Annotated in this window: 57 protein-coding genes, 1 rRNA gene and 1 riboswitch (1 of these 59 running past the window's edge); of the genes, 23 read left to right on the forward strand and 35 right to left on the reverse strand. The window is 41.9% G+C overall.

Annotation, left to right across the window (positions count from 1 at the left end; all coding sequences use genetic code 11):
• A 16S ribosomal RNA gene (locus tag AC1DVB_RS08170) occupies positions 1 to 126 on the reverse strand; the annotation flags it as partial.
• Positions 127 to 394: 268 nt separating this feature from the next.
• Positions 395 to 1,270: a nucleotidyltransferase-like protein gene (locus tag AC1DVB_RS08175; RefSeq protein ID WP_034305324.1), complete on the reverse strand. Its 876-nt coding sequence runs from the start codon at positions 1,268 to 1,270 to the stop codon at positions 395 to 397.
• Positions 1,271 to 1,444: 174 nt separating this feature from the next.
• Here AC1DVB_RS08175 and AC1DVB_RS08180 point away from each other — a divergent pair, with 174 nt between their 5' ends.
• Positions 1,445 to 1,798, forward strand: a complete 354-nt coding sequence (locus tag AC1DVB_RS08180) for a YgzB family protein (protein WP_034305326.1) — start codon at positions 1,445 to 1,447, stop codon at positions 1,796 to 1,798.
• A 96-nt stretch (positions 1,799 to 1,894) separates the two neighbouring features.
• On the opposite strand, the gene perR is transcribed toward AC1DVB_RS08180, so the two are convergent.
• From perR to AC1DVB_RS08205, 5 genes are all read right to left on the reverse strand, one after another.
• Positions 1,895 to 2,338, reverse strand: a complete 444-nt coding sequence (gene perR, locus AC1DVB_RS08185) for a peroxide-responsive transcriptional repressor PerR (protein WP_034305329.1) — start codon at positions 2,336 to 2,338, stop codon at positions 1,895 to 1,897.
• Positions 2,339 to 2,493: 155 nt separating this feature from the next.
• Positions 2,494 to 3,438: a D-2-hydroxyacid dehydrogenase gene (locus AC1DVB_RS08190; protein WP_095679861.1), complete on the reverse strand. Its 945-nt coding sequence runs from the start codon at positions 3,436 to 3,438 to the stop codon at positions 2,494 to 2,496.
• A gap of 147 nt (positions 3,439 to 3,585) precedes the next feature.
• Positions 3,586 to 4,695: an aminopeptidase gene (locus AC1DVB_RS08195; RefSeq protein ID WP_057278732.1), complete on the reverse strand. Its 1,110-nt coding sequence runs from the start codon at positions 4,693 to 4,695 to the stop codon at positions 3,586 to 3,588.
• Between the two features lie 11 nt (positions 4,696 to 4,706).
• A complete protein-coding gene (bcp, locus tag AC1DVB_RS08200; RefSeq protein WP_034306447.1) occupies positions 4,707 to 5,177 on the reverse strand; it encodes a thioredoxin-dependent thiol peroxidase in 471 nt (156 codons plus the stop codon).
• 62 nt (positions 5,178 to 5,239) lie between these two features.
• On the reverse strand, positions 5,240 to 5,659 hold the full coding sequence (locus tag AC1DVB_RS08205) for a potassium channel family protein (RefSeq protein ID WP_034305333.1): 420 nt from the start codon (positions 5,657 to 5,659) through the stop codon (positions 5,240 to 5,242).
• A gap of 236 nt (positions 5,660 to 5,895) precedes the next feature.
• A riboswitch (cobalamin riboswitch) is annotated at positions 5,896 to 6,087 on the forward strand.
• 146 nt (positions 6,088 to 6,233) lie between these two features.
• Between AC1DVB_RS08205 and metE the strand changes: the two genes are divergently transcribed.
• Together metE and AC1DVB_RS08215 are read left to right on the forward strand one after the other, a co-directional pair.
• A complete protein-coding gene (metE, locus tag AC1DVB_RS08210; protein WP_477588919.1) occupies positions 6,234 to 8,543 on the forward strand; it encodes a 5-methyltetrahydropteroyltriglutamate--homocysteine S-methyltransferase in 2,310 nt (769 codons plus the stop codon).
• Positions 8,536 to 9,012 carry an acyl-CoA thioesterase gene (locus AC1DVB_RS08215; protein ID WP_057278731.1) on the forward strand — a complete coding sequence of 159 codons (477 nt, stop codon included), beginning with the start codon at positions 8,536 to 8,538 and terminating at the stop codon, positions 9,010 to 9,012. The genes metE and AC1DVB_RS08215 overlap by 8 nt, the downstream gene beginning before the upstream one ends.
• Before the next feature lie 40 nt (positions 9,013 to 9,052).
• On the opposite strand, the gene AC1DVB_RS08220 is transcribed toward AC1DVB_RS08215, so the two are convergent.
• Genes AC1DVB_RS08220 through AC1DVB_RS08230 form a run of 3 tightly spaced genes read right to left on the reverse strand, consistent with a single transcriptional unit; the run spans position 9,053 to position 11,690 of the window.
• Positions 9,053 to 9,838: an ABC transporter permease gene (locus tag AC1DVB_RS08220; protein ID WP_057278730.1), complete on the reverse strand. Its 786-nt coding sequence runs from the start codon at positions 9,836 to 9,838 to the stop codon at positions 9,053 to 9,055.
• A 4-nt stretch (positions 9,839 to 9,842) separates the two neighbouring features.
• Positions 9,843 to 10,634: an ABC transporter permease gene (locus AC1DVB_RS08225; RefSeq protein ID WP_057278729.1), complete on the reverse strand. Its 792-nt coding sequence runs from the start codon at positions 10,632 to 10,634 to the stop codon at positions 9,843 to 9,845.
• A gap of 48 nt (positions 10,635 to 10,682) precedes the next feature.
• A complete protein-coding gene (locus AC1DVB_RS08230; RefSeq protein ID WP_057278728.1) occupies positions 10,683 to 11,690 on the reverse strand; it encodes an ABC transporter ATP-binding protein in 1,008 nt (335 codons plus the stop codon).
• 151 nt (positions 11,691 to 11,841) lie between these two features.
• On the opposite strand from AC1DVB_RS08230, the gene AC1DVB_RS08235 reads away from it, so the two are divergent.
• The 4 genes from AC1DVB_RS08235 (at position 11,842) to AC1DVB_RS08250 (ending at position 19,821) form a co-directional block, all read left to right on the forward strand.
• A complete protein-coding gene (locus AC1DVB_RS08235; RefSeq protein WP_057278727.1) occupies positions 11,842 to 12,168 on the forward strand; it encodes a hypothetical protein in 327 nt (108 codons plus the stop codon).
• 128 nt (positions 12,169 to 12,296) lie between these two features.
• On the forward strand, positions 12,297 to 13,586 hold the full coding sequence (locus AC1DVB_RS08240; protein WP_063592104.1) for a glutamate-1-semialdehyde 2,1-aminomutase: 1,290 nt from the start codon (positions 12,297 to 12,299) through the stop codon (positions 13,584 to 13,586).
• Between the two features lie 339 nt (positions 13,587 to 13,925).
• A complete protein-coding gene (locus tag AC1DVB_RS08245) occupies positions 13,926 to 18,398 on the forward strand; it encodes a glutamate synthase-related protein (protein ID WP_477588923.1) in 4,473 nt (1,490 codons plus the stop codon).
• 331 nt (positions 18,399 to 18,729) lie between these two features.
• The gene (locus tag AC1DVB_RS08250; protein ID WP_034305350.1) at positions 18,730 to 19,821 is read left to right on the forward strand and encodes an FUSC family protein; all 1,092 of its coding nucleotides are present in this window, start codon (positions 18,730 to 18,732) and stop codon (positions 19,819 to 19,821) included.
• Between the two features lie 58 nt (positions 19,822 to 19,879).
• Here AC1DVB_RS08250 and AC1DVB_RS08255 read toward each other — a convergent pair whose 3' ends face one another.
• Positions 19,880 to 20,338, reverse strand: a complete 459-nt coding sequence (locus AC1DVB_RS08255; RefSeq protein WP_239860265.1) for a MarR family winged helix-turn-helix transcriptional regulator — start codon at positions 20,336 to 20,338, stop codon at positions 19,880 to 19,882.
• Between the two features lie 326 nt (positions 20,339 to 20,664).
• On the opposite strand from AC1DVB_RS08255, the gene AC1DVB_RS08260 reads away from it, so the two are divergent.
• From AC1DVB_RS08260 to AC1DVB_RS08280, 5 genes are all read left to right on the forward strand, one after another.
• Positions 20,665 to 21,303 (forward strand): biotin/lipoyl-containing protein, encoded by a 639-nt coding sequence (locus AC1DVB_RS08260; RefSeq protein ID WP_057278723.1) that lies wholly within the window; start codon positions 20,665 to 20,667, stop codon positions 21,301 to 21,303.
• 55 nt (positions 21,304 to 21,358) lie between these two features.
• Positions 21,359 to 22,963 (forward strand): DHA2 family efflux MFS transporter permease subunit, encoded by a 1,605-nt coding sequence (locus AC1DVB_RS08265; protein ID WP_477588951.1) that lies wholly within the window; start codon positions 21,359 to 21,361, stop codon positions 22,961 to 22,963.
• Positions 22,964 to 22,981: 18 nt separating this feature from the next.
• Positions 22,982 to 23,512, forward strand: coding sequence for an NAD(P)H-dependent oxidoreductase (locus AC1DVB_RS08270; protein ID WP_057278721.1), 531 nt, complete (start codon positions 22,982 to 22,984; stop codon positions 23,510 to 23,512).
• A 13-nt stretch (positions 23,513 to 23,525) separates the two neighbouring features.
• Positions 23,526 to 23,873: a hypothetical protein gene (locus tag AC1DVB_RS08275; RefSeq protein ID WP_057278720.1), complete on the forward strand. Its 348-nt coding sequence runs from the start codon at positions 23,526 to 23,528 to the stop codon at positions 23,871 to 23,873.
• A 292-nt stretch (positions 23,874 to 24,165) separates the two neighbouring features.
• A complete protein-coding gene (locus tag AC1DVB_RS08280; RefSeq protein WP_048678324.1) occupies positions 24,166 to 25,083 on the forward strand; it encodes an EamA family transporter in 918 nt (305 codons plus the stop codon).
• Between the two features lie 81 nt (positions 25,084 to 25,164).
• Here the strand turns inward: AC1DVB_RS08280 and AC1DVB_RS08285 are convergent, their stop codons facing one another.
• The 5 genes from AC1DVB_RS08285 to fabL form a co-directional block, all read right to left on the reverse strand.
• The gene (locus AC1DVB_RS08285) at positions 25,165 to 26,913 is read right to left on the reverse strand and encodes an ABC transporter ATP-binding protein (RefSeq protein ID WP_134784203.1); all 1,749 of its coding nucleotides are present in this window, start codon (positions 26,911 to 26,913) and stop codon (positions 25,165 to 25,167) included.
• Between the two features lie 241 nt (positions 26,914 to 27,154).
• Positions 27,155 to 27,685 carry a nucleoside tri-diphosphate phosphatase gene (ntdP, locus tag AC1DVB_RS08290; protein WP_048685440.1) on the reverse strand — a complete coding sequence of 177 codons (531 nt, stop codon included), beginning with the start codon at positions 27,683 to 27,685 and terminating at the stop codon, positions 27,155 to 27,157.
• 233 nt (positions 27,686 to 27,918) lie between these two features.
• Positions 27,919 to 28,173: a YgaB family protein gene (locus tag AC1DVB_RS08295; RefSeq protein ID WP_034305366.1), complete on the reverse strand. Its 255-nt coding sequence runs from the start codon at positions 28,171 to 28,173 to the stop codon at positions 27,919 to 27,921.
• A 159-nt stretch (positions 28,174 to 28,332) separates the two neighbouring features.
• Positions 28,333 to 28,611: a gamma-type small acid-soluble spore protein gene (locus AC1DVB_RS08300; RefSeq protein WP_477588927.1), complete on the reverse strand. Its 279-nt coding sequence runs from the start codon at positions 28,609 to 28,611 to the stop codon at positions 28,333 to 28,335.
• Between the two features lie 82 nt (positions 28,612 to 28,693).
• Positions 28,694 to 29,443, reverse strand: coding sequence for an enoyl-[acyl-carrier-protein] reductase FabL (fabL, locus tag AC1DVB_RS08305; protein WP_034305373.1), 750 nt, complete (start codon positions 29,441 to 29,443; stop codon positions 28,694 to 28,696).
• 67 nt (positions 29,444 to 29,510) lie between these two features.
• Between fabL and AC1DVB_RS08310 the strand changes: the two genes are divergently transcribed.
• Positions 29,511 to 29,735 (forward strand): hypothetical protein, encoded by a 225-nt coding sequence (locus AC1DVB_RS08310; protein WP_034305377.1) that lies wholly within the window; start codon positions 29,511 to 29,513, stop codon positions 29,733 to 29,735.
• Positions 29,736 to 29,830: 95 nt separating this feature from the next.
• Here AC1DVB_RS08310 and mutY read toward each other — a convergent pair whose 3' ends face one another.
• A complete protein-coding gene (gene mutY, locus AC1DVB_RS08315) occupies positions 29,831 to 30,946 on the reverse strand; it encodes an A/G-specific adenine glycosylase (RefSeq protein WP_268564771.1) in 1,116 nt (371 codons plus the stop codon).
• Positions 30,947 to 31,154: 208 nt separating this feature from the next.
• On the opposite strand from mutY, the gene AC1DVB_RS08320 reads away from it, so the two are divergent.
• A complete protein-coding gene (locus AC1DVB_RS08320) occupies positions 31,155 to 32,132 on the forward strand; it encodes a metal-dependent hydrolase (protein WP_048685454.1) in 978 nt (325 codons plus the stop codon).
• 49 nt (positions 32,133 to 32,181) lie between these two features.
• Here AC1DVB_RS08320 and AC1DVB_RS08325 read toward each other — a convergent pair whose 3' ends face one another.
• Positions 32,182 to 32,448, reverse strand: coding sequence for a YfhJ family protein (locus tag AC1DVB_RS08325; protein ID WP_034305384.1), 267 nt, complete (start codon positions 32,446 to 32,448; stop codon positions 32,182 to 32,184).
• 113 nt (positions 32,449 to 32,561) lie between these two features.
• Here AC1DVB_RS08325 and AC1DVB_RS08330 point away from each other — a divergent pair, with 113 nt between their 5' ends.
• Entirely contained in the window at positions 32,562 to 32,717 is a 156-nt protein-coding gene (locus tag AC1DVB_RS08330; RefSeq protein WP_034305387.1) for a small, acid-soluble spore protein K, read from the forward strand.
• Positions 32,718 to 32,758: 41 nt separating this feature from the next.
• On the opposite strand, the gene AC1DVB_RS08335 is transcribed toward AC1DVB_RS08330, so the two are convergent.
• Together AC1DVB_RS08335 and recX are read right to left on the reverse strand one after the other, a co-directional pair.
• Positions 32,759 to 33,070, reverse strand: a complete 312-nt coding sequence (locus AC1DVB_RS08335) for a YfhH family protein (protein WP_034305394.1) — start codon at positions 33,068 to 33,070, stop codon at positions 32,759 to 32,761.
• A gap of 76 nt (positions 33,071 to 33,146) precedes the next feature.
• Entirely contained in the window at positions 33,147 to 33,944 is a 798-nt protein-coding gene (gene recX, locus AC1DVB_RS08340; protein WP_413001283.1) for a recombination regulator RecX, read from the reverse strand.
• 126 nt (positions 33,945 to 34,070) lie between these two features.
• Here recX and AC1DVB_RS08345 point away from each other — a divergent pair, with 126 nt between their 5' ends.
• The 3 genes from AC1DVB_RS08345 to AC1DVB_RS08355 all read left to right on the forward strand — a co-directional run bounded on the left by AC1DVB_RS08345 (position 34,071) and on the right by AC1DVB_RS08355 (position 35,457).
• Positions 34,071 to 34,991, forward strand: coding sequence for a TIGR01777 family oxidoreductase (locus AC1DVB_RS08345; RefSeq protein WP_057278744.1), 921 nt, complete (start codon positions 34,071 to 34,073; stop codon positions 34,989 to 34,991).
• A gap of 52 nt (positions 34,992 to 35,043) precedes the next feature.
• A complete protein-coding gene (locus tag AC1DVB_RS08350) occupies positions 35,044 to 35,166 on the forward strand; it encodes a YfhE family protein (protein ID WP_081088510.1) in 123 nt (40 codons plus the stop codon).
• Positions 35,167 to 35,274: 108 nt separating this feature from the next.
• Positions 35,275 to 35,457: a YfhD family protein gene (locus tag AC1DVB_RS08355; RefSeq protein ID WP_328144651.1), complete on the forward strand. Its 183-nt coding sequence runs from the start codon at positions 35,275 to 35,277 to the stop codon at positions 35,455 to 35,457.
• Positions 35,458 to 35,806: 349 nt separating this feature from the next.
• Here AC1DVB_RS08355 and AC1DVB_RS08360 read toward each other — a convergent pair whose 3' ends face one another.
• The 5 genes from AC1DVB_RS08360 to AC1DVB_RS08380 all read right to left on the reverse strand — a co-directional run bounded on the left by AC1DVB_RS08360 (position 35,807) and on the right by AC1DVB_RS08380 (position 41,148).
• Positions 35,807 to 37,387, reverse strand: coding sequence for a fatty acid--CoA ligase (locus AC1DVB_RS08360; protein ID WP_477588931.1), 1,581 nt, complete (start codon positions 37,385 to 37,387; stop codon positions 35,807 to 35,809).
• Positions 37,388 to 37,518: 131 nt separating this feature from the next.
• Positions 37,519 to 38,670, reverse strand: a complete 1,152-nt coding sequence (locus AC1DVB_RS08365; protein WP_057278712.1) for a thiolase family protein — start codon at positions 38,668 to 38,670, stop codon at positions 37,519 to 37,521.
• 25 nt (positions 38,671 to 38,695) lie between these two features.
• A complete protein-coding gene (locus AC1DVB_RS08370; RefSeq protein WP_057278711.1) occupies positions 38,696 to 39,841 on the reverse strand; it encodes an acyl-CoA dehydrogenase family protein in 1,146 nt (381 codons plus the stop codon).
• A gap of 70 nt (positions 39,842 to 39,911) precedes the next feature.
• The gene (locus AC1DVB_RS08375; protein WP_095679871.1) at positions 39,912 to 40,679 is read right to left on the reverse strand and encodes a 3-hydroxyacyl-CoA dehydrogenase; all 768 of its coding nucleotides are present in this window, start codon (positions 40,677 to 40,679) and stop codon (positions 39,912 to 39,914) included.
• A 73-nt stretch (positions 40,680 to 40,752) separates the two neighbouring features.
• Positions 40,753 to 41,148 carry a MerR family transcriptional regulator gene (locus AC1DVB_RS08380; RefSeq protein ID WP_057278709.1) on the reverse strand — a complete coding sequence of 132 codons (396 nt, stop codon included), beginning with the start codon at positions 41,146 to 41,148 and terminating at the stop codon, positions 40,753 to 40,755.
• A gap of 118 nt (positions 41,149 to 41,266) precedes the next feature.
• Here AC1DVB_RS08380 and AC1DVB_RS08385 point away from each other — a divergent pair, with 118 nt between their 5' ends.
• The 3 genes from AC1DVB_RS08385 (at position 41,267) to AC1DVB_RS08395 (ending at position 43,314) form a co-directional block, all read left to right on the forward strand.
• Positions 41,267 to 41,740 carry a universal stress protein gene (locus AC1DVB_RS08385; protein ID WP_377330912.1) on the forward strand — a complete coding sequence of 158 codons (474 nt, stop codon included), beginning with the start codon at positions 41,267 to 41,269 and terminating at the stop codon, positions 41,738 to 41,740.
• A gap of 158 nt (positions 41,741 to 41,898) precedes the next feature.
• On the forward strand, positions 41,899 to 42,780 hold the full coding sequence (cidR, locus tag AC1DVB_RS08390; protein WP_477588935.1) for a cidABC operon transcriptional activator CidR: 882 nt from the start codon (positions 41,899 to 41,901) through the stop codon (positions 42,778 to 42,780).
• A gap of 162 nt (positions 42,781 to 42,942) precedes the next feature.
• Entirely contained in the window at positions 42,943 to 43,314 is a 372-nt protein-coding gene (locus tag AC1DVB_RS08395; protein ID WP_034305408.1) for a hypothetical protein, read from the forward strand.
• 63 nt (positions 43,315 to 43,377) lie between these two features.
• On the opposite strand, the gene AC1DVB_RS08400 is transcribed toward AC1DVB_RS08395, so the two are convergent.
• From AC1DVB_RS08400 to AC1DVB_RS08420, 5 genes are all read right to left on the reverse strand, one after another.
• A complete protein-coding gene (locus tag AC1DVB_RS08400; protein WP_048685484.1) occupies positions 43,378 to 44,100 on the reverse strand; it encodes an amino acid ABC transporter ATP-binding protein in 723 nt (240 codons plus the stop codon).
• Positions 44,097 to 44,753: an amino acid ABC transporter permease gene (locus AC1DVB_RS08405; RefSeq protein WP_057278707.1), complete on the reverse strand. Its 657-nt coding sequence runs from the start codon at positions 44,751 to 44,753 to the stop codon at positions 44,097 to 44,099. The genes AC1DVB_RS08400 and AC1DVB_RS08405 overlap by 4 nt, the downstream gene beginning before the upstream one ends.
• A 78-nt stretch (positions 44,754 to 44,831) precedes the next feature.
• Positions 44,832 to 45,653, reverse strand: a complete 822-nt coding sequence (locus AC1DVB_RS08410; protein ID WP_057278706.1) for a basic amino acid ABC transporter substrate-binding protein — start codon at positions 45,651 to 45,653, stop codon at positions 44,832 to 44,834.
• 338 nt (positions 45,654 to 45,991) lie between these two features.
• Positions 45,992 to 47,011 carry an AI-2E family transporter gene (locus AC1DVB_RS08415; protein WP_057278705.1) on the reverse strand — a complete coding sequence of 340 codons (1,020 nt, stop codon included), beginning with the start codon at positions 47,009 to 47,011 and terminating at the stop codon, positions 45,992 to 45,994.
• Between the two features lie 735 nt (positions 47,012 to 47,746).
• Positions 47,747 to 47,977 (reverse strand): excisionase family DNA-binding protein, encoded by a 231-nt coding sequence (locus AC1DVB_RS08420; protein ID WP_057278704.1) that lies wholly within the window; start codon positions 47,975 to 47,977, stop codon positions 47,747 to 47,749.
• Positions 47,978 to 48,228: 251 nt separating this feature from the next.
• Here AC1DVB_RS08420 and AC1DVB_RS08425 point away from each other — a divergent pair, with 251 nt between their 5' ends.
• Together AC1DVB_RS08425 and AC1DVB_RS08430 are read left to right on the forward strand one after the other, a co-directional pair.
• A complete protein-coding gene (locus AC1DVB_RS08425) occupies positions 48,229 to 49,155 on the forward strand; it encodes a glycine-rich domain-containing protein (protein ID WP_095679873.1) in 927 nt (308 codons plus the stop codon).
• 89 nt (positions 49,156 to 49,244) lie between these two features.
• Positions 49,245 to 49,493: a hypothetical protein gene (locus tag AC1DVB_RS08430; protein WP_095679874.1), complete on the forward strand. Its 249-nt coding sequence runs from the start codon at positions 49,245 to 49,247 to the stop codon at positions 49,491 to 49,493.
• A 113-nt stretch (positions 49,494 to 49,606) separates the two neighbouring features.
• On the opposite strand, the gene AC1DVB_RS08435 is transcribed toward AC1DVB_RS08430, so the two are convergent.
• The 5 genes from AC1DVB_RS08435 to AC1DVB_RS08455 all read right to left on the reverse strand — a co-directional run.
• A complete protein-coding gene (locus AC1DVB_RS08435; protein ID WP_477588939.1) occupies positions 49,607 to 54,250 on the reverse strand; it encodes a hypothetical protein in 4,644 nt (1,547 codons plus the stop codon).
• A 167-nt stretch (positions 54,251 to 54,417) separates the two neighbouring features.
• On the reverse strand, positions 54,418 to 55,614 hold the full coding sequence (locus AC1DVB_RS08440; protein WP_048687223.1) for an MFS transporter: 1,197 nt from the start codon (positions 55,612 to 55,614) through the stop codon (positions 54,418 to 54,420).
• 477 nt (positions 55,615 to 56,091) lie between these two features.
• The gene (locus tag AC1DVB_RS08445) at positions 56,092 to 56,886 is read right to left on the reverse strand and encodes a DUF4097 family beta strand repeat-containing protein (protein WP_095679876.1); all 795 of its coding nucleotides are present in this window, start codon (positions 56,884 to 56,886) and stop codon (positions 56,092 to 56,094) included.
• Positions 56,879 to 57,433 (reverse strand): HAAS signaling domain-containing protein, encoded by a 555-nt coding sequence (locus AC1DVB_RS08450; RefSeq protein ID WP_057278699.1) that lies wholly within the window; start codon positions 57,431 to 57,433, stop codon positions 56,879 to 56,881. Before AC1DVB_RS08450 ends, AC1DVB_RS08445 begins: the two co-directional genes overlap by 8 nt.
• On the reverse strand, positions 57,430 to 57,671 hold the 3' portion of the coding sequence (locus tag AC1DVB_RS08455) for a PadR family transcriptional regulator (protein WP_034305446.1). Its footprint extends 79 nt past the window's final position; only the last 242 of its 321 coding nucleotides appear in the window; its start codon lies beyond the right edge, outside the window — the gene reads right to left on this strand; its stop codon occupies positions 57,430 to 57,432. Before AC1DVB_RS08455 ends, AC1DVB_RS08450 begins: the two co-directional genes overlap by 4 nt.

Consider the following 57,671-nt stretch of genomic DNA (forward strand, 5'->3'; position numbering starts at 1 on the left):
GTTACTCACCTTACTCACCCGTCCGCCGCTAATCTCAGGGAGCAAGCTCCCGTTGATTCGCTCGACTTGCATGTATTAGGCACGCCGCCAGCGTTCGTCCTGAGCCAGGATCAAACTCTCCGAAGAAATGTTTGACTTGCTCATTTGCTTTTTTGATAGTGTGTGCTCACTTAAAATTTAACGTTGGCGCTTTGTTTTGTTCAGTTTTCAAAGAGCAATTTCGTTGTCGTCTACTTCGTAAGCGACTTTTACATCATATCATGTTTTCAACTCTGTTGTCAACATGTTTTTTTATTTTTTTGTTTTGATGAAGCTGCGAAAGCTGATGTCCCGCAGCGACATGTATTAATATAACACCTATATTATTATTGGTCAACAATAATAATGAATTTTTTTAAAAGTTTTTTGATACACGATAAAACCGATGATATACCTCGTGCCCTTTTGTCTCCGCTTTGATGACATCGATTACCTTCTTCTCTATCAAATATTCCAATAAAACGCCTAGGTCTACTGAATAAAACTTAACTTCCGGATGCTCCATAAGCTCTGCAATCGTCCACGGATCTTCTTTCATTCCCATTATTTCGACCAAATGCTGTGAACCTGCATTCGTCCTCGAATATATAAGAAATTCGCTCGCAAGGAATAAAAGCTCCAATCTTTTTTCGAGCGTTTCCTCACTGCTGATCAATTCTTTATACAGCTTGTAAATTTCAGGTTCCATATGCTTCACTTGGTTCCAGACAGTAACCTCCGGATAAAAGCCCTGTTCTATTATCTCCAAACGGGCCAAATGATGCAGGGAATGAACGATATGATTGTATGCCTCAAGATGATGGCCTTTTTCAAAGAAGCTTTTCCCATCCATGTACCTGCGAATTAACTTCGCGAACTCCATCCCCATCTTTAACTTCCTTCCATAGAAGGGGAACTCCCGGATTTCGGTTTTCAAACGGTCCAGATATTCGTTCCGGTCAAAAAGGACCTTCCCGTTATATATCCAGTCAACCACTTTGCGGTTCGTGCCTAATAGGAGCCATTCTTTTAATTGGTCTTCCTTTACGATATGCAGGGCCGCCTTTTTATCCTGGTATGTGTAATGTTTTAAAAACACAGCCTCTTCTGCTTCGTCTGCAATTACAAAAAGGATGTAGTCAAACGTATCGGTAATCGGGCTATTATCATCTCTTTTTTCTACTAACAAGATTCCAAGTGTAGATTTTAAACTTGCTCGCTCTTGATAAATCGGGCGAAGGATATCTTCCATCATAAATTCCTCCAAAACCTTTTTTTTAGATTTTCGACAAAACTCTTCAAATTCCTGCTTAGTTCCCTTACCCCAAACCATTTCAATTCAAAAGTAATATGTATCCTTTATTTCTTTTTTGTTCCATCCATTGTTTATGTTATAGTTAAAGTTATATTTTAGGAGGGACAATCCATGGCTAAATATTCTAGCAAAATCAATAAAATACGCACTTTTGCTTTGAGTTTGATTTTCATTGGCTTTATCGTAATGTACCTTGGGCTTTTCTTCAAAACACATCCTGTTGTCATGACGATTTTCATGGGGCTGGGCCTTTTATTCATAATCGCAAGCACAGGGGTTTATTTCTGGATTGGAATGCTTTCTACAAAATCGATCCAGGTTGTCTGCCCTAACTGCAGCAAACCTACAAAAATACTAGGACGTGTAGATATTTGCATGCATTGTGAAGAACCATTGACACTTGACAAAAAGTTGGAAGGCGAAGAATTCAATGAAAAATATAACCGGAAAAGCCTGCATGATTAAGTCGATTAGCTGAATTCCCTTTCAAGAAGGCTTTAACAATTGTATCATTTCTTCATAAACATGAAAAAAAGTTCCAACCAAGTGGAGGAACTTTTTTTAATGCGATTCTTTTTTCGCACAATCCATACAGTCGCCGTAGATTTCCATCCGATGGTGACTAACATTGAAACCAGTGACTTGTGCTGCGAAATGCTCGACTTCATCCAATGCAGGATAATCGAAGTCCACAATTTTACCGCAAGTTTGGCAAATTACATGATAATGATTCGTCGTCACAAAATCAAACCTTGCCGAAGAATCCCCATACGTAAGTTCTTTTACCAAACCTACCTCACGGAACACACGCAGGTTGTTATAAACCGTTGCCACACTCATATTCGGAAACTTGCCTTCCAGCGCTTTATATATATCATCAGCGGTAGGGTGGGACATGCAGCTTATCAAATACTCAAGTATCGCATGGCGTTGAGGAGTTATTCTTACACCGGTATCTTTTAAGGAATCCAACGCTTCTTTTAACTGAACTTCAGACACCGTCATCCACCTCTTTTTCTCATTAAGTATGCATTCTTAAATTATAATGTTTATAAATAGTGTACCTTTTATACGTTGAATTTGTCAATAATTCAATGGCTTAACCATTCTTTTTTAGTTTATTCATGAAGACTTGATTCTTTCCCATTTTTGCATTGAACTTAGTATCCCCTAGATAAGTCGATTACGTTGGTGAAGTCTTTTCCAGCTTTCAGGTATTCACGCATATTTTTTTCGAATATGGCAAAGGTCCTTGGTAAATATTCTCCGCTTTTACTTGAAAGATGCGGTGTGACTGTAACATTCTTCATCCTCCAAAACGGATGCCCTTTTCCTAAAGGTTCCGGATCAAATACATCCAAGATGGCATGAGACAATTCCCCGGAATCCAAGGCTTCGATCAGCACTTCATCTTTAATCAGGTCGCCCCGGCCAATATTCACGAGTACTGCAGATTCTTTCATGGCTTTGAAGTGTTCTTTTTTCAGAAGGCCCTTTGTTTCATCCGTACTTGGCAGGACGGATACAATATAATCGGCTCCCGGTATGGCTACCAATAAATGATCCAGGTCATAAAGGTGATCGATGGATTCCACCGGTTTCCCGCTCCGGTTCACTCCTATCGTCTTCATCCCAAAGGCTTTCCCAAGACGAGCCACTTTCCCTCCTATTGCACCCACACCCAATACGAGCATGGTCTTGCCATTCAATTCCCCTACTTCGATCTTTCTATCCCACAATTCTTCCTTTTCATTCTTCATAAGCAGCTTCAATTTCTTTTCATATTGCAAAAGCATCCCTATCGTATACTCAGCCATCGGGATTTTATGTATGCCTCTTGCGTTGGTCACCATAATGCCTCGTTCCTCGATGGCTTTAAATGGCATCAGTTCCATCCCTGCACTCATGACCATGATCCATTTCAAGTTCGCTGCTTTCTCAATGATTTCTTCAGTTAAATCTTCACCATATGTAATTAAGATTTCCGCTTCACGAAGCGGCCCATCTTTCCATCCTTTTTGATAAATGAAGTTCAAATCAGGAAAAGCTTTCATCATTTTCATTTGGATACCTTCATTCGGAATGACAGTCGAAAGTATTAACATGTTTATCTCCCCCTTTTATTAACATAAAAAAACACGGGCTCTATGTGTCCCGTGCAACTTTCTCTGAGGAGGTATTCCCTTAATAAAGCATATTCGGGTGTCCCCTTTTTGAGTTGGACAAAAGCCTCATCCTTATTAAAAAAGGCTTTATTTTAAAGAATTTGGGTTTAATGCATGTAATTCCGGCAAAATAAAAAAGCCATCCCTTCTGATCAGGACGTCGTCGAAATAGATGTCACCGCCCCCATATTCCGGACGCTGGATCAAGACCATATCCCAATGTATCGATGACCGGTTTCCATTATCCGCTTCATCATAGGCAAGCCCAAGAGCCAAGTGCAGACTCCCGCTTATTTTCTCATCGAACAAAATATCGTCCATAGGTTCCAATATGTATGGATTGATTCCAATAGCGAACTCCCCTATAAACCGGGACCCTTCATCAATATTCAGAATTTGGTTCATTTCAAGATCACGATTGGAAGTCGCTTTAATGATTTTCCCCTTTTTCAAGTTCAATTCTATGTCACTAAAGGTAATTCCTTCATAGGTTGTGGGTGTGTTGAAGGATATCCTTCCATTGAGACTATCTTTTATGGGTGCCGTAAATACTTCCCCATCCGGTAAATTCTTTTTTCCGGCACATATGACGGCCGGCATGCCTTTGATGGAAAAGGTCAAATCTGTCCTTGGTGAAACGATCCTGACTTTGTCAGTACGTTGCATCAAATGTTTTAACGGCTTCAAAGCCGCCTCCATTTTCCCGTAATCCATTGTGCATACGTTCAAAAGAAAGTCTTCGTACCTATAGAAGGTCATGCCGGCTTTTTGCGCTGATGCCTTGGTGGGATAATTAAGTAAGACCCAACGTCGGTTGTTTACATAAAAAAGTGTAGGGGAATTCATGGCCTCCCCTTGAAGACGGTGCCTCTCGATGGGAACATCAGTCATTTCCGCATTGTTTTCTTCCCCAGTGATGATGATGACCGCATCGATATCCGTATATTTCTTCAAGGCCCATTGTGAAGCTGTGTCAAGCTGCTCCTTCACATTCCCTAGTAACAGGTGGCGGCTTATCTCATCGTCCTCGAGTTCCACATATGGATAAGCACCCACTCTGTATATTTCATCAATCAACTCTTTCAATAATGGTTTCGTGTTGATATGCCCCCGTATGAGGATTCTCTCTTTAGGCTGTAATTGTATCGAATGATGAACCAGCCTGGCTGCAAGCTTCGTTATCCTCTCATCCTTCATCTGCCTATCCCTTATTTTTCGAGTTCGCGAAGAGTTTCAAGCGCTTCTTCGACGTGGCCTTTAACCTTTACTTTACGCCATTCTTTGACTACATTTCCAGCCTTATCAATCAGGAAAGTTGAACGTTCAATGCCCATATACTCCTTGCCGAAGTTCTTTTTCAATTGCCAAACATCAAATGATTCAGCCGCTTCATGATTTTCGTCAGCCAGCAGCAGAAAAGGCAATCCATGTTTTTCGATGAATTTTTCATGACGTGCCGCTGGATCTGGGCTGATACCAAGGATGACCGCGTTCAATTCCTCGAATTGCTCATTATGGTCCCGGAAATCACAGGCCTCCGTCGTGCAACCTGGCGTCATGTCTTTTGGGTAAAAATATAATACAATGTTTTTCCCCTTAAAATCCGATAGGGAAACCATTTCACCATTGTTTGCAGGGAGTTTGAAATCAGGTGCTTTTTCGCCAATTTTAACAGTCATATTGAACCCTCCATTTCTTTCATTATGGTAAGAGTACCCAATAATCGAAAGAAACACAACTTTCATTTATCCTTCCTATCTTTCTGCTCCAGATCGATCACCGTACGAATCACGAACGCTGCAGGCAGTGTATACCCAATGAAGGCCTGAATGGTAGCTATCATCCTACCCATGCCAATCGGGGCTATATCTCCATATCCTACAGAAAACATCGTCATCGCACTAAAATAAAAAGAAGTCTTCAATTGTTCATAGAAAGTCCCATCCAACCGATTGCCCATATCAAGAATCACCGAATGATTCTGAAGCTCGTATAATAAATATATCAGTGCAAATCCAACTAATATCGTCGCATATAAATTGCCAAGCCACAGCATATCCTCAAGAGAAAATTTCTTTCCTCCCGACTCAACAAGAAATAACGTACGAATGCTCATCACCATGCAAAAAATGATCCCTGCAATCAAGATGTAGAAAGTCATCCCCCACGCCCCATTTCAAAACGCCACTTCCTCTATACATACTCCCTGTCCAAACAATATATTCTTTTTAGGAATCAGCCTTATCACCGACAAACGCATTAAACGGAAACTTTCCCTAATCCTTTTTCCATGTTGACCCTTTTGGTCGGATATGTTAAGATTGTCTAAATTTTTATAATAGTTTTTATTTTATAAATCTTTGACCTGCAAACAGTTAACAAGGCAGGTTTTGCAAAATTTCATATGTGGAAATAGGTTCCTAATTTTCATTAGGATTAAAAGGGAAGTCCGGTGTAATTCCGGCACGGTCCCGCCACTGTAATGGGAATGTTAGCGTCAATCAATATGCCACTGATCAACGGATCGGGAAGGCCAGCCGCTAATGATATTCCCCAAGTCAGGAGACCTGCCTATTTCGACAACACTGTTTTAACCTACGGGAGATAGGGAGGTGTTAGGGACCTTATAATTGTAAGGGGCATTTTGCATGCCTCTTTATTTTAAGCATTTCTAACTTTCTTTTTTGACGGTTAGGAATGCTTTTTTTATTGTTTGATCAATTGAATGTAGGAGGATGGGAATTTTGAAGAGCAGCAGTTTGGGTTACCCTCGAATCGGGGAAGATCGTGAATGGAAACGTACATTGGAAGCATACTGGTCAGGTAAAATCGATGAAGCGGAATTTACGGCACAACTAAAGGCAATCCGTATAGGCAACTTACAAAAACAGCAGCAACGGGGCATTGATATCATCCCTGTCAACGACTTCACTTTCTATGATCAAATGCTCGATATGTCCGTCATGTTCGGTCTTGTTCCTGAACGTTATTCAGCTTATGAAGGCGGAAGTGTCCCCCTTTCCGTTTATTATTCAATGGCCCGGGGAAACAATGATGAAGTCGCTTCAGAAATGACGAAATGGTTCAATACAAACTATCACTATATTGTCCCTGAATTAAAACTGGCACAGCTTACTTTAACAGAAAATAAACCACTTACAGCATATCGGGAAGCCAAGGAAAAGCTAGGGATCGAATCGAAGCCCGTTTTGATCGGACCTTATACTTTCCTCTCCCTTTCAAAAGGCTTTAATAAACAGGAAATCCCTGGCATCATCCTGAGTCTGCTTCCCCTATACACGCAAATCCTGCGGGAGTTGGAGCAAGAAGGCGTGAAGTGGGTTCAAATGGACGAACCTTCCCTTGTTTCATCCATTTCCAAAGATGATATGCAAACTGTTACTTACCTCTATGAAAAACTGAATGAAGCAGCACCAAACCTGAACATCATGCTACAAACATACTTTGATGCCGTGGAACACTATCAAGAAGTCATCGAATTAAAAGTCCAAGGAATCGGTCTTGATTTTGTACATGATAAAGGAAGGAATTTAAGTAACCTTGAGGCATTTGGTTTCCCGAAGGACAAAGTGCTTGCAGCGGGTGTGATTGACGGAAAAAACATTTGGCTATCCGATTTATCCAAAAAAATCGAATTGATCGAGACACTTAAGAAACAGGTAGCTGAGGACCAAATCTGGCTACAGCCCTCTTGCTCCCTGCTTCATGTCCCGGTGACCGTTCGTAATGAAACCGCCCTTTCAAAAGAAGTGAAAGAGGCCCTTGCTTTCGCTGATGAGAAACTTGAGGAAATCACACTTTTGGTCAAAGGGAATAATCAAGGCATTGAAGCAATCGCCGAAAAAGTGGATGTCAATAAATTTACGATTCAAACGTTAGCCAATTCAAATGTCCGAAACCACGGGTCTGTACAATCCAATGTCGAAAAGGTTAAAAACAGGACTGCCGGCCGTCAGCTTCCATTTAAAGACCGTTACCAAAAACAACAGGAATTTTTCAAATTACCTTTTCTCCCTTCGACTACGATCGGCAGCTTTCCGCAGACATTTGAAGTTAAACAAGCACGCGGGAAATTCAATAGAGGAGAATGGACAGCCAAGCAATATGAAACATTCGTTAACGAAGAAATCGGCAGGTGGATCGAAATCCAAGAAGAAATCGGTTTGGATGTTCTCGTTCATGGGGAATTCGAACGGACGGATATGGTTGAATACTTCGGTCATAAATTAGGCGGATTCGTCTTTTTAGAAAAGGGTTGGGTACAATCCTATGGATCCCGCTGCGTGAAACCGCCAGTCATCTACGGCGACATCCATTTCATCGAACCGATGACAGTCAAGGAAAGTGTATACGCACAATCACTGACGAAGAAGACGGTGAAGGGAATGCTGACAGGTCCTGTTACGATTTTGAACTGGTCTTTCGTCCGTGATGATATTTCCAGGGAGAATGTTTGCTTTCAGCTGGCGCTCGCTTTAGAAAAAGAAGTCATTGCCTTGGAATCTGCTGGAATTAAAATGATTCAGGTTGATGAGCCTGCACTTAGAGAAGGTCTGCCATTGAAAAAAAGCGATCGCGACGAGTATTTGAACTGGGCATTGAATTCATTCTTGATATCCACATCTAGCGTGGAGGATACAACCCAAATTCACACGCATATGTGCTATTGCGACTTCAACAGTTTCATGGATGTCATCTCCTCCCTCGATGCCGATGTAATTTCCATCGAAACATCCCGCAGTCATGGGGAGCTCGCTTCCGCATTCGAGGAAAAAACATATGAAAAAGGCATTGGCCTGGGGGTGTATGATATTCACAGCCCGCGTGTGCCGGCAGTGGAAGAAATGGTCGATATGATTGAACGGGGCATCAAGGTATTGGATAAAGACCAGTTTTGGATCAATCCCGACTGCGGCCTGAAAACAAGGGGTATCCCGGAAACCGTCGCTTCCCTGAAAAACATGGTCGAAGCAGCAAAAGTCGTCCGTAAAAACCTTTTAGTAAACCAGCAGGCAAATGATTGAAAAGAACGCTGCCCATCCAACACAGCAGTCACGGACTTTTTTAACCGACCTTGTTTTTCCACCGGATACAAATCATCATAATACCATCTTTGGCGGAAAAGTAATGGCCTATGTGGATAAAATAGCTTGCATTTCCGCTATGCGACATTGTCGAAAACCCGTTGTGACTGCTTCAAGCGACTCTTTTGATTTTTTGGCCCCCATCAAAACAGGGGACGCGATCAACCTTGAAGCTTATGTCACCTGTACTCATCGCACATCAATGGAGGTATTCGTGAAAGTGGAGCGAGAGAACCTATTAACAGGTGAAAAACAGCTTACGGCACGCGCTTTTTTAACGATGCTTGCCATTGATGAAGACGGTAAGCCGACAAACGTACCTCAGGTCATTCCGGAAACGGAAGAGGAAAAACAGCAATATGTTCAAGCCCAAGCAAGATATATTGAAAGAAAGAAAAAACGGAACTAAACAAAAACCCCTTCAACATGAATCTGTTGAAGGGGTTCTTTCAGTTCCCTGCCCCGCGGTACCTCTTCACTCCCTGATTCCATATGAAAATGGATATCACGAAAAAGGCAACCCCAATTACAGGTGTGGCAAATGCATATGCATACCATTCTTCTTTTCTTAGGAAATAAGATGCCGGATAGACACCGACAAACGCGAATGGCAGCACCCATGTAAGGACAAAACGGATGACCTTATTATAAATATCAACAGGATAGCGCCCGTAGTTCCCGATATTGTACATCATTGGCATGATGGATGTTTTCGCATCCGACCAGAACCCAATGCTTGCTATCGCAACGAATATGGCTGCATAGGCAAGTGCCCCGCCTATTGCAAAAACGATGAAAAGAATCGGGTCATACCACGCAAGCTGAAGATCCAATGAAATCGCCGAATAGAATATGATGATCAAACCGGTCACAACTCCAAATAACGCTTCAAGCTCGATTCTTTCTAAAATGACTTGAAACAGGCTATGTATCGGTCTTGTTAATATCCGGTCCATTTCACCTTTGACGATATAGCGGTCATTAAAATCCCAGATGTTGAAAAAGGCCGAAAAAAGGGCGAAAGGGATAAGGAAGAATCCATAAATGAATATGATTTCTTCACGGCTCCAGCCGCTTAAAAATTGCGTATGTCCGAAAACGACCAAGATAAATACCAGATTCACGACCTGATTCAGCAGATCTGATAGGATTTCCATGAAGAAATCGGCTCTATATTGCAGTCTTGTCTTCATATATTGACTCACATATTGAAAAAACATCGATACATAAAACATCCCGTCAACCTCCTTGAATAATCAGCTGTTTTTTTGCGACTATCCATAAAAGCTGAATCGGTATTATGAGAATGATGCACCAAATTAACTGCTGTAAAAGCGCCATGCCAATTTCGCCTGAACTGTAACCGTTCGTAAAAATCATGCTTGGTACATAGCTGATCCCTTGAAAGGGTAAATATTTCATCACTTCCTGCGCCCATATAGGATAGAAACTGATGGGCAGCAGCAGACCGGAAAATAAATCAATGATAACCCTTTTAGCGCGGATTAATCCGGCATTATTATATAAGAAAAAGGTAGTGATTCCCGTCAATAAATTAATTTGTGTATTGATGATGAAACTGAACAGCAAGGAAATGCCGAAGATCCCCCATACAGCCGGATCGCGCGGCAATTCAATAGGAAAAATGAAAGCTACCAGCAGCATTCCTGGAATCGAGAAGAAGAAAAAACGGAATATCCCTTCCCCAAGTCCTTGCATCGTTTTCATGCCTAAATAGTTATAAGGCCGGATCATCTCAATGGCAACCTTGCCGTCTTTAATCTCAGTGGCGATTTCGCGGTCAATATTATTGAAATAAAAAGCGCGCGCCATCCATGCAACCGCAACATAGGTTGTCATCTGCATGCTTGAAAGTCCTTCGATGGAGCTTTTTTCTCCATATATCGCATTCCATAAGAAATAATAAGCACCGATATTAATGCTATAAATTAAAATGCCGGTATAATAATCCGTTCGATACGCAAGCATCATCAAAAAACGCATGCGGATCATGGCAAGATACTTCCCCATGGCCCTCCCCCTTCTTGATAGACACGTTGTTTCTTAATGATAAGAGAGTCAGACAGTGCCTTCTTCGTAAATGTTGCGAACAATTTCTTCAATGGACGTTTCATGAATTTTGATGTCCTTTATTTTAAAATGAGATACGACAGCTGAAACAAGCTGTGAAATATGATCACTTTCTTCTTTCAACAAGGCAATGTATGTTTGATTTTTCTCATCATGAACCCAGTTAGCGGTAAATGGGAGCGCTAATGATTGCAATTCCTTCAATGCGATCGGCTCGATGAATTGAAAATGGATCTGTTTTTCCTCAGCCCAGTTATCTTTCAAACTCTGCAATTCCCCATCATAGATGATTTGCCCTTCATCAAGCATGATTACACGCTCACATAATGCTTCAATGTCCCCTAAATCATGGGTGGTCAAAAGGATTGTCGTATTATATTTCTCATTGATTTCTTTCAGGAACTCACGAATCTTCATTTTCACGAGCACATCAAGTCCAATTGTCGGCTCATCCAGGAACAGCAAAGGCGGATTGTGGATCAAGGCTGCCGCAAGCTCGCAGCGCATTCGCTGACCAAGCGAGAGTTTACGCACTGGTTTGTCCAGCAAAGGACCGATATCAAGCGTCTTGATGACATGTTCCATATGATCGTTATATTGTTCATCCGTTACCTTATAGACCTTTTTTAACAGCCTAAACGATTCTTGAACCGCAATATCCCACCAAAGCTGTGAGCGCTGACCGAATACGACTCCGATAGTCTGAGTGAACTTTTCCCTTTCTTTATGTGGATTCATGCCATTGACCGTGATTTCGCCTGCTGTCGGTTCCAAAATACCTGTCAGCATTTTGATCGTGGTCGATTTCCCTGCTCCATTTTCCCCGATATAAGCTACCATCTCACCCTTTTTTACAGTAAAATTGATATCATTGACGGCAGGGACGACCTTATAATTTCTGGTAAGTAAATCCCGGAAGGCACCCTTTAGCCCTGAACGGCTTGATGCCGACTTAAATTCCTTCCGAAGCTGTTTCACTTGAATTGCATCACTCATCCTGTTACATCCTCCGTAATCTCTTGTCCTAATGAATTAGTTTATCCAAACCAACCTTTTTAGACAATAAAAATGCTTGGTTGTCATCTACCATTTTCAGGGAGGGAATGGCCGTTGTACCAGATACATATATAAAGGAGACGAGTATGCTATGAATATCAAAAAATTATTACTATCCCAAATTGAAAAGGTCGTTTTCGACCTTCGATATGACTTCCTTTATGAAGATGAGTACGGTGAATTATTATGCCAGGTCATCCAAAGGGATTCCAGCGGGTCGATCGAAAGCACACCCATCAGTTTCCACCTTCGCATTAATGAAGAGAAAGGAACCGGGCAGCTAATCTATTACCAAGCCAAGGGCGAAATGAACCGCCAATCCTTCGACATCGAAAATCCTGACACCATCTTGGCCGTCCTTACTTTCATAACAGGAGTTTTGGGATCCCCCCAAAAAAATGTTGGCCCGGAATCCTGATTCTTCTGGGGGTGATGCGTTTCCACCAGGGTACGAATCACATTTCCTAGCCTTCCACCCCAGATTTCCAGAGAGAAAAGTGCTATGATTAAGGGGAAATATGTTTATATTTATAGGAGGTTTTAAGATTGGATTTTAGAAATTCGGAGCTTTTACATAAAGAGGCATTGGAACATATCGTTGGCGGGGTTAACAGCCCATCCCGTTCTTACAAAGCTGTAGGCGGCGGTTCGCCAGTTGCGATGGATCATGCCAAAGGGGCTTATTTCTGGGATGTTGATGGCAATAAATATATCGATTATTTAGCTGCATATGGCCCGATCATCACAGGGCATGCGCATCCACATATTACGGAGGCTATCGTTAAAGCAGCGGAATCCGGCGTTTTATACGGCACTCCGACAAAACATGAAGTCAAATTTGCCAAAATGCTGAAAGAAGCCATACCATCCATGGATAAAGTCCGCTTCACCAATTCAGGCACCGAATCAGTCATGTCCACCATCCGTGTTGCCCGCGCTTACACAGGGCGCGATAAGATCATCAAATTTGCAGGCTGTTACCATGGACACTCTGACCTTGTTCTCGTCGCTGCAGGCTCCGGCCCGTCCACTCTAGGTACACCGGACTCTGCAGGCGTTCCAAAAAGCATTGCACAAGAAGTCATCACGGTACCTTTCAATGATATCGGTTCATTTAAAGAAGCACTTGATAAATGGGGCAATGAAATTGCAGGCGTGTTGGTAGAACCGATCGTCGGCAACTTTGGAATCGTGGAACCAAGTCCTGGCTTCCTGGAAGAAGTCATTTCTTTATCTCATGAAGCCGGATCACTCGTCATTTTCGACGAGGTCATCACAGCGTTCCGATTCATGTATGGAGGGGCACAGGACTACTTGGGAATTCAACCCGATTTGACCGCGCTTGGAAAAATCATCGGGGGCGGGCTTCCCATTGGTGCTTATGGCGGTAAAAAAGAGATCATGGATTCTGTCGCACCTCTGGGACCAGCCTACCAAGCTGGTACGATGGCAGGAAATCCGGCTTCCATGCTTTCCGGGATAGCTTGCTTAGAAGTACTTAAAGAAGAGGGGCTTTACGAAGAACTTGACCGCCTGGGGAAAATCCTTGAAGAAGGTATCCTGAAAGCGGCTGGCCAATATAATGTTCCGATCACCATCAACCGCCTTAAAGGGGCATTGACGATTTATTTCACGACAGAAAAAATTGAAAACTATGAGCAGGCGGAAAATACGGATGGCGAAATGTTCGCCAAGTTCTTCAAACTCATGCTCAATCAGGGAATCAATTTGGCACCGTCCAAATACGAAGCCTGGTTCTTGACAATCGCTCACACGGATGATGATATCGCTTATACTCTAAAAGCGGTTGAACATGCATTCAAAAACCTAATATAATAAATCGAATCAGCATAATTATGCATTTTTTATACACCCTCAGGATGTACATCTATCTTGAGGGTTTCTTATTTCCCTGTAGTAAATCTTTAATATTAGCATTTGAAGCCAATCCTCACAAAAATCCCATCAATCACAGCATCCATCCCATTGTATAAAAAATTGATTTCTGAATATTTAAATGATATGATATGGATACATTTATATACATTTATACACTTTCTTTCAATCTATCAAAACTTGGACTATTGTTCGGGTTTACTAATATTTCCCCCATTAAACACATGCTACAGGAGGTGAAAGGCAGAGAATAAGGGTAACCTTATTCAAGCCACAAATATGGCCCAACAATGGACACCTGCTACATTCAAAGAATTTCACAAGGAAGAACATGATGCCTGCGGAATCGTTTCCTGCATCGAAAAAAAGAAGATCCCTACTAACGAAAACATCTTTGCCTGTATCGACGCCTTGGTTAAAATGAACCATCGCTGCGGCTTCATCAATGGTGAGGGCGATGGTGCCGGCATCCATATCGATATTCCCCGGGCTCTTTGGAAAAAGAAACTTGAAGCGGCAAATGTCGATTCAGGCATCGTCGATCAAGATACCTTCATAGTCGGCCACTTATTTCTAAGCAAAAAAACAGAAGCGAACGACTTAAAGGTCGAAGTTAAGGAGAAACTGCTCCAACATGGTCTCTCATTGATATTCGAAACGGATAAAGCCTACCGTTCCGAGGCATTGGGACCGATTGCCATTCAAGAAGACCCAGTGTTCTGGCAATTTGCCTGTTCCTCAACCATCAATAACAACCAGGAGCTTTCAAATGTTCTTTTTGAGCTGACTTCCGACATCGAAAAAAGCGATTTCATCCATGTTGCCTCTTTAAGCCAGCATCATGCGGTATACAAAGTGATGGGTGCGGGGGATACGCTCCCTGCCTATTATCTTGATCTTGCCGACCCTTTGGCTGCCTCCACCATGACACTGGGACATAATCGTTTTTCAACCAATACTCTATCAAGCTTCTTCCGGGTCCAGCCTTTCAGCGTGCTTGGTCATAATGGCGAAATCAATACCATCGCCAAATTGCGTGATGAAGCGAAAATGATCGGAGTTCCCATCGCTAAAGATGGAAGCGACTCTCAGGATTTAAACAAGACGATCGAAACTTTCATCTGCCGTCATGGCTACTCTTTATTCGAAGCTGTCGATCTTATGTTTCCGCCAATCATCAATGAAATCAAGGAATATCCCGAGCACTTACAAGACTTATATACGTATTTAAGGGAAGCATGGGGTCATTTTGCACAAGGTCCGGCAGGCATCATCTCCCGTTTCGGCGATGAAGCCGTATTCTCTGTCGACTCTCTAGGCTTGCGCCCGCTTTGGAATATTGAAACGGAATCATCCTATATGTTCACTTCCGAACCAGGAATCATCCCTTCCAGTGAATATACCGGAGATCCGAAACCGATGGGTCCAGGGGAAAAAATCGGTTTGAAATGGAACGGCGACCGAATTGAATTGTACACATACAAGGATTACCAGGATAAAGTGTTTGAACTATTCAATGATCGTTTCGTCCTTTCCAATGACCGAGTCCGCTTACAGCCACAGGTTTTTGAAAAGGTTGTCTCCATGACAAACACGCAAGCCATTCATAATGGTCAGTATAAAGCCTTTGGGTGGGAAAGGGAGCATGTCCAATTAGTGGAACAGATGGCCGAAAAAGGCGCTGAGCCAATTCGTTCACTTGGTCATGATGCGCCGCTGGCAGCACTTAATCCCCAACGGACCAACATTGCTGATTTCATCAAGGAAAGCGTGGCCGTTGTAACCAACCCGGCGATCGACCGGGACCGGGAAACCGAGCACTTCTCAACAAGGACGATCATCGGAAAGCGCCCTTCCCTATTCGAAGCGAATAAGGCAGGAAAGGTGACGGAGCTGCTGACTCCCTTATTGATCGAAGGATCAACGGGTTATGAGTGCTCATCCATCGTATCGCAGCCAAGCTACGACCAGTTCATTAAATATAACCAAGATCAAAAACTCGTGCACATCATTTCAAGCACATTCAAAGAGGATGAAAACATCACGGATGCCCTGACCAGGATTACGGATGAAAGTGTCAATGCTGTGGATGAAGGAAAAACGCTGCTCGTTCTGGATGATGCCCTTGCCCATCAAAACGGCAACCTTTGGCTTGATCCACACCTGGTCACTTCAGCGGTCGACCAAGCGTTGGTCCGTACAGGCAAGCGTCGTGATTGTTCCATCCTTTTACGTTCAGCATCGCTAAGGTCACTGCATGATATCATCGTTTCTTATGGTCTTGGGGCCAACTTAATCAGCCCCTATTATATGTTCCTTTCCTTATCTTCAGATGACCATAAGGGGGTTACCAATCTATATAACTCCTTGACGAAAGGGCTTGAGAAGGTCATCTCCACCATTGGCATTCATGAGCTGCGCGGCTATGGAAGACTTTTCTCAAGCATCGGTTTACATGAGGAAATCGCGAAATATCTAAATGTGGCTAATTTCTTCGGATCCAATGATCTTGACTATAATTTTGATAAAATCAAGGCAGATGCCATCCAGCGTGCAGAGGATTACGGCAATGAAAAAGAACGGATGGGGAAGACCTTCCATCTATTCCCTAGAATCTGGAAATCTATCGGGGAAGTTGCTTCAACCGGGGACTATGATGCTTATCGCGAAAAGATCACTGAACAGGAAGAATCCAATCCGACGACGATCCGCCACTTGACATCATTAAAAATTTCAGATGCTTCCGTCCCTTCTGAAGAAGTCAGCCTTTCGGTCGGTGAACAGGAATTGCCTTTCGTCATAGCCTCCATGTCCTTTGGATCACAAAATGAGATTGCTTTCCGGGCCTATGCAGAAGCTGCCGAGAGGCTAGGCATGATCAGCATGAATGGCGAAGGCGGGGAAATAAAGGATATGCTGGGCAAGTACCCGAAATCCCGCGGACAGCAAATCGCTTCCGGACGTTTCGGTGTCAATGCAGAACTCCTGAACTCTTCAAATCTATTGGAAATTAAAATTGGTCAAGGGGCAAAACCCGGTGAAGGCGGTCACCTTCCCGGTTCCAAGGTCACAGCGAAAATCGCAGAAGCCCGAAATGCTACAATCGGTTCCGACTTGATCTCCCCTTCCAATAACCATGATATATACTCAATTGAAGATTTGGCCCAGATGATCCATGAGCTAAAAACGGCAAATGACAAGGCAAAAGTTGCCGTCAAAGTACCAGTCGTTCCAAACATCGGTACGATTGCTGTCGGCGTCGCAAAAGCAGGGGCCGATATCATAACGCTTTCTGGTTTTGATGGCGGAACGGGTGCTGCCAGAATCCATGCTCTCTCACATGTCGGCCTGCCAGTTGAGATAGGTGTGAAAGCGGCCCATAATGCACTGCTTGAATCAGGTATCCGGCAGAACGTTGAAATTTGGGCTGACGGTGGGTTAAAAAGCTCGATGGATGTTTTGAAGGTAATGCTGCTTGGGGCAAATCGTGTAGGCTTTGGGACCCTTTCGATGATTGCAGTCGGCTGCACAACGTGCCGCGGATGTCACCTTGATACTTGCCATGTGGGCATCGCCACCCAAATTGAATCGGAAGCTCAGGCGAAAGAACACGGGCTGCGCCGTTTTGTTCCACGTAAATTTGATTTAGCCGTACAGGGGTTAACGAATATGTTCACTGCATTTGCAAAAGAACTCAAATCTTTGACCGGATCACTTGGGGTGAAGAATCTTCAGGATATCGTCGGGCGTTCTGATTTGCTGCAGCAAGTTAAAGGTCAACAATCATTGGATTTAACCTATTTATTAAAAAATCTGGATATAACACCGTTCTCGCATAAGGAAGCGGCGGCATATTTGAATGAAGGCTCCATGCAGGTAGCCGTTGGCGCAGAATATCTTGATTCGCATGTAGATGAACTGCAGCAATCCCGCAGCTATAGCTCGATTACATCCGAGCAGCGTGTACTCGGCAGCAGGGTCTCCTGTCACCGCGTTAGGGGCAGATTGGATGGTTCATACAAAAAACTTCCTCCCGTTCACCTATCCTACCAGGATGGTTCCATTCCGGGTAATGGACTTGGGGCATACAATACAGAAGGAATTTCAATCAGCGTGAATGGCGGTGCCCAGGATGGTATCGGTAAAACATCGATTGGCGGTAACATTGCCATCTTTAAATCTCCAGGAAAAGATGGGAAGTTCTACAATGGCTCTGTCGGTAAGGGCTTTGGTTACGGTGCACAGCATGGTCTCCTAATTGCCCAGGGTGATGCCGATGCCAGGGCGGGAATCCGGCTTTCCGGAGCGGATATGATCATTGGCGGATTATTGAAACAACCGCTTCCTAAAAAGGAACACGGGAATATAGCGGTAACATCCAATATTAAGGGATTCGCTTTTGAATACATGACAAATGGAAGAGGTTTAGTTCTAGGTGATCCCGGTCCATGGATTTGCGCAGGGATGACAGGAGGTGTCGTTTATTTACGGCAACAGCCTGAATCTGGATTAACCAAAGAGGTCATTAAGAAACGGGTTGCGAAAGGGGCAAAGATATCCATTGAGTCCCTATCTGCAAAAGGCCTGCAGGATGTGGCTGAACTCCTTGGCAAATACACGGCCCTCTTGAAAGACCATGGCCAAACCGAAGAAGCGGCCTCTTTAGAGACACTGCTTAAGAATCCTGGAGAGCATTTCCTTCAGGTCGTTCCAGTTAAAGAACAGGCGGATCCTGCTGTATCCACGGAGTGATGCCGAAAATATATATTAAAAAAGGCTGATGCTCTTCATTTCGAGCATCAGCCTTTTCCCGTCATATACCTCTGGGATCGTCTTCAAACGATTGAAAAACAATGCTGAAAGCAATCAAGAAATTGCCTAACGTTTCTTTATATATTAAACTTGATTTTAACTATTGTATCTCTTAGGAAAATCCTGTATATTACTTTTTGTTTACATCATCTTATTTTAGTGTAAAGTACTAACAAATAAGTTAGAATACAATTTTAAGCAAAGGCCTATATATTAATAGAGCCTTTTCTTGCCAGACCCATTACAACACAAAGAAAGGATTAACCCATATATGAAGTTTGGTGCCCGCATTCTCAAAACAGGAATAGCAATTGTTTTAGCGCTTTACTTATCGGAACTGCTTAACCTTCCTGCTCCTGTCCTTTCTGGGATTGCTGCAATTTTTGCAATACAGCCGACCATTTACCGTTCATATCAAACGGTATTGGAGCAAATTCAAGGAAATATCATTGGCGCATTGGTTGCTGTCTCCTTCGTTTTGTTGTTCGGAAATGATATTTTTATAATCGGTCTTGCCGTAATGGTTGTCATAACCATCAATTTAAAACTGAAAATGGATAAAACGATTGTCCTTTCCATCGTGACGGTCATTGCCATCATGGAAAGCCAGGACGGGGAATTCCTTAATTTTGCCTTTATTCGTCTCTCATCCGTTTTGCTTGGAATCGTTTCTTCGTTTATCGTGAATCTTGTTTTCATTCCTCCAAAGTACGAAGCAAAGCTTTATACACGCATTACAGATGTAACGGAAGACATCTTGAAATGGATCAGAATCAGCACAAGACATGCTACAGAACACACTTTATTGAAAAAGGACATCAGCCGGTTGAAGGCGGAGTTACTCGATTTGGAACATATCTATTCCATGTACAAAGAGGAACGGGAATATTTCAAGAAGAACAGTGTTGCTAAAGCAAGAAAGCTTGTCGTTTATCGGCAAATGATCATAACGACGAAAAAAGCGTTTGAAACCTTGAAGAGAATCCATAAATTCGAGAATGAAGTATATCAAATGCCTGAAGATTTCCAACGGAGCATCTTACAGCAGCTTGATTCATTGATCCGCAAGCATGAGCAGTTGATATTACTGCATATCGAAAAAATCAAGTCAATCGAGGAGATTGAAGATTGGGACCAGGATTGTTTAAGTCGTAAAGAGCTGCTCGCCCATTTTTTCGAACAGCAGAATCAAGTGGACGAAATGCATGATAACCTAGGCCACCTCTCTGCCCGCCTTGTACCATTGATTTCTGCAGTCATAGAATATGACGAACAATTGGAACACCTTGAAAAGCTGATCGTCAGCTTCCAGTCGTTCCATAAGGAAGATAACGAAATATCTGTCCAGTACGAAGAAGATTAAAAAAGACGGTTCCCGGGAACCGTCTTTTTTTCGTCTCTATTTTAGAGCATGCCCTCATTCAATCATCCAAAAGGTTCTTATCAGCAGCCTTTTCAATCGTATCCAATTTATTCACAAGATCCTGCAGCTCATCTTCCGAGAATGAATTGAAGTTCTTGCCCATCGATTTGTTATGATCCGCAAGGACTCTCCCCAAAATCGCTTCCCCAGCCTCTTTCAATTCAAGGTTGATGACCCTGCGATCCTTATCAGAGGGCTGCCGTTTCACATAATCCATTTCGACCAGCTTATCTACAAATACGGTAATCGCACTTGGCTTTACGGTTAAGAAGTCAGCCAGCTGGGTCGATTTAATCGACCCCTCTTTTTTCAATATCAATAAAATGAAAAACTGAGGCGATGTTAATCCATAAGGCTGAAGATTTTTTGCTACGATGGCCCTAAGCTTCTTCCTAATCCGAAAAATCTGCATCTCTATACTATTAGTTACTTCCCATTTAAATTCCAGCCTTCTCACTCCTTATATAGGACAATCCTACCTCTTAAATTTAATTAAATGGCATTCCAATGTCAACTTTACTTTCCATATATCCTTAAAACTTAAAAAAATTCAAATTTTTACTATTTCACTGTATTTATTTCCCACCATTTTTCCGAATAAATTACATGACAAAAAATAATTAAACTGGTAAACTCTTTACTTAATAATATTAATACTTATAAAAATTAATATTTATTAAAATTAATAAATAAACATTAGAATAGGAGGTTATTTCATTTCTAGCTAATGAACGTAAATAAAAAAAGGAACACATCATCAATATATTTTTGGAGGCGAAACAAGTGAATAGAGGACGTTTAGTTTTAATCAATGTCATTGGTTTGGTTATTATAATAGCGGCATTGGCCGGTGGGGCTTATTACTATTATGAAAGCACGAATTTCATTAAAACGGATGAAGCAAAAGTGTCAGGTGAGCTATATACCATCGTTGCCCCCGCTGCCGGTAAACTAGCAGATTGGGACTTACACGAAGGAGACAGTGTAAGTAAGGATGACAAAGTTGCCAATGTAACCACCTTAGACGGTAAAGAAGCGGTAAAAACCGCAGCACAAGGTACGATCGTTAAAACACAAGTGCATGATGAGCAGCTTGTTCAAGCAGGTCAAACGCTAGCTCAAACCATCAATATGGAAGATTTGTCCATAACGGCTAATATTGAAGAAAATAAATTGAAGGATATCGAAAAAGGTGACAGCGTCGATATTATCATCGATGGAGATCCCGATACGGTCTTCGAAGGTACATTGGAACAGATCGGTTATGCTACAACGTCTGTCTTTTCAGTGATGGGCAATCAAAACAGCAGCGGGAACTATACGAAAGTCACTCAAAAAGTACCAGTGAAAATTTCCATCAAAGCACCATCCGATAAAGTTCTGCCTGGAATGAACGCAGAAGTGAAAATTTCGACTAAATAAACCGGCTACACAGTTATACAGAAAGGAGGCTTTTCTTTACATGGCTTCTCAAACCATCACAGTAAATGAAAACAAGGGAATGAAACAGTTTGCCCCCATGTTAATTATCCTAATGCTAGGTTTGTTCATGGTCATTTTGAATCAAACCCTGCTTAGTGTCGCCATGCCTAGGATGATGGCAGAATTCAATGTAGCTGMGACTACGATTCAATGGTTATCAACTGGATTCATGCTCGTGAATGGAGCCTTGATCCCACTTTCCGCTTTTTTAATAGAACGGTTTGGCACGCGCATTTTATTCCTGGCTGCCATGTTTCTATTCACCGTCGGGACATTCATCTGCGGCATCGCACCAAATTTCCCCGTCATCCTTACAGGCCGGCTGATTCAGGCCGCTGGCGGCGGAATCCTGCAGCCTTTGGTAATGACAATCATTCTTTTCATCTTCCCTCCGGAAATGCGCGGGAAAGGGATGGGGATCTTTGGACTTGCCATTATGTTTGCCCCTGCAATCGGCCCGACTTTATCAGGTTGGGTCATTCAGGAATATAGCTGGCGGGTCATGTTCTACGCAATGGTGCCATTAGGCATGATCGTCATGACACTCGCCTTTTTAAGTATGCGTAATGTAGCGGAACCAAGGAAAATCAAATTGGATTTGCTGGGTGCCTCTCTATCCTTGCTAGGTGTTGCATCATTACTATACGGTGTCAGTGAAGCAGGTTCCAAAAGCTGGACGGATCCAATTGTTCTGGGAACGATCATCATTGGGCTGATCCTTTTGACGCTTTTTGTGGTTCAACAGCTAAAATCGGAAACACCTATGCTCGACTTCCGTGTATTTAAGTATGACATGTTCGTATTATCCAATATCATTTCTGCAATCGTCACAGTGGCCATGTTTACCGGGATATTCTTATTGCCTATATATTTGCAGACTTTAAGAGGCTTCACACCAGTTCAATCCGGCCTGTTGATGCTACCCGGAGCCCTTGTGATGATGGTGATGTCACCCATTTCAGGAGCATTATTTGACAAAATCGGACCTCGTCCATTAGCACTAATTGGGTTGGCGATCACTGCCGTCACAACCTTCGAATTCGCTAAATTGACTACGGAAACAACCTATTCGACTTTGGTCATCATCTATGCCATCCGCGCACTTGGAATGTCTTTACTGATGATGCCGATCATGACTGCTGGGATGAATCAGCTGCCTAAGCATTTGAATACACATGGTACGGCAATGAGCAATACGCTGAAACAAGTGACCGGAGCCATTGGTACGAGCTTCGTGACGACCATTTATACAACCCGTGCTTCTTTCCATGGAACTGCTTTAGGAACGGAAATGAGTACGAGTGATCCCGGTTTTGTTCAGAATTTCCAGACTATCGTTCAATCCATCATGACTTCGATGAATCAAACTAGTAAACAGGCACAGGAAACTGCCATGTCGCTGATTTCTTCTCAAATCCAGGGTCAAGCAAATGTGATGGGAATCAATGATGCATTCTTTTGGGCAACAGGCTTTGCAATTGCAGGCATCGTTCTCTCACTATTTTTGCGCGACGTTCGGAAGGATAAAGCAATGAAACAAGCTAAACAAGAACCTTTGGATGTACCTTTGCTTCCTTCGCCAGTAAAAAAATCGGTTTAATTAAATGGAGGAATTAAAATGAAGATCTATGTTGTTTACGACAGTGAAGGTAACCATACGAAAGCACTTGCCGAATCAATAGCTCAAGGAGCCGCTGCGGTTCCTGGGGCTGAGGTTCTCATTGACCATGTAAACGAGGCGGATGTTTATAAGCTTCAGGAAATGGATGCGATCATTTGGGGCTGTCCCGGTCATTTCGGAACCATCAGTTCGAGTTTGAAAACATGGATCGATAAACTTGGGTATCTATGGGCGGAAGGTGCGCTGATCAATAAAGTGGGTGCTGTGTTCTGTACCACGGCCACCATACATGGCGGACTCGAGGCTACCATGCTGAACTTAATCACCCCTATGCTTCATCAAGGCATGATCATTGTCGGCTTGCCCGGCACTGTCCCGGAAAATGCCTTATATGGTTCCTACTATGGAGTAGGGATAAGCTGTCCGCCCGGTGTGGATGACAATATCACCAAAAATGACTTGAAGCTTGGAGAAGCATTAGGAAAACGGGTAGCCCATGTCACCCGTTCATTCATAAACGGGCTCTAGGAGGCTTGATTCAATGGGCATAATTCTAATTATCATCGTTGCCATATTAGCGGTTACGGGCTTGATCACATTCAATATCAAAGCCTTATCACCTGAAGGTAAGCCGACTGCAGTCGAGGAAGAGAATTCGTCGGAAGAGTCCGCTTTCCCGACTGCAGATGATTCCATTACCGAAATCATCTCCCCCACAGACAATGATGAATTGAAAATGAAAGATCAGGATTATCGTTTGGCTCTTTCCAAGCTTCATAAACAAAAACCAAATGATGAGCCAACTGCAGAAAAAAAGCCTGATATTCGCAAAATGAAAGACAAGGAATACCGTGGTACATTGGAGGACTTCCGACAGAATGGCGATTAAAACACCCCCCATTAGGCTAATTTGCCATTTGGGGGTTTTGTTTTATATGCCATTGAATGGATCTTCTCCTACCTCTGCGGCCACCTTCAACTTAGTGATCGACGTGCAGTCTTTAACTTTATTTTCTGGTTGACAAATATTCACAAAGACTTTAAGCTAAGGTAATGCAACGCATACAATTTGTTAAACTCAGCTTTTGTTGAGAGACGGAATTTTAAAAGGATTTCCTTTTTTCGTTCGTCACTTGCCTTTTTGGCAGGTGGCGATTTTTATTTTTATAGGGGTGAAAAATATGCAACTTTTGAAGTATTCCATAATGGTCTTAATCGGTTCGATTTCATATGGCACTTTATCCACCATGATGAAGTTTGGATTCATGGATGGCCATTCTTCTGGAGAACTGGTCGGCAGTCAATATCTTGTCGGTTGGCTGATTGTCTCCGTTATATTTCTCTTTTCGTTTAAATATAAAGTTTCATGGAAGAGTGCCGGATTACTTTTAATCACGGGCATGATGTCCACTTTCGTCGGAAAGGCATATGCCGTTTCCGTATCAGAGCTTCCCGCTTCGATTGCCGTAGTCTTTTTATTTCAATTTACCTGGATAGGCGTCCTTATTGAAAGCTTCTTAAATAAAAGACGCCCGGATAAAAATAAACTCATTGCCATTTTCGTTCTTTTCATCGGTACATTATTGGCAGGGGCAATCTTCGGTCAGCCTCTATCTGGCCTAAGCCTAAAAGGCGTATTGTTCGGACTATTGTCTGCATTGCTTTTTGCGCTGTATATGTACTGCAACTCTCAATTCGCTGTTGGGGAATCTTCCATGAAACGGCTGTTTTTCATTGCAACGGGTGGTATGCTGACTGCTGTATTCACAACTAACCCCGTCACACTTGTAACGAATCTTGTCCAAACGAACCTATGGTACTACGGTCTGCTGCTCGGCACATTGGGTGTTTTAGTTCCTTTCTTTTTCTTTGCTGTCAGTTTACCGAAAGTGGGGGTCGGGCTTGGAACGATTCTTTGTGCTGCGGAACTGCCTTCAGCGATGGTCGTTTCCGTCATCTTCTTGAATGAACAGGTTACGTCATTGCAATGGTTCGGGATGTGCTTGATCATCGTCGGCATCGCCTTGCCTGAGGGAATAAAGCATCTGCCGCATTTCCTTCCTGGAAAAAAAACGCTGCATGAAAAAAGGATTTCATAACGTGCATGCACAAGTTCGTATCAGAATAAAAAAGAAGACCATTCCTTTAGCGGAATGGTCTTCTTTTTTATCTTGTATTCCTTAAGAATCCAATTGTTGTACTTGAAATAGGTTGTAGTAATGCCCTTGCTTTTTCATAAGTTCTTCGTGTGTTCCCATTTCCGTAATTTCCCCATTATCGATATGAATGATCCGATCGGCATGGGTGATGGTTGATAACCGATGGGCGACGATGATCGTGGTCCGGTTTTTCGCCAAAATATCCAGCGCCTCCTGAATAAAGTGTTCACTTTCCAAATCCAATGCGGAGGTGGCTTCGTCGAGAACAAGGATTGGCGGGTTTTTCAAAAATACCCTCGCAATGGCCACCCGTTGCTTTTGGCCCCCGGATAATTTAACTCCCCGCTCCCCGACTTTCGTTTCATATCCTTCTTTTAGACCCATGATGAAGTCATGGGCATTCGCCGCCTTTGCCGCTTCAAATACTTCTTCATCACTTGCATCAGGTCGTCCCATAAGGATGTTGGCCTTAACCGATTCACTAAATAAGATATTATCCTGTAGTACCATTCCTATTTTATCTCTTAGGCTGCGGACTTGATATTTACGGATATCCGTCCCATCCAATAATACCCTTCCCTCCGTCACATCATAGAAACGGGAAATCAAACTGACGATCGAGGATTTCCCGCCGCCGCTCATACCGACAAGTGCAATAGTTTCCCCTGGTTTAACATCCAAGTTTATATGTTTCAAAACGGGTGCCTCTTTCTCGTCATAAGCAAACGATACATCCTGAAAGGTTATTCGGCCATCCACATGCTTCAGCTCTTTCGCCCCTGGTTCATCATCGATATCATACTTCTCATCCACAAACTCAAAAACCCTGTCCATGGACGCCAATGTCTGGGTCATTGTCGTCGAAGAGTTAACTAAACGTCTGAGGGGATTATATAGCCGGTCAATGAAACCGACGAAAGCAACCATGGTACCCAGTGACAATTGTTCATGAATGACCTGATAACCGGCAAATCCTATCACGAGCAAGGGGGCAATATCCGTGATCGTATTCACGACAGCAAATGACTTGGCATTCCAGCTCGTATGCTTTAGGGCTTTATCGAGGAAATTCTTGTTCTGCTTTGCAAACAATTCCTGTTCCCTGTCTTCTATCGCAAAGCTTTTGATGACTGACATCCCTGAAACCCGTTCATGAAGGTGACTCTGTACATCCGCTAAGGCTTGGGACCGAATCCTTGTATACGTTCTCAGCTTGCCAAAGAAATGCTTAATCGAAAATGCGTAAAATGGAAGCATGATGATGGATACAATGGTTAATTTCACATCCATCGTAAACATGATGACTATCACTATGATGATCGTTGCGATATCGAGCCAAAGGTTCATTAAACCCGTGATGACAAAGTTCTTCGTTTGTTCCACGTCCGTGATCATCCTTGAAATGACCTCGCCCACCCTTGTATTGGAATAATATTTAAAACTCAGTTTCTGTATATGGGTAAATAAATCATTCCGAATATCATATAAGATTTTCGTTCCGGTCCATTGAGCGAAATATTGTCTGTAATACTCAATCGGCGGTCTAACTGCAACAAAAATGAATATCATGATGGCCATCGCCCATATAAGGCGTTCGGACTTCACGGCTTTGGACAGATCACCGTTTCCGATGATGTCATCCACTATATACTTACTGAGCAATGGAAGCAAAAGCGGAATCGCGAACTTTAGCAGTCCAATCAGTACCGTTCCGATTATCTGCCATTTATATGGTTTGACGAATTGCAAATATCTCTTAATGCTCCCCACGGAATTCCTCCTTTTCTTAATCAATAAATCCAAATGCTAAAAAAGCCCATAACGGTCATTTGGGAATCTTATATGCACTATTCAATTATATTTTCCTTTTCGGTAATTAACTATCAAAAGGATCACTTTCATAAACATTTGTAGGAGGTTTAATGGTTCCTGCGTATTGAAAGAGTGAATCAGATGTGTAGGTTAGATACACAATGAAAAAGCCTGCCAATTATGCAGCAGGCCTTTTCTATCATCGATAGGTTAAAAAGCGTTCATACCAACTATCAATAAACTCTGCGGAGAATGGTCCTTTTCGCTGGCGTATCATATAAATCAAATAGTCTACGTTCTGTTTCAATATTGAATCGATGGCATCCGGGTAATTCATTTCTTTCCGATGCCTTTCATATTCATCCTCATCCAGCAAATTAAACGTCATATCTGGGAATACTTTAATGTCCAGGTCATAATCAATGTATTTCAATGCTCCCGAATCGTATGTGAACGGCGAACTGATATTGCAATAATAATAAACCCCGTCCTCTCTCAACATACCAATAACATTAAACCAATACTTTGAATGAAAATAGCAAATCGCCGGCTCTCTCGTAATCCAGGTCCTTCCATCTGATTCCGTTACCATAGTACGGTCATTCGCTGCTATCACCAGATTTTGGGTCCCTTTTAAAACGGTTGTCTCTTCCCAGATACGATGGATATGTCCATTATGTTTATAGCTATGGATTTGGATTTTTCCTCCTTCGGCAGGAACAATCCCCATTTATCTCTCCCTACTTTCTATAGACACCCTGACAGCGTACTGTGCCCTATTCCGTTTGCAGTTGTTGTGTGTATTTAAAATATATACTTTTTTCCATTTACCCTATATTCCTATATTATAGCGATTTATTCATAAATTTAAAACAAAAGTGGCTAATCTCCCAGTGAAAATGTGTAAATAAGTCGAAAAAGTCTGACCATCCACCCATTTCATCTAAGAAATTAGCCGGTTATTTATCGTATGGCTGCCTGTCCTTGCTGAAAATAACGGATGACTTCTTCCGTTTGCTTTTCGAACATATCATGGATACTTTTCAATTCCTGCTTTTTAAGTTGAATCTCTTCCTGAATGGTGACCGCTTCACTCTCCTCTTCAAGGGTAAGGAGTTGCTTCTCTATATCTTGGCATCTTTCGATTTCGGATTGTAAAAGTAAAAGCTTATCCATCGTTTTCAACTGGTTGTTTATAAGCCGGTTAAATTCCTCCATGAATGCACCTTCCTAATCTGTATTTTTTCTATAGTATGTATATTCTATTTTTATCAGCTTTCTCCTTTGACATAAAATGTAAACACGACGAAACATTTGTCGAATCCAATGGAAGGCAAAAAAAAGCACCCTTCATAAGAAGGATGCTTTTCATCGCAATTAGCCTTGGCTTTTATTGCTTTGAGATTTATGGTTTTGTTGTTTCACTTCTTGAACGTTAGTTTCAGAAGCAAACTCTGTACCGTATTGGCCTTGTGCTTGACCTTGGCCTTTTTTCTGTTGAGATTGCGCGTTTTGTTGTCTCACTTCTTGAACGTTAGTTTCAGAAGCAAACTCTGTACCGTATTGGCCTTGGCCTTGTTGAGATTGCGCGTTTTGTTGTCTCACTTGTTGAACATTAGTACCTGCTTGTGATTTATTCATGTTGTTTTTAGCCATTGATATCACCTCCACAAATAATAAGATAACCATTATCCAGGAGTGCTATCCAACAAAAATCATTTAAATTTTTCCAGTTACATCAAACAAGCAATGAAATGCCTCCATCAACTATTACGGTTTGTCCACGAATCATCCTGGCCCCATCGGAAATTAAAAACAGGATGGTATTCACCATATCTTCCACCTCGACCATCCGTCCAGCGGGAGTCTGTTCTGCCGCTTCAGCAAGCATTTCATCCCGATTCGGGAAAGACTTCAGGGCATCCGTATCGATCACACCGCCTGAAACGGCATTGACACAAATATTTTTAGCAGCCAATTCGACCGCTAAATATCTTGTCAGGGCTTCAAGAGCAGCTTTGGAAACTCCAACAGCTGTATAATTTTTCAAATAGCGAATGGATCCTAGTGAACTGATGCTGACGATTTTCCCCCCGCCGTTCCTCTCCATTAATTTCGCCGCTTCCTGTGCGCAGAAAAGGAGGGCTTTTGTATTAATGTCCATGGTCCAATTCCAATGGGATTCCTCCAGCTCCATCAATGGACGCTGGACGCCAGAGGCCGCATTATTGATGAAAATATCCAAACGTCCGTAATAAGCATCGATTTCCTCAAACATGCCTTTCACTTTCGCAACATCACCGACATTTGCCTTGACTACAAGGGCTTTTCGCCCTAACGCTTCAATTTCAGCTGCCACTTCTAATGCTTTCGACTTGCTCCGGGCATAATTAATAACGAGGTCGTAACCCTCCTCCGCAAGCCTTATTGCCGTGCTTCTGCCTAAACCTTTACTGCTACCTGTAACGAGTGCCACTTTTTGTTCCATTTGTTTATTCATCCTTTCTGAGTAAACACCAAGTAATAAAAATCATTTTTTAAGGAGTGTTACTGTTATGTATGTTGGACGTGATATGACTGAATTGTCGATGATGAAAAAATCGGATTGGGAAAATAGTGAACTTGCCTATTTTCATCACTCCCTTCAACAAATGGTACCTTATTTAAACCAAGAAGGACAGAGTATCCATAGCGAAATCGTCAAAGAAATTGAAAATAGAGGCGGACTTAACAGGCAAGAGGCCGATTATACTCATGGAACGAAAACCAGTTACGAATGATTTTATACGGATATTGCTTTGAAAATCAACAAAAGGAAGAGGATATCTTATCGGATATCCTCTTTTATGCATATATCACGATTTCATTCGCTTATTCAATGCACTCCTTTTTCTTTATACGCCTTCATCATTTTTTGGTGGGAGACCGGAAATGCCAACTGCTCCATCTCTGCTTCACTCACCCACTTAAGTTGCTGTTCTTTTAGTGTCTCTTCATCGATGTCCTCTTTGACCACGCCGATATACGTGTCCATTTTCCAAACGAGATGTGAGAAAACATGTTCAATTCTCACAAGTGATTCAGTGATTTCCGGTTTGACGCCATACATTTCCTTAAACCGACTCTCGAAGAATTCCCTCTTATGCAAGAGGGATGTATGGTTTTCGAAATTCGGATATTCCCAAAGATTAGCTAGCAATCCTTCTGACGCTCGCTTGTGAATTAAAAATTCACCTTTTTCATTCGTTAAAACGGCGGCTACAATTGGTACATCCCTTGTTTTTTTCTTTTGGATTTTTACCGGCAATTCCGACTGAACCCCTGCTTCAAATGCTAGACAATGACTTTGAACGGGGCATAATAGGCAGGCAGGCTTACCAGGTGTGCAGATTAATGCTCCAAGTTCCATCAAGGCTTGATTGAAGGCAGAGGTATGTTCATGATCGATCAGCTTCCTGACGGCAGCTTCGAATGTTTTTCTTGTCTTTGGCTTTGCTATGTCTTCATATATCATTAATATCCTTGATAAAACTCGCATGACGTTTCCATCAACGGCTGGCTCCGGCTTGCCGTATGCGATACTTAGAATCGCACCGGCAGTATATGGGCCGACACCTTTCAATTTGGAGATTTCCTCGGGATCATCCGGTACAATCCCATTGTAGGATGCCTTCACTTCCTGAACGGCACTATGCAGATTCCTTACACGCGAGTAATATCCCAGCCCTTCCCAAGCTTTCAGGACCTTCTCTTCATCTGCATTGGCAAAGTCCTCGAGTGTCGGGAACCATTCGATGAACCGGTTGAAAAAAGGAATCACCGTATCCACTCTCGTTTGCTGCAGCATTATTTCAGAAACCCAAACGCGGTAAGGGTCCTTATTTTCCCTCCATGGCAATTCTCTTTGTTCTTCGAGAAACCAGGAAACCAAATCTTTTTGAAATTCATCGATTTTTATTTTTTCTATTGTCGGGATCGTTATTTCTTTCACATCAGTTCCTCCAAAGATGTTACACTCTAATCAAAATTGGGAATACCTATAGTAGGCCATTCTTTTTTTAATATCATGTTCATATCCATTTATTTGTAACGGGTCACTTGAAATAAATCAAAATTATATTCATTTGATGGTTAATATATAAATACGGTATGATGAAAGAAGACCATTTTTTTCAAATTGTGGCAGGGAGGTTAGTTTTTTGGATACAGGTACTCACTTTGTCATGGGAATTGCTCTTGGAGGTCTTGCCACATTAGATCCCGTCATTGCGCAGAGCCCAGTTACTGCAAGTGCAGTCATAGCAGGTACGATATTGGGATCACAAGCTCCGGACATTGACACCGTTTTAAAATTAAGGAATAACGCTGTATATATACGCAACCACCGTGGAATCACGCATTCCATTCCCGCTGTTTTACTTTGGCCCTTGATTATTAGCGGAGCAATTTTCGCCATCATACCTGAAGCAAATTACCTTCATCTTTGGCTTTGGACCTTTTTAGCCGTATTCCTTCACGTATTCGTGGATATATTCAATGCTTACGGGACCCAGGCTCTTAGGCCGATTTCGTCAAAATGGGTAGCTTTAGGGGTCATCAATACATTCGATCCATTCATTTTTGGAATACATGTTGCAGGCCTGATATTATGGGGCTTCGGATTTCCTCCAGGCTATTTATTTCTTTCCATTTACGGGATACTCGTCATTTATTACATTTCCAGGTTCAGGGAACAAGCTTTTATAAAAAGAGTGGTCAAACAGCAAATTCCTGGAGCAAGGAAAATTCTTTTATCACCTACGATGCGTTTTCACCGCTGGAAAATTGCGGTGATTACCGAAAAGAATTATTATGTGGCACGAGCCGATAATGGATATGTGAAGATTCTTGATACGTTCGATCGGGTGCCATTGCCTGAAAGTGAAATTCTCGAAGCCGCCAAGAAGGATATCAACTTGGCAGCCTTTCTGTCCTTTTCTCCGGTTTACCGATTCGAAATCGAACAGATAAAAGAATATTACGAAGTCCGTTTTATCGATCTAAGATATCGCAGCAATGGATATTACCCGTTTGTGGCAGTGGTCCATTTAGACAGCGAATTGAATATCTTGAATTCTTATACCGGCTGGATCTTTAGTGAAGCGAAGCTGCAGAAGAAATTGAATATTATTTTATAGTATATTGAAAAAGAGCTGATTCCAGGGAACTCCTCTGGAATCAGCTTTTTTAATGCAGTCGATTCTGCTGATTTAATAACTGCTGATATTTAGGGTTCTTTGCAATGAATTCGTGGAATTGCTCACCGTAGTTATCAATCCAGGTCCTTACAACGCGCGATGTCATTTCTTCACCGGCATATTCATGCCCAGCCTTTGCATAGGTCGCTTCGAAATCTTCCCATAATAATTCCACCCAAGTCAAAGCTTGCTCATACGTGATGTGTTCATTTTTCTCAAGCAGTATCTTGGTTAATCTTTCATGGTAATCATTCATTAGAACCACCTCATTGCCAATATTTTTACAGAATGAACTATACTGTCCCATACCCATACTAGTTGTAAGCGGAAACGCTTCTTTCTTAATCTGATGCTTGGAGGAGAAAAAATTTGCGAAATAAACAAAAAGGATTCCCCAACCAAAACAATAACAAATTCCAAGGCGAGCCTCGTGCAAAGGCAAGATATGCTTCAAAGCGTGCAGATGGAAGTATTAATACACACCCTCAAGAAAGAATGAAAGCTTCAAACGAGCGATCGAATTAAAAGGTACATCAGAAGGAACCGGGTACTTCCCCGGTTCCTTTTTATTTCAGCATTGAAATCGGGAGTGCTTCTTCCTTACCGCTACCGCCCAAGCGGTAACCCCAAGCGAATACGCCGTTCATATAATCAATTTTGAAATAGACACCGGGATCTCCGTCAATTTGATATATTTCACCTTTTTTGAAATCATCAGGATTTAACAAATAGGCCTTGGCCATCGTCACTTTTCGTTCCAATACTGAATATTCATTAACCATTCCCAATTGCTCTGCTTTTCTCGCTTTTTCAGTCAACGCTGCGATTTCCTGTTGCAGTTCATAGGCAGACAGCTTGCTGTATCTTACGTCGCTCATATATATGACTCCTCAAATGAAATAATTAATTTACTTATATATTAAACAAAATTTTGTGATTTGGCTATTGATGCACTTAATCACCATCAGGATTGGAAAGATAACGCTCAATCAATTCTATTGGAAAACCTTTTCGGTATAATGCCTGCTTCATTTTTTGTTCATATTCGAAGCCTTCATGGTTTTTATATCGGCGTTGCATTTTTTCGGCATGGTGGCAAAGGGAATCCCATTGTTCATCCTCATCCTTTTCCACCGTCACATCTTCAAGTGCTTCATGGATGATATCTCTTGGGAAACCTTTCCGTAACAAGGTTTGTTCAACCTTCAGCCTTAAAGCTCGTTCGGAAATGTTTTTTTCCTTTTTGACCGCTTTTCCAGCCAGATTCCTTGCATGTTCAATTTGAATGCCATAAGGGTATTCCTTCAATGCCTCGAAAATCAACTTATCTTGCACCCCTTTTTCCTTAAGCTCAAGCTTAAGGGTAGTGGGCCCTTTATTCCCTCCATTCACATGGGTCCGCACGTAAGCCTTGGAAAATTCAAGGTCGTCTAAATAGTTAAAACTGTATAGTTTATGTATCGCTTCCTTAATGATCGGCTCTTCCGTTTCCTTCTTTTTTAAATAAAGGCGAATTTCCGATTCCGAGCGCATCCGGTATGATAAATAATTAAGTGCATCGGTAAATGCTTTTTGGATTTCATCATGGAATTGTATTTCGGCCAAAAGCAGGTCATCAAGTTCCATACCCTTTTTCAACTGAAATTTCAATAGCACTTCTTCGTCTACACTGAAGGCATATTTTTCGTCAACGAAGATGTTATAACGATCCTTACGTTTCTTTTGGGTTGTTATTTTTGTTATGTTTGGCATAAATCCACCCCCCACACCTACTTTACCCCTTTACGTTTACCATTTCTATATCTAGCATGCCTAAAAATGAAAAAAGAACATGGGCATGTTAAAGTGAAGGAAAGACAGGGAAAGGAAGTGGTTTTCATGAAAATAGCCATAGCTGGTGGAAGCGGTTTTGTCGGCACAGCCCTAATTGATGAATTATCAAAAGAAAATCATGATATATATATTTTGACCCGTCATCCCGAAAAATTTAAGAAACAGACTAATTTGACATATATCGGCTGGTTGACCGAGGAGGCAACGCCGGAAATGCACTTGGAGGGGCTCGATGTGTTCATTAACCTTGCTGGTGAATCTCTGAACAGCGGCCGTTGGACACCTGAACGAAAGCGCCGGATTGTCGAAAGCAGGATCGAGGCTTCCAAAGAGATGAACCGGATCATTTCCATACTGCCCTCCAAAGTGTCCGTCATCATTAATGCAAGTGCAATCGGATATTATGGTATTTCGGACGATGAGACCTTTACCGAAACCTCTGAATCCATTGGTGATGATTTCTTGGCCCGTACTGTTCAACTATGGGAAAAGGAAGCGGCTAAATCACGCTCTTACAGTAAAAGGTTGATCTTAACAAGATTCGGGGTGATTCTTGGAGAAAAAGACGGAGCACTGCCAATGATGGCCTTCCCCTATAAACTATTTGGCGGAGGAAAGATTGGCAAAGGGAATCAGTGGCTTTCCTGGATTCATATCCATGACGCGGTCCGTGCAATCATCTTTAGCATGAATGATGCTAGGATAGAAGGTCCAGTCAATTTTACGGCACCGAACCCCGTCCAGATGGATACATTCGGTAAAACGATTGGAACTGTCCTGCACCGGCCCCATTGGTTAACGGTCCCCCCTTTCTTCCTCAAGAAATTGTTGGGGGAAATGAGCATCCTTGTACTTGAAGGGCAAAATGTCCTTCCCACTAAACTTAAAGAAGAAGGATTCACCTTCTCCTTTCCAACCCTTAAAGAAGCCTTACAAAATATCTTAAAAGAAGATTCCCACGTATGAAAGGGTCATTTTAGGAAAAAATAGGGATATTAAGTGAATGGAGATGATCTAATTGCTCAAAAAACACGATAAAGAAAAAAGTAACTTAACTAGTACACAAGCGATTCTTTATGCTCGCGAATTTAAAAAAGCAGATCGAGCTGGTGGATATACCGAGAAGAAATCCCGTCGTTAGGTTTGGAGTTTTTTCCCTTACATTTTGAACAGCCACTCAACACAAAATAAGCTGGAGATGATTAGTGAAATTCATCTCCAGCTTATTTATATTCCAGGGGGCGATAACATGGGACGAAATAACATACACCATAATCGAGATAAGAACACACAGAAACTTCCTCAGGTTCCCAAAAACCTGAAAAATGACGGACTTGACGTTGAATATTCTTCCGAACTGGCTGACCAGGAAGATATCGAGGCACAAGCCCGTGCAAATGCGGCTGACCGCCGTGCTCATAATCGCCGATAAGCAGAATAAACCAACCCAAGGGGCTGTAAGTTCGCCCCTTGGTCCTCTTTATTTACATAGCTTATCCACAACCCTGTGTATATTGTGGATATATTCTGAAAATACTGACAAAAAATAAGTCCGTTAACTCACCTTATCAACATGAAAATAATGTTATTTCTGGATAACCCTGTGGATTATGTGGATAAAGGAGAGATTGGGCTAACCACGCTACATTTTCGTTGTGGATAACTATTCTCTCTCCTTCATTTGTTCCACAAGGTTATTATTTATAAAATAATTTATCCAAATCTTTTTCCAGCAATTCTAAACCCTATCTTGGTATTTCATCGGCTGCTGACCCCGGCATTTAAAGAAGGTTCCCCAAACCTTTGCCATCAACATTTTCTTCCAACTGTTTACGAAGCAAGAACTTTTGTATCTTCCCACTTGCGTTCCGAGGCAGCTCATTACAGAAGATATATCTCCTTGGACGTTTATAGTTCGCCAAACTATTACTGTTCTTACACCAAGTTTCTAAATCGCTTTCGGCAAGCATTGGGTCTTTGGCTACGATGAATGCCGTTACCGTTTCCCCCCATTGATCATCTGGCTGACCAAGTACCGCACAGTCGAGGACTCCTTGATTCTCATATAGTGTATCTTCCACTTCACGCGGATAAATATTTTCCCCTCCAGAAATAATCATGTCGTCCACACGGTCCTTGACCCACAGATATCCATCTTCATCTAGGAAACCGATGTCACCGGAATGGTACCAGCCTTTGTAAAGCGCCTTTTCGGTCTCTCTATCTTTTTGAAAGTAACCCTGCATGATACACGGACCCTTTACAAGGATTTCCCCTGTTTCCCCAGGTTCCAACATATCCTCGGGATCTGATGGCCCATCGTCATTCGGACGGGCAATGATGATTTCATGTTCGGAACATGCCTTGCCGGCAGAACCCGCTTTCCTAATTTGATCTTCCTCCAATAGGAGAGTTATGGCCGGCCCCATTTCAGTCATTCCATAGGCCTGGATGAACTGGATGCCGAGTTTCTCCTGACAGGCACGTACAAGGGATGGAGCCATCGGGGCTGCTCCATAAAGCCCTAACTTCAAGCTCTGGAATTTATACTCCTCCAATTTTTCCTGAATGAGCATGTTCCACATCGTAGGTGCAGCAAAAAACTTGGTGACCCCCTCGGATTCAATCAGTTCCATGACCTTTTTGGGATGAAACTGATGTAATATGACATTAGCTGCACCGACCTGTACACGAGGTAAAAAAGAGCAGTGTAATTCAGCACAATGAAACATCGGTGCAGTAATCAAACCGATATCAGAGCGTTCATACTTCATGGCCTCTATTAAAATCTCGGCTTGTTTGACCATGTCTTTATGAAGGTGAATGACCCCTTTGGGACGTCCGGTAGTTCCGCTCGTATACATGATGGCATACATGTCATCTTCGTGAACTTCAACTTCATCTGGCTTTGAGGAGATACTGGTCAATTTTTGGCGGTAACCTTTGGCATACCCAGGCACATCCTCATCTATATACCAGAAGGCCGTTTCCGGAAATCGCTTTTCAACCGCGGCGACGTTCGTTTCCAATTCGCGTTCGAATAGAACGACCTTTGGAGCAGCGTCGTTCAAAATGAAGGCCAACTCTTCCGGCATTAAACGGAAGTTGATCGGATTGAAGATTGCACCGATTTTTGCACAGGCAAAGAACGCTGTTGCAAGCTCTTCATTGTTGTAAAGGTAAGTAGATACCCTGTCCCCTTTTCGCACCCCTTCCGCTTGAAGGGCCGCCGCCAACCTATTCACCTGTTCATTCCATTGGATGTACGTATAGCGTATATTTCTTCTCACGTCGTAGATAGCTTCTTTAATGGGGAATTTCTGAACCGTCTGATCAAAGAAATTTTTAATCGTTACTGACAAATCATTCTCCTCCTCAAGTAACCACCATCAACAGGAAGAATTCAGCAAAGCCTGCCGATGGTCGACTTCATCCCTTTTTCAGCTTTTACTTTCGTGCGAATTACGAATATTCATAAATGGATAGTCCAGCTTCAGTCCATTCTTTCAATGATGGTGGCATTCGCCATGCCGTGGCCTTCACACATCGTTTGCAGCCCATAACGGCCGCCCGTCCTTTCTAATTCATGGATCATGGACACCATCAAACGGGCCCCGCTGCCGCCAAGAGGATGCCCCAATGCAATCGCCCCGCCATTTGGATTCAGCTTCTTTGGGTCTGCCCCCGTTTCTTTTAGCCATGCAATCGGTACAGGAGCGAAAGCCTCGTTCACTTCAAAGATATCGATATCATCAATTGTAAGACCCGCTTTTTCCAAAGCTTTTTGGGTGGCGGGAATCGGTCCCGTTAGCATCAGGGTGGGATCCGACCCGACAACAACCCGTGTATGCACTTTAAAGCGCGGTTTCAATCCAAGTTCTTCTGCTTTACTGCGTTCCATCAATAATAAAGCGGCAGCACCGTCACTGATCTGACTAGAATTCCCTGCATGGATTAAACCTCCTTCTTGAAATGCCGGTTTCAATCCAGCCAGCACTTCAAGCGTAGTTCCGCCCCTTGGGCCTTGATCTTCCGTAACTTCGATTTGATTTCCTTCTTTATCAGTACCCATTACTGATATCAGTTCACGGTTAAAATGTCCTTCTTTTTGAGCACGTATTGCCTTGGCATGACTTTCAACGGAAAACCGATCACAATCTTCACGTGTTATTCCCCACTTGTCTGCGATTCTTTCAGCTGATAAACCTTGGTTGATCACCTCGTAAAGGTCCATATACTTTTGGCTTGTTACAGCACCTTGAAGATTTGACCCCATGGGAACTCGTGACATGTTTTCCACTCCACCTGCCACTACCACATCCATATCACCCGACAGGATGGCCTGGGAAGCAAAATGGACTGCCTGCTGACTTGATCCGCATTGACGGTCAATCGTCGTTCCCGGCACTTCAATCGGAAATCCGGCTATCAGTGCGGCAACCCTTGCTATATCACCGGCCTGTTCGCCCGACTGTGAAACACAACCTAAAATGACATCATCGACAATAGCAGGATCGATGCCCGCCTTTTCAATCAGCTTCTTCAATACTTCCCCTGCCAGATCATCAGGGCGTATGTCTTTCAAGACACCGTTCCTTCTGCCTACCGGCGTGCGAATTCCTTCAACGATAACCACTTCCCGCATATACTCTCTTCCCTTCTCATCTTTACTATAGGCCCAGATTCTTAGCGATGATTTTCTTCATGATTTCATTTGTGCCGGCATAGATGCTTGCTACCGGAACATCCCGATACCTTCTGGCAATTTTGTATTCCTCCATATATCCATAGCCGCCATGGAGCTGCATGCATTCAATGGATATTTTTCTGGCAGTCTCCGTCAAACGCCATTTCGCCATCGAAACTTCCGTTACAACCTGTTCACCAGCCATATGTTTGGTGATCAATTGATCTAGAAAAGCACGCCCCATTTTTATCTCCGTAGCCATTTCCGCGATTTTGAATTGAGTATTTTGAAACTGACTTACAGACTTTCCGAACGCTTCCCTGCCCTTCACATACTCAATCGTATCAGCCAGCATATCCTCAGACGCGGTTTGAGCACAAATTGCCACCACAAGGCGTTCCTGCTGCAGTTTTTCCATTAAATAAATAAACCCCTTGCCTTCTTCACCAAGCAGGTTTTCCTTTGGAACACGGCAATCCTCGAAGATGAGTTCTGCTGTATCCTGACTGTGCAAGCCAAGTTTCTTCAGTTTTCTCCCCCTGGAAAATCCGGGTGTATCCCTTTCGACCACGACTAAGCTAACGCCTTTATGTTTCGGAACGGCGCTGGGATCCGTTTTACAGGCAACAATGATCAAATCCGAATGAATGCCATTTGTGATGAATGTCTTTTGACCATTTAATATGTAATGATCTCCATCCAAAATGGCAGTCGTTTTAATATTGGCCAAATCCGAACCTGTACCAGGCTCTGTCATGGCAATGGCTGTAATGATTTCCCCTGTCGTACATTTTCGAAGCCAGCGCTGTTTCTGCGACTCATTTCCGTAGGCGGAAATATACGGTACGGTGATATCACTGTGAAGTCCGAAACCAATGAACCCAGAACCAACTCTTTCCAATTCTTCATTAATGATAACGGCAAAGCCCCAATCTACCCCGGAACCCCCATAATCTTCTTCAAGGTCCGGACATAAAAAACCCTGTTCCCCCATTTTCACCCAAAAAGACCGGGGAATGATCCTCTCTTCTTCCCAACGTTCATAGTGGGGAACTGCTTCTTTCTCTAAAAACTTTCGGAAGGACATACGGAAAATTTCATGTTCTTCACTTAGGTACGGATGCTTCATCTGTTTTATCTCCTCTCCATTCCTTTGTCGGAGGCTTTTTTTCTAGATTTACAATGGTTTGATTGACAACTTACCTTGGTGACATTCTAATGGCCCCATCCAGTCTGATTGTTTCCCCATTCAGCATTGGATTCGTTATGATGCTTTCCGTTAGTTTAGCGTACTCTTCTGGATACCCGAGCCTTGATGGGAATGGAACGGTTTTCCCTAATGACGTCCTGGCTTCTTCAGGTAATGAATCGAACATCGGTGTATGGAATAGACCCGGTGCAATCGATACGACACGTATCCCTTTGATGGCAAGCTCCCTTGCGATTGGCAGAGTCATACCGACAATCCCTCCCTTGGAGGCACTATATGCGGCTTGTCCGATTTGTCCTTCAAAGGCAGCGACCGAAGCTGTATTGATGATGACTCCACGCTCCCCCTCTTGATTCGGTTCATTTTCGACCATTTTTTCAGCCGCAAGCCGGATTACGTTAAATGTACCGACCAAATTGATTTGCACGACTTTTGAGAACGCTTTCAATTCATGTATGCCTTTCCTGCCTATGATCTTCTCTGCAATGGCAATGCCTGCACAGTTGATGACAGTATTGATGCTACCGAATTTTTTTATTCCTTCATCCAATGCTACAGATACGCTATCTTCACTAGTTACATCAGTTTTAATAAACAGGACCGAATCGCCCAACTCCTGAGCCATTTTAGCGCCATTTTCTTCCGAGAGGTCGAATATGACCGCTTTTCCACCTTTTTTAATGATGTTTCTTACTGTCGCCGCTCCCAGACCTGAAGCCCCGCCTGTCACAACTGCAATGGTTTCTTGAATTTCCAAATTCTCACCCCATCTGTTTCTAGAATATATATTCATCTTTCACTATCATCAAAACCTATTTTCAAGATTAATTTCACCGCTTGCCTGTTTTATCGTTCATTTTCAACTCATAAAGGGTTTCGGTAAAGCCTTTGATTACCTGTTCAAAATCCTGCTTCAACCCATCCAGCTCTTTAATTCGTTCATTAAGTTCGTTTAACTTCTGTCCTGCAGTTTCAATCGTTTTTTCCAATTGCTTAATGCCTGTCCTATCCTTTTCGAATAAAAGGACTATATCCTTTATTTCCACTAACGAAAAACCATACTTCTTACCGCGCATTATGATTTTGAGCTGTGCATATTCTTTCTTTCCATAAACTCTTTTTCCCGTTTCGGTACGCATTGGCCTAAGCATACCCAGTTCCTCATAATAACGGAGGGTCCTTGTCGTCAATTCGAATTCTTTTGCTAACTCAGAAATGGTGTACATGTTAAAACCACACTTTGCAAAGGGATTATTTACCTTTATTCTAACATTAACGTTAACGTAAACTTCAATGAAATATTCACAAAATTTATAATATATGAATCTGCATGGAAGATTTATATTGATATACTATGGGTATATTCTTTTTATAGAAGGGAATGATCGATCAATGCTATGTTCAAAAATATTAGTTGCTTATGATGAATCTGAGTTGGCACTAAAGTCTTTAGAAAAAGCGATTGAATTAGCAAAGCTGGATCCCGCTATCGAAATCCAGGTGCTTCACGCTGTTACACTGCCAATCAAGCCAAATATATATGGCAGTGCTTTTCAGGAAATTGAAGAATCCATGCTTAAGTATGGCAAGGAAGTGATTAAAAAAGCGGAAGCCCTTTTATCCGAAATCCCGAATGCATCCCAAACATTTGTCGTAGAAGGTTCAGCCATCACGACTTTATTGGATCATGTAAAATCCGAGAATTGTGACCTTATTATCATGGGCAGCCGCGGATTGAGCGGCTTCAAGGAATTCCTGGGCAGCGTGAGCCACTATATCGTTCAACATTCTCCAGTTCCTGTCTTGTTGGTCAAATGAAATTTACACAGATATGGCCAGCCCCTTCATAGGCTGGGTTCCCCTTTGGAATCCAGCTTATTTATGCGTGCATGAACTCCAAACTTATCATGTTTTACAAACACTTCCGTTTACGGGTAAAATGAAACTAATTTCAAACGAGGATAACAGGTGACGCAATGGATATTAAACATTTGCAATACTTTATAGAGGTTGCCAATTTCAATAGCTTCACTCGGGCTGCCGATCATTTATTCATTACACAGCCGACCATCAGCAAGATGATTAAAAACCTGGAAACCGAGCTAGGTGTTGAGCTTTTTGATCGTTCACGTAAGCAACTGATCTTGACCGATGCAGGTAGGGTTGTCTTAGACCAGGCAAAATTGATCGATAAGGCCTTTCACAATTTAGAAACGGAAATGGACAATTTATTAGGTTTAAAAAAGGGACATATACGCATCGGGCTGCCGCCGATCATCGACGCTTCTTTCTTCCCCCGAATTCTTAGCCGTTTTCACCAGGACTATCCCAATATCACCTTTCAATTAGTAGAGGATGGTTCAAAGAAAATAGAAGAATCCGTCCAAAATGATTTAATCGATATAGGAGTAATAGTCCTGCCAACCAACAACGCGCTTTTTCACCATTTTGCTTTTTTGGAAGAAGACATCAACTTGATAGTTCATCCCTCCCATCCCCATGCTTGTGTGAAAGAAATTGATTTGGCCGACCTGGAAAAGGAATCTTTCATCTTATTCAATAAAGATTACGTCCTTCGAGATCTCATCATTTCATCCTGTAGTGAAGCTGGTTTTTCTCCACATATCGTCACGGAAAGTTCACGATGGGATTTTATTGAGGAAATGGTTTACTGTAAACTTGGCGTTGCTCTATTACCTGAAAGTTTATGCCGTCATGATGATCGCGTAAAGACAATCAAGGTTAGAAACCCCTCCATTAGCTGGAATTTAGGATTTATATGGCGTAAGGACCATTACCTTTCATACGCTGCAAAAGAATGGCTGAAATATACTAGGGAAGCATTGTCCCATAAGTAGTGGATTATCCAGCAAGATTGATGAAAGCACTATCATAGATTTGGGTTATGCACGTGATAACATCTAACCATTTTACAATGAGTTACGGCGGGGGTAGACTAGTATGAGTAAAAAGCACGTTGAATGCTGATGGATTCCATATGTTCTAAAAAGGAGATATTCATGATCACTTTATCTAATGTCGATGAGTTACAGGCATCAGAAGCAGCTCTGGAGAAAATTAAATATTCATACCCCGAACTATTTAATAAACTGCTCCATGTCGTTGCCTTAACACGGGCTCTCCAATTTAAATATCAATTTATGGGCACATTAATCATGGATGAAAACCCTAACGAATACACCCCTGAATTCGTTATGCCCTCCGTTATCGAATTATATATTGAGGAAGTTCAAAAGTTAAAGGATGATCCGAATATCCAGGTATTACTTCAGACCTTCTCCCAAAGTAAAAATATTGGATATGCAAAAATCAGTATGCTTGTGCTCGGTAAAAGCCCTGAATCGCTTTTAGGAGCTTCATGCATAAAATGAAGCCCCCTGATATGCCCCGAAAAAAAACCTCCCATAATGGAAGGTTTTTTTCTTTACGTGTAATTAAAGGACTTTACTCAAAAAGGCTTTAGTTCTTTCCTGCTGGGGATTATTAAAAATCTCACTAGGAATATTTTCTTCAATAATATAACCTTCGTCCATGAAGATCACGCGATCTCCAACTTCTTTTGCAAACCCCATCTCATGGGTCACAACTACCATGGTCATGCCTTCCTTGGCCAGTTGCTTCATGACCTCAAGGACTTCACCGACCATTTCCGGATCCAGGGCGGAAGTGGGCTCGTCGAATAGCATGATTTTGGGTTCCATCGCCAACGCCCTGGCAATTGCGACGCGTTGCTTTTGTCCACCTGATAATGAATCCGGATATGCGTTCGCTTTCTCTGCAAGTCCCACTTTCTTAAGCAGTTCCATCCCTCTTTGGGAAGCTTGCTCTTTGGATATCTTGCGGACCTTTATAGGCGCCAGCATTATATTCTCAAGAACAGTCTTATGCGGAAATAAGTTAAAATGCTGAAATACCATGCCAACTTCCGTCCGGACTTTATTGATATTGACTTTCTTGTCTGTCGTATCAAGCCCTTCAATGAAAATATGGCCTCCCGTTATCGTTTCAAGTTGATTGATGCATCTCAGAAAAGTGGATTTACCCGACCCAGAAGGACCAATTACCACGACTACTTCCCGAGGGGAAACGATTGCATTGATATTTTTCAATACATCATTTTCGCCAAATGACTTCTTTAGATTCTCCACCTTTATCATTCTGTTTTCAACCTTCTTTCGAGTCTATTTAATACGAAACTTAAAATGAGGGTCAGGAATAGATAGATGAAGGCACAAGCCAAGTATGGCTCCCACACTTTAAAGTACTGACTCCCCATCGCTTTCCCCCAATACATTAATTCCGGGGCAGCAATGACACAAAGCAGGGATGAATCCTTCAATAATACGATGAATTCATTTCCTAACGGAGGAATCATTCGTTTGAAAGCTTGTGGCAATACAACATGTATCATTGTTTGGGCATGGGTCATCCCCAATGAACGCGCCCCTTCCATTTGCCCTTTATCGATGGATTGAATGCCCGCCCGGAATATTTCTGCGATATACGCGGCTGCATTTAACGATAAAGCAATGACACCGGCGGTTACTGCATTCGTTTCCCCGGTAAAAAAGGGCACGATTCCAAAATGGATTAAAAAGATTTGAACTAAAAGCGGTGTTCCGCGAAAAACCGTGACATAACTGTAAAAAGGAAGGGCAAGCACTTTGTTTCTCATGATTTTCCCTAAACCGATCAATAACCCCAAAAAGGTTCCGATCAGGATGGAGGAAACCGAAAGCCCAATAGTAAGCAATGTCCCTTTTAATAAGAAAGGAGCATATTCAAAAATAATATCCCAGCGAAAACTCATTCCGTTCCCCTCCTAAAGACCAAAAAAACTGCGTAACTTCACACGTAAAGTTACGCAATCTTTTACTATCCATTTGTTTTATTGTTGTGCTTTCAACGTTTCAATATCTGGGTCAGTACCAAACCACTCTTTATAAATTTCTGCATATTTCCCATTTTCATAAATGGCATTCACGGCTTTATCGAACTCCGATTTCAATTCACTGCCTTTTGGGAACATAAGACCATAAAACTCCTCATTGAAACTTTTGCTGTCTTCAACGACTTTCAGTTTTTGATCGGGGTTATTTTTCACATATTCTTCAACAACCGTATTATCAGCTACGACAGCCGATGCTCCGCCCTTCAGTAATTCCTGAATGGCCAGGTTATTATTTTCGAATTTTTTGATATCCTTGTGATTCTTCCCAAGGAGTTTCTCTACCGCTTCCTGTCCAGTAGTACCAGTCTGAACGGCAATGACGTTTCCTTTCAATTCATCTCCAGATTTTATATCACTATCCTCAGGAACGAGAATTTTGTTTGTGGATAAGAAATACGGAACCGAGAAGTCATAAGATTGTTTTCTTTCGTCATTCACTGTAATCGCAGATATGGCGACATCCGCTCTCTTACCTTCGATTTCAACAAAAATCGGATCCCAGCCAACACTTTCCAATTTAACTTCATATCCCGCTTCTTTTGCAACGGCATTGATGAAATCAACATCGAATCCTACAATCTTACCGCCTTCAAGATATTCAAATGGAGCATAGTTGGCGTCAGTCACGATCCTGAGTGTTTTCCCATTGGACTCTTCTTCTTTACCAGTTGTCGAGACTTCCTTATCCTTCCCGCACCCTGTCATGACTAGTAACAAAGAAGCAACCATGGCAAACACTAAAAAAGAAACCTTTTTCAAAATAATCCCCTCTTCTCTCTCGTAAACTCTCTTTTTTCTAAAAAAACAGATAAATCTAACTTTAGAGAACTTTCAGTTTATTCTTTTAAGAATATTATACGTTTATTTGTTTTTTTATGCAATAAAAAGTCGATAAATAACTTTAGTAAAATAAAATTTTAATCAATTAACTCGGTAAATTAAAAACGCAACTGGGCTCTAATGGGGAAAGAGGCAACTTTCTCCCCTTCACTCGAATTAATGGATATTATATTGAAAACAGATAGTGCCACCGTTCAAAAGATTTAAGGAACAAAAATAAGCAGCGGCCATATTAGCGGCCGCTGCTCAAATGATTATTATGGTACTTCCGTATTCCCCTCTTCAATATCCAACATATCCAACAGGAAGATGAATATCGGTATTCCGATGATCAATCCCCATATCCCAAGGAAATGCTCGGAAAACAATAGGATGATGAAGGTGAAAAATGTTGGAAGATTCGTTTTTGCCGACATGAATTTCGGATTTAAAATATAGCTTTCAATTGCATGGATCACAACAATCATGATTAATACCGCAATCACTTTGGGCATGCCGCCGATACTATAAGCAATCATGCTAAGTGGAATGAGGGAGATGATGACCCCTGCAACCGGAATCAAACCCAGGAAGAAAATCATGATCCCTAGACCGAGCAACTGCGGGAAGCCAAGGATCCATAAGAAAGTGACGGATAGGACAGCATTCGTGATGGCTATCAAGAACTGGACCTCGATCACCTTTCCGAATGAATTGATGAATTTGACGCCAAAGTGGCTTAAGTTTATAAAGAAAGATTTAAATTTGGCGCGCTTGAATTTAGAAGTGAAACGAATGATTTTATCTTTTTCCAATAAGAAAAATAGACTAAGCAACATGGAAATGAAAATTTGAAATGCCAGTTTACCGAAATCGGATATATAAAGATAGAGTGTATTCATCTGTTTTTGAAGATCGAGCGGAGATTTCAGCTCGTTCATTATATTAATGGCATATTGAATGACCCTGCTATCTGGTGGATGTTGAAAGAAGAAAACGATCTGTGTCACTAATTCCGTGAATTGTAGCGTGATGACCGGTAGATATTTATAAAGAACGATGGCTAAACAAGAAATAACGACTGCATATAAAAAGCTTATAACAACCTTGGAATTGATATGCATCACTTTATTCAGCCGAATCATGATAATTTGCTCCAGCCTTCCCATCAAGAAGGTGAAAACAAATGTGAATAACACGATATTAACCATACTGCCGATGCTTATTAAAAAGAGGACTAACACAATTAATGTAATTAACCTTGAAAAACCTTCGCTTTGCAAATACTCTTTTACCACTTACCTATCTCCTAACTACCGTTCTGCCGTTATAATTCATTTACCTTTTATTTTACACGTAATTGAGGAATTCTACTACAATTACCTTGCATTGACAACAAAATTATTTGAATGATCAGTAAGGCCCATGATGCAGACGTATTTAAAGACCTTTTTCGGAAATTCGACCATTACTTTCACAGCCATTTCTGCATGAAAAAACATCTGACAAATCGGCATATGCCAGACCTTGGACAAACTCAATGAAAATCGAGTATGTCTAAGGTTTTTTATTGGTTTGTACTATTTGGACGTTGATTTCTGCTCCAGGCACTCGCTTTCCGCGGGCGGTCGCTGAGCCTCCTCGGCTTACTCCTGCAGTGTCTCCCCTAGACGCGCTTTTCCCAAAGGAGTCTCGTACCTTTTGCTCCAATCAACTCTGTATAAAATTGAGCTAGAACCATACCTTTGGAATTGAAGGTGTTACTTTGGGTCAATTGTTTCGGGACTTCAATGAAAGATATGTTTTCCGGGCCCCCTTCTATCTACAAACAAAAGCTGAGGCTATGGCCTCAGCTTTTGTTATGGCTGTACAATTTGGGCGTTGATTTCCGCTCCAGGCACTCGCTTTCCGCGGGCGGTCGSGGAGCCTCCCCGGCTTGCGCCTGCGGTGTCTTCCCCTAGACGCGCTTTTCTAAGCAGGATTCTCGTACCTTCCTCCTTTTTGAAACTCAGCATCTGCTAAATGGACAGATGCTAATCTTCATCTTTCACATCGATATCTTCGGGGATGGGTTCGTTATAATAATCCGCTAAATCCTTCTTATATTTCTCCATCTGTTCAAGATGCATATTAAACTGATCTTTAAAAATCAAATGCCGCTCACCATCATGAACGGTGCGAATTTTATTTTGAATGATCAAACCTTCTATATAAGATTCCGGCATCGATAGATATTCCGCAGTCTCTTTTACTGTCAAGTACATGCCTTCACCCCTTTTCCCCTCTAACTATACTAGATATGAGGCATTATTTGAAGCGCTTGATTTTTAAATGAAAATCCCTTACATGCCAAGGAAAGGACGATACCCGATTCAGGGTATTGTCCTGCAACCTCACGATATTAATCAATTTCCGCCAATGGAACATTTTAGATAAAACAACTTACAATCCCTTCCATTAACATGTAAGATAATGTTAAAGCAATATATCCATAGATTAAGAGGAGTGGACAAAAATGACCTTCTTTTATGTCATTCTTGCGGCAATTTTTGCTGTTTTACTGGTCAATTTCGTTAAAGGGCTAAGTGAACCGGCTAAAATGGAACGCTATCAAAATGAATTCCGTAAATACCGTGAAGAAACTTTAGATCTTCATGCAACGGAAATCGTTTCAGAAGCATTGATTGAAAAGCTTAATAAAGCACTGGATTTCGATTATATGGAAAAGGTCAATACTGAATTCCGCCTGAAGCATCCACGGGACTCACAGTTAAAGGTCAATCAGGCCTGGCGTGAATTGAAACGCTATTTGATTATGGCTGCAGTGTTTGGAAAAGTTGAAATGTTTAATTCAGTCATCGATGAGTTATGGCATATCATGCTGAACTATAGTCAGGAATATGATGAGTTTTGCCAGGTTTTCATCGGTAGGACCATTCAGCACCATCCTCATTCAGAACCCGTTTTCAAACCCGAAGAGCGCACTCTTTTTGACTTTTACTATGTACAGCTATTTACGGTGGACTCCCATTCCATTCAAAAATGGGGCAAATTTTTCAAACATGATAAAGGGCTAACGCTTCTCCGCGATTTTGAAACGTTGGAGCTGGAGCAGTTAAAAGAGAAATATATGCGGAAACCGACCAGTATACAGGCAGAACGGACCTTTGAAGCCTTCACTTCCCAATTTAAAGAAAATCGCCCGATGACAGAATTGAATGGGCGGAAAACGTACGATCAGACGGACTACGCAGCTCCTGCCTATTTCACTTATGCAAGCACAGATGATTTTGACAGCGAATTTAAAGATATATTCGGGAATGAACCGAACACAGTTTCCTCCGGATCCGGCCATGCCGATCATGGTGGCCATACCGGTTCCCATGACAGCAGTTCTGATTCCTCTTCCAGCTGTTCTTCATGCAGTTCTTGTTCGTCTTGAGCTTTTCGCTTGGAAAATCCAAGCGTTTTTGTATGAACTGATTGATCGTGCTTAGTTTTTCACTCAATTTTAAAGGAGTTACAACTGATATGGATGATAATGAGATACGAAAATTCAGGCCAGTTTTTGTATATGCAAATTTGGAAAGCAAAAAAAAATTAGTACAAGGTTTAACTGAAGATCGAGTGAAGTTGATTCAAGAACTGGAAAAATACAGAAATGTCCTATCACCATTTTTAATTAATGTTTTGCAAACTAATTTAGATCAGTGGGAAATAGAAATTCATGATTGGGAAGAGGAAATAAAAAAAATAGAAGCAGAGAAAGAGATCTTTTAAGTGCTCTCGGTTTACAGGCAAAAGGGGTTCGGAATTAATAAATTCCGAACCCCTTTGAATTTTCGTCCAAGGTTTTGAGCTTGGATATCTGACGCAATCCATTTCCTTCTTCATTAATTCCACCGATTGAACCAATTCTTGATCCTTTGTTTATTTTTCTCAAGAACCTCCTTAGAGGTCCTGTTGTCTTTTTGTTTTTTCCATTCAAAGAAAGATGCAATTCCGATAAGCAGCCCTCCGCCGATGATTAAATACAGCCACCATGGCATCTCGCCCCACATCGAATTGGTATTCATATAGACATTAAATAAAATGGTCCCAGTTCCAGCGATGAAATAGGATTTGTATTTCATCATGAATCCAAAGAGCATTGCTGCCAATGACACGGTTCCGATAATGAGGGCATCATATAAGGTGTTTCCTGCCATTGCATCAATGATCAGGGCTAAAAACAATAGGAAAACAATGCCGCTTTCGATATATTGTGTGATTTTGCCTTTAACAAATATTTTCCTCAGCAGAGTGGTGCTGACAATGAACAGCGGCAGAATATTCACCTCCTCCTCAAATACAGGAGGGATCGTGAGTTGATCGACAATGACCCAATACGGATATAGGCTGAACAAAATCGCTGCTGCCATCTGGGATTTTCTTTCCAACATGCCTGTCGTCGTGCTTCTCATCAAAATGAAATAGGCCGGAATCAGAAGTGCCGCGATGATTTCCAAAATGAAATGTGTCGGTCCCCCCGTCAAAACATCCATGTTCATGGCAATAAGAAACAGCAGACCATAGACTCTGTAAAAATCCAATTGAAGTCCTGCCCCGCCTTTATCAAGCAAGCCTTTAAAGTATTTCTTGCTTAGCAAGACCATTATGGCCGTACATCCAAGAAGGACTGCCGTTCCAACGAAAGGCTGTAATGTGTCCGCGTACATGATGATGATCCTATACGGATACAAACTGAGAACTCCCGTCAGCCAAACGTAGATGCCCTTTTCTTTTACATCCTTTGAGAAACTTCCAATCAAGATGAAGTAAACCGTGATCATGAACGAGACGAAAACCTGAAGTAACTGGCTTGATGTTTCAGTTGCTAGGATTCCCCTATTCATGGCCAGTAAAAACAGCAGGCCATATATCCTGTATGCATCGAAGGTAATTCCTGTTTCTTCCTTTTTGATTAAACCATCGAAATAACGCCAGCTTAAAAGCAGCATCCCTGACATACAGCCAAAAAGGAATAGCAAGCCCATTACAACAGATAAGCTGTCGGCATAGCCAACTATGATCAGGAAGGGATACAGACTGACTAGTGCAGCAATATTGGAATAGATTTTCCTTTCTAGCTTTTCCGCTGTCAAGCTTCTCAGGAAAATGAAATAAGCGGTTAACAGCAGCGATACAAAGATCTGGAGTAACTGATGTTTAGTATCATTAAAAACCTCTGCATTCATATCGATCAAAAAGAGTAAACCATAAATCCTGAAAGGATCAAAGCTGATGATGCCTGATCCGTTTTTCTTGAGTAATCCGCTGGAATACAGCCTGCTTAACAACAACATTCCTGCCATACAGCCAAAAAGAACAGCCAAACTCATGACGATTGGAAGTGTATGGGCATAATCTATGATATTGATGAACGGGAAAAGGCCGATGATGGCCGCTATTCCCGAGTAAATGCTTTTTTCTTTCTTATAGATTGTGAATCTTCCTATCAGGATGAAGTAGCTAGGCAACAGCAGGGAAACAAAAATCCCCAAAATCACAGAATCTGAGTCACTCGTAAACACTTCCAGATTCAGAGTACACAGATATAGCAAGCCAAAAATCCGATAATAATCAATGACTCTCTTCGTTCCCTCTTCGTTGAGCAATCCTTTGAAAAGGCGTCTGCTAGCCATCAACATCACAACCATACATACAAGCAATACGATAAACGCCATAACCAGAGGCAATGTATTTACATACAAATTATAGAAGATGAAGGCCAGGCTTAGAGGAGCGGCAACATAGTTCCGCCAGTTCCTTTGCATGAGCAGATACCAGGCAAACAAGAGCTGTACAGTCATCACTCCTACCCAGACTAACTCGCGGTTAAGTGGAAAGTCCCGGATCGCCATTTCCAAAATGGATATGCTTATCCCTAAATGAATGAATGGAATAAGGTAATACTCCATGATGCCTTTCCAATTCTTATTGGATAACCCCCACAGAATGGTTATGAGTCCTACTGTAATCATCATGCATATTGATGTAATGAATACTATTTGCTCGACGTTTACCACAAATAAATGGACCTGTAGGAAAAGGGTCGAAAACCCTAGGTAAGTAAAAACGTATTTTTCCCATTTCACATGTGCCCTTAAAGCACTCAAAATATAAATCAAGAGTTGTGCAACATATAGGAATGGAGAACTTTCCGTATGGATGATGAGCAAATAGCCAACGGGAATCGCCAGTAAATTGGCAAGGTGACTCGTATATTGGAAGTACAATTTCCCATTTTTTGAATATTTCCCAAGCCATTCTCCTAATAGGAAAAAGATAATGGGGCCGAGCAACACGAACGCAATCCTCAGCTCCATTGAAGCAAAATCAAAAACATCGTAGAGTGAGGCATATAGGCTGGCACTTGTAATCACGACAGGCACCCAGAATATTTGCTTCCGATGTATATGGACGGACCAGCTGTTTATTGCAGTAGCTACGGCAATCACTCCGCTTGCCTCCAAAGGATTCATTGAATCGAAGGGAATCGAAATCAAGGAAAGGAAGGAAAGAATCTGTCCGCTATACGCAAAAACTGGAAACAATTTATGGTATCCCTTTTTAAATGTGTAAGCTGCACCGATGGAAATCAGTGAAACACCCATTAAATAGACGCTGAGCGGGATATTTGATTGGACCCACCCTCCGCTTTCCAGCAAATATGGATAGAAAGCAACCAAAGCCAGTATGAAAGTGATCGGAAATCCGTATATGGCGTTTTCCTTCATATGCTTTGATTCGTCTTTTATATAGGTGATGAAGAAAAGCCCAGAGATCATGGCGAGCTCTGCACTAACAGCAAGCCAAGCCATTTCGCTCAATTTACTGGTCAGTATCACTAGCATGATCATTGGGGAGATAAGTAAGATACTCTTCTTAAACAGGCTGTACCTTGGGTGACGGTTATATAGATATACTCCAAGATATTGAATGACCTGAACAACAAATAACAGATTTAAAATGGTAGAAAAAGAGATTGGCAAGGCAAAGAAAAGATATAGGAACGCTAAGTCGAAAACAACAACAGCCGGGTACGTGAAGCTTGAATTTCCCGAATGAAGGGAAACATAAGCAAGCTGTGCGGATACTAACATGAGCGCGATGAATATTTGCGCATAGTTATCCTGGTACACCATCGCGTTACTATATAAGAAAACGATCCCGCTCTCAATCAAACTGGTAATCATGAAGTTCTTCGAAAGGTTAGTCCTTTTGGCTTTAGCCAGATATTTCGATAGCATAGTAAAGATGATTGGTACAAATGCAAATGCGGTGATCATGTACTCACTTAAAAACGAGTTATAAACAAGATGGATATATCCATACGTGAAAACGGCGCTAAAAGCCATTTCATAATATTTTTTTTGGAATTTGACCGAAAAAATCAAAAACAAAACAGAAAAGACCATCAACGTTAGGGAATACACCAAGTTACTTGAAAATAACGTCAGGATCACAAAGGCTTCCACGATGAGCTTAAACTGGATGAATTGAAAAATGTATGGTTTGAATAACGTTAAGGCTTTTTGATTTTTCAATTGCTCCATATTCCATACTAGTATTAAATTAAGAATGCCAATCGCCAAAAACATCCACTCGATTGTCGGCGTCGCAAAAGCCAATCCGAAATAGCAGGTAATGGCAAAAGTGAATATTGAAATGAAAATGAATATTTTCGACTTGAAGTAGTCAGCAATCCTACAATAAATGGCTAAGCAAAGTAATCCCCCAAGAAACCCCAGAAGCCCCCGCCCATCACCATTAAGTGAAAGGTACTCTCCAAAAATCCGATAATATGAAGCTGATAATATCGTAATCGGAATGAACAGCCCCGCTAGCGTCAGGAATGCAAAAGCGGTTTGTTTAATTTTCAGCTTCGACGCGATGAAGGCCATCCCTGCAAAAATGACGGAAACCATTCCAATGAAGAAAACTTTCAGGACCGCATTCAGATCCCCCCATGAAGTGGTTGCTAAAATCAACCCGCCAAACAGAAGCAATATGACCCCAGTGAGCAGGATGACAGAAATATTCCGTTCCCTGATTTGTTCAGGTGTTTTCTTCGGCTTTGCCGGTTTTACCGGTTTCTCCCGCTTGATGGCCTGCTTTTGAATAACCGGTTTCCTATCATTGCTCTCCTTGACAGGTTCAAGGCTCTCCTCGAAACCAGATTCAGTAGGCGCTTCATTCAATCCACTGGATTCCCTTAATTGGAATGAAGATTCTTCGATCAGGCTATCCTGAATCCTCCTCTTATCGGCATTTTCACCGATTATCGTTTCAGTTCCATGGGTGGATTTCTTCTTTTCTTGCTCTAAGCGCTTTTGTTTATGGAGGGCTAATTGGAAATGCCGATTGTAAGCCCTGCTAATCCGGATATATTCTGATTTAGGGATGAGCCGCCTTTCCCATAATACATCCAGCTCTTCTTGGAAAATACGCTTCCTTCTTTCTAATGTCATTTCTTCGTTTGAAGAGTCATTCATTCCAAGCTTCCCCTTCCTTCAAATAGACCTTCTATCATCTTATGTATAATCTCTTTTCGATAATAACAAAGTTTTTCCATTTTTAAAATATTTAGGATAATGCACAAAGGGTGTTCCTGTTGACTCAAAAAAAAAAGAATGACTTCCATTGAAGCCATTCAACATCCTTATATTGATTTTCCTTTATCCTCGCTCCTGATGATGAATAAATAAACGATCATCGAAATGAAAATCGAGGCAGCCGCCGTGATATAGATGCTCCTATATCCGAAGAGGAAGCCAATCTGCCCGAACACGATGGCACCTATGCCCACTCCAAGATCGAAAAATGAAAAGTATGTGGCATTCGCCATCGCCTTCCGATTGGGTGCCGTCTTTTCAATCGACCATGCCTGCAGCGCCGGCTGAACAGAACCGAATCCAAATCCATAAAGCACTGCCGCAATGTAAAGTACTGCTTCACTCGGCATCCATGCAAGCAGCAGCATTCCAGCCATGATGAGTACCGTTGAAGGCACGAATACGGCTCGATGTCCCCTTCTGTCATATAGTCGGCCCGCGAATAATCTCGTGACCATAAGGGCCATTGCATATACTAAAAAGTACCACTGAATTCCATCTACACCTTTTTCCGCTGTATACAGGGGAAGGAAGGTTGCAATTCCACCAAATGTAACGGAGATGAAGAAAATGAGCAAAGATGGCTGAAGGGCACTTTTTTCATAAATATCAAACCTTTTGGCTCTGACAGCCGCCGAAGGATCACTTTCCACTTTTTGATACCGAATAAGTGATGCTGCAATGATGGCAAGCAATCCTAATAAAGAGCAGATCAAAAACAACTCTTGAAACGGAAGGACCGTAACTAGGAAAAGACCCAATGATGGCCCGAATGCCAGTGCTAAGTTACCCGATAATCCGTAATACCCCATCCCCTCACCACGCCGTTTCGCAGGGATTATATCGGAAGCAATCGTTCCTGAAGCCGTTGAAGAAAATCCCCAGCCGACGCCCTGTACAATCCGCATCATGAATAACAAGCCGATGCTCCCCATGAAACCGAAGGAACCCACTGACAATGCAAAAATGGCTAACCCAGCAAGAAAAACGATGCGCCTTCCTTTCGTCTCCAATAATCTTCCGGCAATTGGCCGGACAAGCAAGGCCGAAAAAGTGAAGATTCCAAGGACAGCCCCCACAAGACGATCATCACCGCCAAGCTGTTCCACAAACAACGGGAGGGTCGGCATCGTCATTTGAAAACCCATGAAGATGCACATATTTGCCAAACAGATCATGATGAAATCACGTGTCCAGATTTTATCAGTCCCTCTTACCCGTTCATCCACTAAGGTTTCCCTCATATTCCTTCACCTTCTAATTATAATAGTCATTGCCAGTTTACTAAAATTGGTTAAAATAAGCGAATGATTTATTTCGTGTACCTAAATATATATATATAAATAAAAGCCCAATATGACATAGGGCTCCCCCTTTAACATTCATGATCATTTCCGTCCACTTACCTTCCGTATGCAAACCAATAATTTAGATTCTCCATGCTGTAATGCATTAAACCATTGCCTCTATTCATCCGTAACGGATCTTAGCTGAAACGCATCCCGCCAGTATAATGGATTTTCCTTACATTCAAATTTTCATAAAACATCCCCTGAAACAACCATTCTGCAAGTGAAGGATGGTTCTACACCCTATCTTATTAAATTCCAAAAACATCTAAAAGGAAAAACTTTACATGTTTTTCCTTATCTCCTTAAGAAAAGGGGATGCATAACTGAAAAAAGCCGATCCCAATTGGATCGGCTTTTCATGCTTCACGACTATTTCGTTATCTCGATTTTACCATTATTCGTTTCCAATTTAACTAGATTTTCACCTTTGCCAATGACAGTATCGCCCTCATACTTACCAAGGATATCCACTCTCCCATTGTCAACATGAACATCGAAAGTTGTATTCGTCGGTTCATTCTCCGTTTTGATCATGATTTTACCATTATTACTTTCGAGTTCGATTTCCCTATCCAAGTCTTTCGTGACTAATGTGATTTTACCGTTATTCGAAGAACCAATTAGTTTTCCCTCCACATTATTAAGCTCTACTTTTCCATTAGCAGATTTCACTTCAACTTTTTCGGTTATTATATCATTTAATTCTACCCGGCCATTTTGAGATTTCACATTTAGATTTTCACTTTTCAATCCTGATATTTGCAATTTTCCATTATCGGATTCGGCGACAAAGGATTTATAAGATTCATCAGGCACATACACCTTTAAATGTAAGGATTGAATATGAAAACCAAAGCTAAACGTACGTCGATCCTTTAATTGTACCGAAAGCTTCTTCCCTTCCACATCTGCAGTGAAATCCAACTTGGAAACATCAATCCCTTTTGAAACCAACTCTATCCTGGTCTCCTTATCCTTCGTTGGCACGATCTCTACAGCTGCATTGTCAGCGTCGATCTGAATGTCCGTCACGATTTCCGAAATCGTTTTTTCCTCTGTAGTCGTTTCCTTATTCGTCATTTGGGAAAACGTAAACAGACTTCCTATTACCCCGATCAATAACAATACAAGTGCAATGATCGATAATTTTTTTACATTAATCATTTTTCAAACCGCCTTTCACAAGGGAAGCGTTAAATTTTAAATAGCGAATGAATCCTTTAGTTAAAGCACTCGTAGCGACAAACATTCCCATGGCAATGAAAATGCCAATCCCGCATAGTCCCAATGCGAAGAAAAGATCGAATAATTGAAAGTTACCTAACACAAGGTTAAACAGAGCGCCAAGTGGAGCAAGAACGAACGCTATCGCCGAAACCCACCCTGCAATGACAACTCCGATCAAGGCTATAAATGGTCCCAAAACGATCACTAAATTAAAGAACCCCAAACCAATGACTGCCCAAACTGCCCGCATAACATTACCTGCAGAAGTCGTTTGTTCTACCTGACCAAGATGATAGGTTGCCATCAGTTCCTTGGAAATCTGTTTAGGATTCCCAAGGGATTTGGAGATTTCCTGCTCTGACTTCCCTTCTTCCATTCCAATTTCGAAATACTCTTCGTAATCTTGAAGGATATCTTCCCGTTCCTCTAAGGAAAGTCTGGTTAAAGAGGCATTCAATTGTTTTAAAAATTGTTCTTTATTCATTGGTTCACACCTTCCTTGATTAATTGGTTGACCCCATTGGAAAATTCATTCCATTCCATCAGCAGTTCTTGAAGGTATCTCCGCCCTTTTTCGGTTAATGTATAATATTTGCGCGGAGGCCCTTCTGTTGATTCTTGCAAATATGTCGTAAAATACTCTTCCTTCGTCAATCGTCTTAAAAGTGGATATACCGACCCTTCCGATATTTCAATTTGATCCGAAATCTTCTGTACAAGTT

This window comes from Peribacillus sp. P4_D6, assembly GCF_056401795.1.

Coding starts and splice junctions, on each gene's coding strand:
- AC1DVB_RS08175 (WP_034305324.1), bottom strand. CDS start 1,270: ATGGAAGATATCCTTCGCCCGATTTATCAAGAGCGAGCAAGTTTAAAA.
- AC1DVB_RS08180 (WP_034305326.1), top strand. CDS start 1,445: ATGGCTAAATATTCTAGCAAAATCAATAAAATACGCACTTTTGCTTTG.
- perR (WP_034305329.1), bottom strand. CDS start 2,338: ATGACGGTGTCTGAAGTTCAGTTAAAAGAAGCGTTGGATTCCTTAAAA.
- AC1DVB_RS08190 (WP_095679861.1), bottom strand. CDS start 3,438: ATGTTAATACTTTCGACTGTCATTCCGAATGAAGGTATCCAAATGAAA.
- AC1DVB_RS08195 (WP_057278732.1), bottom strand. CDS start 4,695: ATGAAGGATGAGAGGATAACGAAGCTTGCAGCCAGGCTGGTTCATCAT.
- bcp (WP_034306447.1), bottom strand. CDS start 5,177: ATGACTGTTAAAATTGGCGAAAAAGCACCTGATTTCAAACTCCCTGCA.
- AC1DVB_RS08205 (WP_034305333.1), bottom strand. CDS start 5,659: ATGACTTTCTACATCTTGATTGCAGGGATCATTTTTTGCATGGTGATG.
- metE (WP_477588919.1), top strand. CDS start 6,234: ATGGGAATTTTGAAGAGCAGCAGTTTGGGTTACCCTCGAATCGGGGAA.
- AC1DVB_RS08215 (WP_057278731.1), top strand. CDS start 8,536: ATGATTGAAAAGAACGCTGCCCATCCAACACAGCAGTCACGGACTTTT.
- AC1DVB_RS08220 (WP_057278730.1), bottom strand. CDS start 9,838: ATGTTTTATGTATCGATGTTTTTTCAATATGTGAGTCAATATATGAAG.
- AC1DVB_RS08225 (WP_057278729.1), bottom strand. CDS start 10,634: ATGGGGAAGTATCTTGCCATGATCCGCATGCGTTTTTTGATGATGCTT.
- AC1DVB_RS08230 (WP_057278728.1), bottom strand. CDS start 11,690: ATGAGTGATGCAATTCAAGTGAAACAGCTTCGGAAGGAATTTAAGTCG.
- AC1DVB_RS08235 (WP_057278727.1), top strand. CDS start 11,842: ATGAATATCAAAAAATTATTACTATCCCAAATTGAAAAGGTCGTTTTC.
- AC1DVB_RS08245 (WP_477588923.1), top strand. CDS start 13,926: ATGGCCCAACAATGGACACCTGCTACATTCAAAGAATTTCACAAGGAA.
- AC1DVB_RS08250 (WP_034305350.1), top strand. CDS start 18,730: ATGAAGTTTGGTGCCCGCATTCTCAAAACAGGAATAGCAATTGTTTTA.
- AC1DVB_RS08270 (WP_057278721.1), top strand. CDS start 22,982: ATGAAGATCTATGTTGTTTACGACAGTGAAGGTAACCATACGAAAGCA.
- AC1DVB_RS08275 (WP_057278720.1), top strand. CDS start 23,526: ATGGGCATAATTCTAATTATCATCGTTGCCATATTAGCGGTTACGGGC.
- AC1DVB_RS08280 (WP_048678324.1), top strand. CDS start 24,166: ATGCAACTTTTGAAGTATTCCATAATGGTCTTAATCGGTTCGATTTCA.
- ntdP (WP_048685440.1), bottom strand. CDS start 27,685: ATGGGGATTGTTCCTGCCGAAGGAGGAAAAATCCAAATCCATAGCTAT.
- AC1DVB_RS08295 (WP_034305366.1), bottom strand. CDS start 28,173: ATGGAGGAATTTAACCGGCTTATAAACAACCAGTTGAAAACGATGGAT.
- AC1DVB_RS08300 (WP_477588927.1), bottom strand. CDS start 28,611: ATGGCTAAAAACAACATGAATAAATCACAAGCAGGTACTAATGTTCAA.
- fabL (WP_034305373.1), bottom strand. CDS start 29,443: ATGGAACAAAAAGTGGCACTCGTTACAGGTAGCAGTAAAGGTTTAGGC.
- AC1DVB_RS08310 (WP_034305377.1), top strand. CDS start 29,511: ATGTATGTTGGACGTGATATGACTGAATTGTCGATGATGAAAAAATCG.
- AC1DVB_RS08325 (WP_034305384.1), bottom strand. CDS start 32,448: ATGAATGATTACCATGAAAGATTAACCAAGATACTGCTTGAGAAAAAT.
- AC1DVB_RS08335 (WP_034305394.1), bottom strand. CDS start 33,070: ATGAGCGACGTAAGATACAGCAAGCTGTCTGCCTATGAACTGCAACAG.
- recX (WP_413001283.1), bottom strand. CDS start 33,944: ATGCCAAACATAACAAAAATAACAACCCAAAAGAAACGTAAGGATCGT.
- AC1DVB_RS08345 (WP_057278744.1), top strand. CDS start 34,071: ATGAAAATAGCCATAGCTGGTGGAAGCGGTTTTGTCGGCACAGCCCTA.
- AC1DVB_RS08355 (WP_328144651.1), top strand. CDS start 35,275: ATGGGACGAAATAACATACACCATAATCGAGATAAGAACACACAGAAA.
- AC1DVB_RS08365 (WP_057278712.1), bottom strand. CDS start 38,670: ATGCGGGAAGTGGTTATCGTTGAAGGAATTCGCACGCCGGTAGGCAGA.
- AC1DVB_RS08370 (WP_057278711.1), bottom strand. CDS start 39,841: ATGAAGCATCCGTACCTAAGTGAAGAACATGAAATTTTCCGTATGTCC.
- AC1DVB_RS08380 (WP_057278709.1), bottom strand. CDS start 41,148: ATGTACACCATTTCTGAGTTAGCAAAAGAATTCGAATTGACGACAAGG.
- cidR (WP_477588935.1), top strand. CDS start 41,899: ATGGATATTAAACATTTGCAATACTTTATAGAGGTTGCCAATTTCAAT.
- AC1DVB_RS08395 (WP_034305408.1), top strand. CDS start 42,943: ATGATCACTTTATCTAATGTCGATGAGTTACAGGCATCAGAAGCAGCT.
- AC1DVB_RS08400 (WP_048685484.1), bottom strand. CDS start 44,100: ATGATAAAGGTGGAGAATCTAAAGAAGTCATTTGGCGAAAATGATGTA.
- AC1DVB_RS08405 (WP_057278707.1), bottom strand. CDS start 44,753: ATGAGTTTTCGCTGGGATATTATTTTTGAATATGCTCCTTTCTTATTA.
- AC1DVB_RS08420 (WP_057278704.1), bottom strand. CDS start 47,977: ATGTACTTGACAGTAAAAGAGACTGCGGAATATCTATCGATGCCGGAA.
- AC1DVB_RS08425 (WP_095679873.1), top strand. CDS start 48,229: ATGACCTTCTTTTATGTCATTCTTGCGGCAATTTTTGCTGTTTTACTG.
- AC1DVB_RS08430 (WP_095679874.1), top strand. CDS start 49,245: ATGGATGATAATGAGATACGAAAATTCAGGCCAGTTTTTGTATATGCA.
- AC1DVB_RS08435 (WP_477588939.1), bottom strand. CDS start 54,250: ATGAATGACTCTTCAAACGAAGAAATGACATTAGAAAGAAGGAAGCGT.
- AC1DVB_RS08440 (WP_048687223.1), bottom strand. CDS start 55,614: ATGAGGGAAACCTTAGTGGATGAACGGGTAAGAGGGACTGATAAAATC.
- AC1DVB_RS08445 (WP_095679876.1), bottom strand. CDS start 56,886: ATGATTAATGTAAAAAAATTATCGATCATTGCACTTGTATTGTTATTG.
- AC1DVB_RS08450 (WP_057278699.1), bottom strand. CDS start 57,433: ATGAATAAAGAACAATTTTTAAAACAATTGAATGCCTCTTTAACCAGA.